This window comes from Geodermatophilus saharensis (genome assembly GCF_900188205.1).
GTDB lineage: Bacteria > Actinomycetota > Actinomycetes > Mycobacteriales > Geodermatophilaceae > Geodermatophilus > Geodermatophilus saharensis.
The window spans coordinates 226,034-277,764 of record NZ_FZOH01000007.1 but is presented as its reverse complement, the minus strand read 5'-3'; the positions used below and the strand labels follow the sequence as shown (position 1 = coordinate 277,764).

The 51,731-nt window shown below is 76.9% G+C and carries 50 protein-coding genes, 1 tRNA gene and 1 pseudogene; 37 read left to right on the top strand and 15 right to left on the bottom strand.

Annotation, left to right across the window (positions count from 1 at the left end; genetic code table 11):
- Positions 1-328 (top strand): transposase (locus tag CHC04_RS17810; RefSeq protein WP_141233847.1); only part of this gene is annotated, 328 nt, incomplete at its 5' end.
- Between the two features lie 15 nt (positions 329-343).
- Here CHC04_RS17810 and CHC04_RS17805 read toward each other — a convergent pair.
- The 3 genes from CHC04_RS17805 to CHC04_RS17795 are packed head-to-tail and all read right to left on the bottom strand — an operon-like array spanning position 344 to position 2,204.
- Positions 344-1,126 (bottom strand): adenosylcobinamide-GDP ribazoletransferase, encoded by a 783-nt coding sequence (locus CHC04_RS17805; RefSeq protein ID WP_089405253.1) that lies wholly within the window; start codon positions 1,124-1,126, stop codon positions 344-346.
- A complete protein-coding gene (cobU, locus tag CHC04_RS17800) occupies positions 1,123-1,644 on the bottom strand; it encodes a bifunctional adenosylcobinamide kinase/adenosylcobinamide-phosphate guanylyltransferase (protein ID WP_089405252.1) in 522 nt (173 codons plus the stop codon). The genes CHC04_RS17805 and cobU overlap by 4 nt, the downstream gene beginning before the upstream one ends.
- Complete coding sequence (locus CHC04_RS17795; RefSeq protein ID WP_089405251.1) at positions 1,644-2,204, bottom strand: histidine phosphatase family protein; 561 nt, start codon at positions 2,202-2,204, stop codon at positions 1,644-1,646. The genes cobU and CHC04_RS17795 overlap by 1 nt, the downstream gene beginning before the upstream one ends.
- A 64-nt stretch (positions 2,205-2,268) precedes the next feature.
- Between CHC04_RS17795 and CHC04_RS17790 the strand changes: the two genes are divergently transcribed.
- A complete protein-coding gene (locus tag CHC04_RS17790; protein WP_089405250.1) occupies positions 2,269-3,057 on the top strand; it encodes a Fic family protein in 789 nt (262 codons plus the stop codon).
- Between the two features lie 60 nt (positions 3,058-3,117).
- On the top strand, positions 3,118-4,092 hold the full coding sequence (locus tag CHC04_RS17785) for an aldo/keto reductase (protein ID WP_089405249.1): 975 nt from the start codon (positions 3,118-3,120) through the stop codon (positions 4,090-4,092).
- On the opposite strand, the gene CHC04_RS17780 is transcribed toward CHC04_RS17785, so the two are convergent.
- Positions 4,089-4,940 carry an HAD family hydrolase gene (locus CHC04_RS17780; protein ID WP_089405248.1) on the bottom strand — a complete coding sequence of 284 codons (852 nt, stop codon included), beginning with the start codon at positions 4,938-4,940 and terminating at the stop codon, positions 4,089-4,091. The two genes, CHC04_RS17785 and CHC04_RS17780, sit on opposite strands and share 4 nt — an antisense overlap.
- A 91-nt stretch (positions 4,941-5,031) precedes the next feature.
- Between CHC04_RS17780 and ssd the strand changes: the two genes are divergently transcribed.
- Genes ssd through CHC04_RS17760 form a run of 4 tightly spaced genes read left to right on the top strand, consistent with a single transcriptional unit; the run spans position 5,032 to position 8,826 of the window.
- Entirely contained in the window at positions 5,032-6,171 is a 1,140-nt protein-coding gene (gene ssd / locus CHC04_RS17775; RefSeq protein WP_245817401.1) for a septum site-determining protein Ssd, read from the top strand.
- Positions 6,168-7,310, top strand: a complete 1,143-nt coding sequence (locus CHC04_RS17770) for a TadA family conjugal transfer-associated ATPase (protein WP_089405247.1) — start codon at positions 6,168-6,170, stop codon at positions 7,308-7,310. Before ssd ends, CHC04_RS17770 begins: the two co-directional genes overlap by 4 nt.
- Positions 7,307-8,116: a type II secretion system F family protein gene (locus CHC04_RS17765; RefSeq protein ID WP_089405246.1), complete on the top strand. Its 810-nt coding sequence runs from the start codon at positions 7,307-7,309 to the stop codon at positions 8,114-8,116. Before CHC04_RS17770 ends, CHC04_RS17765 begins: the two co-directional genes overlap by 4 nt.
- Positions 8,113-8,826 (top strand): type II secretion system F family protein, encoded by a 714-nt coding sequence (locus tag CHC04_RS17760; protein ID WP_089405245.1) that lies wholly within the window; start codon positions 8,113-8,115, stop codon positions 8,824-8,826. Before CHC04_RS17765 ends, CHC04_RS17760 begins: the two co-directional genes overlap by 4 nt.
- A gap of 26 nt (positions 8,827-8,852) precedes the next feature.
- Here CHC04_RS17760 and CHC04_RS17755 read toward each other — a convergent pair whose 3' ends face one another.
- From CHC04_RS17755 to CHC04_RS17730, 6 genes are all read right to left on the bottom strand, one after another.
- The gene (locus CHC04_RS17755) at positions 8,853-9,599 is read right to left on the bottom strand and encodes a PIG-L deacetylase family protein (protein ID WP_089405244.1); all 747 of its coding nucleotides are present in this window, start codon (positions 9,597-9,599) and stop codon (positions 8,853-8,855) included.
- Between the two features lie 167 nt (positions 9,600-9,766).
- Positions 9,767-10,504 (bottom strand): HAD family hydrolase, encoded by a 738-nt coding sequence (locus CHC04_RS17750; RefSeq protein ID WP_089405307.1) that lies wholly within the window; start codon positions 10,502-10,504, stop codon positions 9,767-9,769.
- Positions 10,501-11,676, bottom strand: a complete 1,176-nt coding sequence (wecB, locus tag CHC04_RS17745) for a non-hydrolyzing UDP-N-acetylglucosamine 2-epimerase (RefSeq protein ID WP_245817398.1) — start codon at positions 11,674-11,676, stop codon at positions 10,501-10,503. Before wecB ends, CHC04_RS17750 begins: the two co-directional genes overlap by 4 nt.
- Positions 11,649-12,716: an ATP-grasp domain-containing protein gene (locus tag CHC04_RS17740; RefSeq protein WP_089405243.1), complete on the bottom strand. Its 1,068-nt coding sequence runs from the start codon at positions 12,714-12,716 to the stop codon at positions 11,649-11,651. The genes wecB and CHC04_RS17740 overlap by 28 nt, the downstream gene beginning before the upstream one ends.
- On the bottom strand, positions 12,713-13,900 hold the full coding sequence (locus CHC04_RS17735) for an exosortase/archaeosortase family protein (protein WP_141233846.1): 1,188 nt from the start codon (positions 13,898-13,900) through the stop codon (positions 12,713-12,715). The genes CHC04_RS17740 and CHC04_RS17735 overlap by 4 nt, the downstream gene beginning before the upstream one ends.
- Positions 13,897-15,306, bottom strand: coding sequence for a glycosyltransferase family 2 protein (locus CHC04_RS17730; RefSeq protein ID WP_245817396.1), 1,410 nt, complete (start codon positions 15,304-15,306; stop codon positions 13,897-13,899). Before CHC04_RS17730 ends, CHC04_RS17735 begins: the two co-directional genes overlap by 4 nt.
- Positions 15,307-15,537: 231 nt before the next feature.
- Between CHC04_RS17730 and CHC04_RS17725 the strand changes: the two genes are divergently transcribed.
- The 3 genes and pseudogenes from CHC04_RS17725 to CHC04_RS25610 all read left to right on the top strand — a co-directional run.
- Positions 15,538-15,807, top strand: coding sequence for a DUF4244 domain-containing protein (locus tag CHC04_RS17725; RefSeq protein WP_089405240.1), 270 nt, complete (start codon positions 15,538-15,540; stop codon positions 15,805-15,807).
- Between the two features lie 47 nt (positions 15,808-15,854).
- Positions 15,855-16,187 carry a TadE family type IV pilus minor pilin gene (locus CHC04_RS17720; RefSeq protein WP_089405239.1) on the top strand — a complete coding sequence of 111 codons (333 nt, stop codon included), beginning with the start codon at positions 15,855-15,857 and terminating at the stop codon, positions 16,185-16,187.
- A pseudogene (locus tag CHC04_RS25610) lies at positions 16,184-16,519 on the top strand (Rv3654c family TadE-like protein); the annotation flags it as partial. The gene CHC04_RS17720 and the pseudogene CHC04_RS25610, both read left to right, overlap by 4 nt.
- 36 nt (positions 16,520-16,555) lie before the next feature.
- Here the strand turns inward: CHC04_RS25610 and CHC04_RS17710 are convergent.
- Positions 16,556-19,243: a DEAD/DEAH box helicase gene (locus CHC04_RS17710; RefSeq protein WP_245817390.1), complete on the bottom strand. Its 2,688-nt coding sequence runs from the start codon at positions 19,241-19,243 to the stop codon at positions 16,556-16,558.
- Positions 19,244-19,446: 203 nt separating this feature from the next.
- Here CHC04_RS17710 and CHC04_RS17705 point away from each other — a divergent pair, with 203 nt between their 5' ends.
- From CHC04_RS17705 to CHC04_RS17690, 5 genes are all read left to right on the top strand, one after another.
- A complete protein-coding gene (locus tag CHC04_RS17705) occupies positions 19,447-21,765 on the top strand; it encodes a sodium-translocating pyrophosphatase (RefSeq protein ID WP_089405238.1) in 2,319 nt (772 codons plus the stop codon).
- Positions 21,766-21,933: 168 nt separating this feature from the next.
- Positions 21,934-22,260, top strand: coding sequence for a hypothetical protein (locus CHC04_RS23690; RefSeq protein ID WP_141233845.1), 327 nt, complete (start codon positions 21,934-21,936; stop codon positions 22,258-22,260).
- Positions 22,257-23,825, top strand: a complete 1,569-nt coding sequence (locus CHC04_RS17700; protein ID WP_141233844.1) for an alpha/beta hydrolase — start codon at positions 22,257-22,259, stop codon at positions 23,823-23,825. Before CHC04_RS23690 ends, CHC04_RS17700 begins: the two co-directional genes overlap by 4 nt.
- 187 nt (positions 23,826-24,012) lie before the next feature.
- The gene (gene topA / locus CHC04_RS17695) at positions 24,013-26,928 is read left to right on the top strand and encodes a type I DNA topoisomerase (RefSeq protein ID WP_089405236.1); all 2,916 of its coding nucleotides are present in this window, start codon (positions 24,013-24,015) and stop codon (positions 26,926-26,928) included.
- 8 nt (positions 26,929-26,936) lie between these two features.
- A complete protein-coding gene (locus CHC04_RS17690) occupies positions 26,937-27,698 on the top strand; it encodes a class I SAM-dependent methyltransferase (RefSeq protein ID WP_089405235.1) in 762 nt (253 codons plus the stop codon).
- On the opposite strand, the gene CHC04_RS17685 is transcribed toward CHC04_RS17690, so the two are convergent.
- The gene (locus tag CHC04_RS17685; protein ID WP_089405234.1) at positions 27,685-28,479 is read right to left on the bottom strand and encodes a trans-aconitate 2-methyltransferase; all 795 of its coding nucleotides are present in this window, start codon (positions 28,477-28,479) and stop codon (positions 27,685-27,687) included. The genes CHC04_RS17690 and CHC04_RS17685 overlap by 14 nt on opposite strands.
- Positions 28,480-28,612: 133 nt before the next feature.
- Between CHC04_RS17685 and tmk the strand changes: the two genes are divergently transcribed.
- The 8 genes from tmk (at position 28,613) to CHC04_RS17645 (ending at position 35,530) form a co-directional block, all read left to right on the top strand.
- Complete coding sequence (gene tmk, locus CHC04_RS17680) at positions 28,613-29,236, top strand: dTMP kinase (protein WP_245817388.1); 624 nt, start codon at positions 28,613-28,615, stop codon at positions 29,234-29,236.
- The gene (locus CHC04_RS17675) at positions 29,233-30,432 is read left to right on the top strand and encodes a DNA polymerase III subunit delta' (RefSeq protein WP_089405233.1); all 1,200 of its coding nucleotides are present in this window, start codon (positions 29,233-29,235) and stop codon (positions 30,430-30,432) included. Before tmk ends, CHC04_RS17675 begins: the two co-directional genes overlap by 4 nt.
- Positions 30,433-30,489: 57 nt before the next feature.
- Positions 30,490-30,562 (top strand) — tRNA-Thr (locus tag CHC04_RS17670).
- A gap of 64 nt (positions 30,563-30,626) precedes the next feature.
- A complete protein-coding gene (locus tag CHC04_RS17665) occupies positions 30,627-31,073 on the top strand; it encodes a helix-turn-helix transcriptional regulator (RefSeq protein WP_089405232.1) in 447 nt (148 codons plus the stop codon).
- A 5-nt stretch (positions 31,074-31,078) separates the two neighbouring features.
- Positions 31,079-31,489 (top strand): VOC family protein, encoded by a 411-nt coding sequence (locus CHC04_RS17660; protein WP_089405303.1) that lies wholly within the window; start codon positions 31,079-31,081, stop codon positions 31,487-31,489.
- Positions 31,490-31,592: 103 nt separating this feature from the next.
- A complete protein-coding gene (locus CHC04_RS17655) occupies positions 31,593-33,995 on the top strand; it encodes an ATP-binding cassette domain-containing protein (protein ID WP_089405231.1) in 2,403 nt (800 codons plus the stop codon).
- A 111-nt stretch (positions 33,996-34,106) separates the two neighbouring features.
- Positions 34,107-34,757, top strand: a complete 651-nt coding sequence (locus tag CHC04_RS17650; RefSeq protein ID WP_176450068.1) for a PilZ domain-containing protein — start codon at positions 34,107-34,109, stop codon at positions 34,755-34,757.
- Positions 34,758-34,780: 23 nt separating this feature from the next.
- A complete protein-coding gene (locus tag CHC04_RS17645; RefSeq protein ID WP_089405229.1) occupies positions 34,781-35,530 on the top strand; it encodes an SAM-dependent methyltransferase in 750 nt (249 codons plus the stop codon).
- A 102-nt stretch (positions 35,531-35,632) separates the two neighbouring features.
- On the opposite strand, the gene CHC04_RS17640 is transcribed toward CHC04_RS17645, so the two are convergent.
- The gene (locus CHC04_RS17640; protein ID WP_089405228.1) at positions 35,633-36,124 is read right to left on the bottom strand and encodes an inorganic diphosphatase; all 492 of its coding nucleotides are present in this window, start codon (positions 36,122-36,124) and stop codon (positions 35,633-35,635) included.
- Positions 36,125-36,276: 152 nt separating this feature from the next.
- Between CHC04_RS17640 and dacB the strand changes: the two genes are divergently transcribed.
- The 10 genes from dacB (at position 36,277) to CHC04_RS17590 (ending at position 45,668) form a co-directional block, all read left to right on the top strand.
- Complete coding sequence (dacB, locus tag CHC04_RS17635; RefSeq protein WP_245817385.1) at positions 36,277-37,617, top strand: D-alanyl-D-alanine carboxypeptidase/D-alanyl-D-alanine endopeptidase; 1,341 nt, start codon at positions 36,277-36,279, stop codon at positions 37,615-37,617.
- 99 nt (positions 37,618-37,716) lie between these two features.
- A complete protein-coding gene (locus tag CHC04_RS17630; protein ID WP_217897429.1) occupies positions 37,717-38,802 on the top strand; it encodes a zinc-dependent metalloprotease in 1,086 nt (361 codons plus the stop codon).
- 11 nt (positions 38,803-38,813) lie between these two features.
- Positions 38,814-39,824 carry a tRNA lysidine(34) synthetase TilS gene (tilS, locus tag CHC04_RS17625; RefSeq protein WP_089405226.1) on the top strand — a complete coding sequence of 337 codons (1,011 nt, stop codon included), beginning with the start codon at positions 38,814-38,816 and terminating at the stop codon, positions 39,822-39,824.
- Positions 39,821-40,408, top strand: a complete 588-nt coding sequence (hpt, locus tag CHC04_RS17620) for a hypoxanthine phosphoribosyltransferase (protein ID WP_089405225.1) — start codon at positions 39,821-39,823, stop codon at positions 40,406-40,408. Before tilS ends, hpt begins: the two co-directional genes overlap by 4 nt.
- A 207-nt stretch (positions 40,409-40,615) precedes the next feature.
- A complete protein-coding gene (gene ftsH / locus CHC04_RS17615) occupies positions 40,616-42,667 on the top strand; it encodes an ATP-dependent zinc metalloprotease FtsH (protein WP_245817384.1) in 2,052 nt (683 codons plus the stop codon).
- A gap of 31 nt (positions 42,668-42,698) precedes the next feature.
- Positions 42,699-43,316, top strand: a complete 618-nt coding sequence (gene folE, locus CHC04_RS17610; protein WP_089405224.1) for a GTP cyclohydrolase I FolE — start codon at positions 42,699-42,701, stop codon at positions 43,314-43,316.
- A 10-nt stretch (positions 43,317-43,326) separates the two neighbouring features.
- Positions 43,327-44,190 (top strand): dihydropteroate synthase, encoded by an 864-nt coding sequence (folP, locus tag CHC04_RS17605; RefSeq protein ID WP_281252253.1) that lies wholly within the window; start codon positions 43,327-43,329, stop codon positions 44,188-44,190.
- Positions 44,183-44,650, top strand: a complete 468-nt coding sequence (gene folB / locus CHC04_RS17600; RefSeq protein ID WP_089405223.1) for a dihydroneopterin aldolase — start codon at positions 44,183-44,185, stop codon at positions 44,648-44,650. The genes folP and folB overlap by 8 nt, the downstream gene beginning before the upstream one ends.
- Positions 44,650-45,153 carry a 2-amino-4-hydroxy-6-hydroxymethyldihydropteridine diphosphokinase gene (folK, locus tag CHC04_RS17595; RefSeq protein WP_089405222.1) on the top strand — a complete coding sequence of 168 codons (504 nt, stop codon included), beginning with the start codon at positions 44,650-44,652 and terminating at the stop codon, positions 45,151-45,153. Before folB ends, folK begins: the two co-directional genes overlap by 1 nt.
- The gene (locus tag CHC04_RS17590) at positions 45,150-45,668 is read left to right on the top strand and encodes a DUF3180 domain-containing protein (RefSeq protein ID WP_089405221.1); all 519 of its coding nucleotides are present in this window, start codon (positions 45,150-45,152) and stop codon (positions 45,666-45,668) included. The genes folK and CHC04_RS17590 overlap by 4 nt, the downstream gene beginning before the upstream one ends.
- On the opposite strand, the gene CHC04_RS17585 is transcribed toward CHC04_RS17590, so the two are convergent.
- A complete protein-coding gene (locus CHC04_RS17585; protein WP_176450067.1) occupies positions 45,665-46,864 on the bottom strand; it encodes an ABC transporter ATP-binding protein in 1,200 nt (399 codons plus the stop codon). The two genes, CHC04_RS17590 and CHC04_RS17585, sit on opposite strands and share 4 nt — an antisense overlap.
- A 39-nt stretch (positions 46,865-46,903) precedes the next feature.
- Here CHC04_RS17585 and CHC04_RS17580 point away from each other — a divergent pair, with 39 nt between their 5' ends.
- The 4 genes from CHC04_RS17580 (at position 46,904) to CHC04_RS17565 (ending at position 50,880) form a co-directional block, all read left to right on the top strand.
- Positions 46,904-47,599, top strand: coding sequence for an ABC transporter permease (locus CHC04_RS17580; RefSeq protein ID WP_217897428.1), 696 nt, complete (start codon positions 46,904-46,906; stop codon positions 47,597-47,599).
- Positions 47,596-48,333, top strand: coding sequence for an ABC transporter permease (locus CHC04_RS17575; RefSeq protein ID WP_089405220.1), 738 nt, complete (start codon positions 47,596-47,598; stop codon positions 48,331-48,333). Before CHC04_RS17580 ends, CHC04_RS17575 begins: the two co-directional genes overlap by 4 nt.
- Before the next feature lie 157 nt (positions 48,334-48,490).
- Positions 48,491-49,498 (top strand): glycine betaine ABC transporter substrate-binding protein, encoded by a 1,008-nt coding sequence (locus tag CHC04_RS17570; RefSeq protein WP_089405219.1) that lies wholly within the window; start codon positions 48,491-48,493, stop codon positions 49,496-49,498.
- 191 nt (positions 49,499-49,689) lie between these two features.
- The gene (locus CHC04_RS17565) at positions 49,690-50,880 is read left to right on the top strand and encodes a hypothetical protein (protein ID WP_089405218.1); all 1,191 of its coding nucleotides are present in this window, start codon (positions 49,690-49,692) and stop codon (positions 50,878-50,880) included.
- On the opposite strand, the gene CHC04_RS17560 is transcribed toward CHC04_RS17565, so the two are convergent.
- The gene (locus CHC04_RS17560) at positions 50,802-51,548 is read right to left on the bottom strand and encodes an SDR family oxidoreductase (RefSeq protein WP_217897427.1); all 747 of its coding nucleotides are present in this window, start codon (positions 51,546-51,548) and stop codon (positions 50,802-50,804) included. The two genes, CHC04_RS17565 and CHC04_RS17560, sit on opposite strands and share 79 nt — an antisense overlap.
- Positions 51,549-51,731 lie beyond the last annotated feature (183 nt).

Below are 51,731 nucleotides of genomic sequence, written 5' to 3'. Positions count from 1 at the left end.
CGGACCCGGGAGACCGAGGACTTGCCCGGATTACCTCGTCGCCGACAAGGGCTACAGCAGCCGCGCCAACCGGGCACTCCTCCGTCGTCGGGGCATCTCGCACACCATCGCTCAGCCCAGCGACCAGGCCGCCAACCGGCGTCGCAAGGGCTCAGCCGGTGGCCGCCCGGTCGGCTTCAACAAGGCCCGCTACGCCCGCCGCAACGTCGTCGAACGCAGCTTCTGCCAGGTCAAACAGTGGCGCGGACTGGCCACCCGCTACGACAAGCATGCCCGCAACTACGCCGGCGCGCTCAACCTCGCCGCGCTACTCACCTGGCTCCCGTGAACCGTCAGACACTCTCTAGGGCACCGAGGCGGCGGCGACCAGCAGCACCACGGTCGCCGCCGCCTCGCCCATCGCCCCCATCACGTCCCCGGTGACGCCGCCGAGGCGCGCCGTCGCGCGGACGCGGACGAGCTCGGCCGCCAGCAGCCCCGCCGCCGCGGCGCCGGCCGTCGCCGCCCCGGCCACCGCACCGGCCACGGCCCAGGCCGCCGCCGCGGCACCGCCGAGGACCAGCACCGCCCACCCGGCCAGCCACGGCAGCGAGACCGTCCCGGCCACCGCCCGGCCCAGCGACGAGCCGCCGGCGATCCGGACGCCTCGGAGCCCGGTGCGCGCCATGGCCAGCCGCGCCACCACGACCGCCGTCCAGAGCGCCACCCAGCCGCCCTGACCGCCGAGCAGCGCCGCCGCCGCGGCGGCCTGCAGCAGCAGCGTCAGCACGAGGGTCACCACGCCGAACGGGCCGACGTCGCCCTGGTGCATGACCTGCAGCGCCCGCTCCCGCCCACGCAGCGGGCCGAGCCCGTCGGCGGTGTCGGCCAGCCCGTCGAGGTGCAGCGCCCGGGTGAGCCAGGCCAGCACCGCCAGCGCCAGCACCGCCCCGGCCGGCGCGGACACCAGCCGCGCGCCGGCGACGCCGGCACCGGCCGCCACCCCGCCCAGCGCGAGCCCGACCAGCGGTGCCCACGGCAGCACGCCGCGGGTCGACGTCGTCCCGGCGGCGGGCACGCGCAGCACGGTGAGCAGCGCGGCAGACTCCAGCGGCCCGGCCCACCGCGCCCGCCGCCCGCCGCTCACCGCAGCCGCTGCGGCAGCCCGGCGACGACGAACCAGACCTCGTCGGCGGTGCCGGCCAGCCGCTGGTTGACCTCGCCGAGGGTGTCGCGGAACAGCCGGCCCGCGCGGGACTCCGGCACCACGCCGAGCCCCACCTCGTCGCTGACGGCCACCACGTGCGCCGGCGTCATCGCCCAGGCGTTGACCAGGGCGTCGACCCGCCCGGCCAGCCGGTCGAGCGCGCCGGGTTCCTCGGCCCACACGCCGGCCTCGTCCATCAACGCCGCCACCCAGGTGGTCACGCTGTCGACCAGCACCGTCCCGCCGCGCAGCAGGTCGCTGGGCGCCGTCGTCTCCAGCGTCGTCCAGCCGGCCGGCCGCCGGGCGCGGTGCGCGGTCACCCGGCGGGCCCACTCCGCGTCGTCGGCCACCGGCGCGGAGGTGGCCAGGTAGACGACGTCGGGACGGCCGGTCACCAGCGACTCCGCGTGCGCCGACTTGCCCGACCGCGCACCGCCCAGCACCAGCACCCGCGCCATCAGACGGCCGCCGTCGCGAGCTCCAGCCGGGTCACCGTGCCGTTGTGCGGGGTCACCGCCGGCATCCCCTCCGGCCCCCGCCCGGCGGCCACCGCCTGCGCCGCCCGGATGGTGTCCCCGTGGGTGACCAGCGCGACGACGTCGGCCGGTGGGCGCGCGGCCAGCCCGGCCAGGAGGGCCGCGACCCGGGCGTGCAGCTGCGCCAGGCTCTCCCCGCCCTGCGCCGACCAGTGCGGATCGGTCCAGTCGACGACGTCCCACAGCTCCCGCGACGGCCGCCCCTCCAGGACGCCGTAGCCCTGCTCGCGCAGCGCCGGTGTGGTGGTGAACGGCAGCCCGGTGGCGCGGGCGCAGTGCTCGGCGGTCTGCACCGCGCGGCGCAGGTCGCTCGACAGCACCGCCCCGGGGTGCAGTGCGGCGAGCTCGCGGGCGGCGCCGGCGGCCTGCTCGTGCCCGAGGGCGGTCAGGGGCACGTGCGCGGTCTGCCCCTGCATGAGCCCGGCGGCGTTCCACTCGCTCTGGCCGTGGCGGACGAGGAGGAGGGTGAGCGGGCGGGCCATGGTGGTCGCCGAGCGTAGGACAGGCGACCGCGGACCCCCGCGCCGGTGCTCGTACCGTCGGGACGTGACCATCCCCGTCCGTCCCGGCGCCGGCCGGCCGGCCGCCCGGCCCGCCGGCCCCGACCCGCTCGCGCCGCTGCTCGACCTGCCCGGTGTCCGCGAGGCCGCTGACTCCGCCCGCGGCGGCATCGACCGGCTGCTGGCGCACCGGCTCATGCGCAACCGGTCGGCGGAGGTCAGCAGCGAGTCCGCGCTGCGGGGCGCCCGCGCCTCGGCCGCGCTCGACGGGGTCGAGGTCGCGCTGGCCGATCTGCGCGCGGGCTCGGTGTCCGACCCGGTCGTGCAGGGCTCGCTGCGCGTCTCGGTCGGGCTGGGCGCCATGGTCGACACCTGGTCGCGGGCGCCCGGGCAGGTGCTCGCCCGGCTGCACGTGCTCGCCGCCGCCGACCTCGCCGACCGCGCCGACCTCGGCCGCCCCGCGCCGCACGCCGGCCCGCGCCTGGGCGGGCTGTTCCAGGTGGTCACCGGCACCTCCACAGCGCCCGCGGTGCTCGTCGCCGGGCTGGTCCACGGTGAGCTCGCCGCCCTGGCGCCCTTCGGCACCGCCGACGGCGTCGTCGCCCGCGCCGCCGGCCGGCTCACCACCATCGGCCGGGGTCTGGACCCCAAGGCGGTGTCGGTGCCCGAGGTCGGCTTCCTCGAGCTCGGCGCCGACGCCTACCGCGAGCGGCTGGCCGGCTACGCCGCAGGAACACCCGAGGGCGTGGCCGCCTGGCTGGTGCACTGCTGCCGGGCCACCGAGCTCGGTGCCCGCGAGGGCCTGGCCATCGCCGAGGCGATCCTGCGCGGCTGAGGTCCTCCGGCTCCTCCGGCTACTCCTGCGCCCGGCCGCCGCCCGGGGGACAGTGGCGCCATGCGCTCCCTCGACGTCGACGGCCTCGGCCGCGTCAGCCGGATCGGGCTGGGCACCTGGCAGTTCGGATCCCGGGAGTGGGGCTACGGCGAGGGCTACGCCACCGGTGCGGCCCGCCAGATCGTGCGCCGCGCGCTCGAGCTGGGCGTGACCCTCTTCGACACCGCCGAGGTCTACGGCCTCGGCCGCAGCGAGCGGATCCTGGGCGAGGCCCTCGGCGACCAGCGCCACGACGTCGTCGTCGCCACCAAGCTGTTCCCCGTGGCGCCGTTCCCGCCGGTGGTGCGCAACCGGCTCGAGGGCAGCGCCCGCCGGTTGGGCCTGCAGCGGGTGCCGCTCTACCAGGTGCACCAGCCCAATCCGGTGGTCCCCGACAGCGTCACGATGCCCGGCCTGCGCACGCTGCTCGACGAGGGCCGCATCGGCGCCGTCGGCGTCTCCAACTACTCGCTGCAGCGCTGGCGGTCCGCCGACGCGGCGCTGGGCCGGCCGGTGATCAGCAACCAGGTGCACTTCTCCCTGGCCCGGCCCGCGCCGCTCGCGGACCTGGTGCCCTTCGCCGAGCGCGAGGGGCGGCTGGTCATCGCCTACAGCCCGCTGGCGCAGGGCCTGCTCGGCGGCCGGTACGGACCCGACCACCGCCCGGGCGGGGTGCGCGCGGCCAACCCGCTGTTCGGCACCGAGAACCTGCGCCGCGCGCAGCCGCTGCTCGACACGCTGCGCCAGGTCGCCGACGCCCACGGGGTGCGGCCCGGGACGGTGGCGCTGGCCTGGCTGGTCGCGCTGCCGCAGGTCGTGGTCATCCCCGGCGCCTCGAGCGTGGAGCAGGTGGAGGCGAACGCGGCGGCGGGCGAGCTGGAGCTGCGCGCGGACGAGGTGGCGGCGCTGACCGCGGCGGCGCGGGCGTTCACCCCCGTGTCGGCGGTGCGCACGCTCGTCGACGGCGTCCGGGAGCGGCTGGGCGCCCGGCCCTAGGCGCCGCGGCGGTGCCGGCGGCCGCCCGGTGCCACCGCCGGGACCACCGCCGCTGCGGGGGAGACGACGCGCAGCGCCCGCCGCCGCGCGTACCAGGCCAGGCCCACCGCCGCGCCGACGCCCATCGCCGCGCCGGTGACCACCGGGACCGGCGGCGCGGCGAAGCGGCGGCGCATCGACACCGGCCGGGTGAACTCCAGGACCGGCCAGCCGCGCTCGGCGGCGACCTTCCGCAGCGCCCGGTCGGGGTTGACCGCCGTCGGGTGCCCGACCGCGCTCAGCATCGGCAGGTCGGTGACCGAGTCGCTGTAGGCGTAGCAGTCGGCCAGGTCGTAGCCGCTCTCGGCGGCCACCTGCCGCATCGCCTCGGCCTTGTTCTCGCCGTAGGCGTAGAACTCGATCTCCCCGGTGTAGCGCCCGTCGGCCCGCACCATGCGGGTGGCCACCACGCGGTCGGCGCCGAGCATCTCGCCGATCGGCTCCACCATCTCCGCACCGCTGCTGGAGACGATGACGATCTCGCGGCCGGCCGCCCGGTGGGACTCGATCAGGTCGGCGGCCTCGGCGTAGACCAGCGGGTCGACGATCTCGTGCAGCGTCTCGCTGACGATCTCGTGCACGGTGGCGACGTCCCAGCCGGTGGCCATGCGGGTGATCTGGGCGCGCAACCGCTCCATCTGCTGGGCGTCGGCGCCGGCGAGGGAGAAGACGAGCTGGGCGTAGGCGCCCTTGAGCACGGCGCGGCGGTTGATCAGCCCGCCGGCGAAGAACGGCCGGCCGAAGGCCAGGGTGCTGGACTTGGCGATGACCGTCTTGTCCAGGTCGAAGAACGCCGCAGCGCGGGTCACGGTTCACGAGGGTAAGCGGAGCGGGGACCGGTGACGGCTCCCCGCGCGCCGTCCACACCCCTCCGGGTCGTCCACAGGACCCTCGTCGGGGGTGACCGGGACCGCCCGGCGCGGTGGGCTCGGCCGCGTGGCCCGCCGTCCCGCCCCCCTGTCCCCGCCCCGTCCGCTCGTCGTGAGCGCCGACGAGGACCTGCTCGACGACGTCCTGCGCGTGCTCGCGGCTGCCGGCACCGAGCCCGAGGTCGCCACCGGGGGCCCCGCGCTGCGCCGCGCCCACCGCGAGGCGGGGCTGGTCCTGCTCGGCGCCGACGCGCTCGACGCCCCCGCGGTGCGGGCGCTGCCGCGCCGTCCCGGGGTGGTGGTCGTCGCCGGGACGGTGCCCGGCCCGCCGGCCTGGGCGGCGGCGGTCGAGCTCGGCGCCGAGCGGGTCGCGGTGCTGCCCGACGACGAGGCGTGGCTGGCCGCCCGGGCCGCCGACGCCGTCCGCTCGCCGGTCGAGCGCGGCTGGCTGGCCGTGGTCGGCGGCAGCTGCGGCGGGGCCGGCACGAGCACCCTGGCCGCCGCGCTGGCGCTGACCGCCGCGGACGCCGCCGGCGGCGTGCTGCTCGTCGACGCCGACGCCTGCGGCGGCGGACTGGACCTGCTGCTGGGTGCCGAGGACGCCGACGGCCTGCGCTGGCCGTCGCTGTCCGGCGTCCGCGGCCGCATCGCCGGGGAGGCGCTGCTCGCCGCGCTGCCGGAGGTCGGCGGCGTCACCGTGCTCGCCGCCGCGCGGGACGACCCCGCGCCGGTGCCGCCCGCGGCCGTGACGGCGGTCGTGGAGGCGGCCCGCGGCTGCGGCCGGCCGGTGGTGGTCGACCTGCCCCGGCCGGCCGGCCCCGACGACGCGACGGCGGCCGCGGTGCTCGCCGAGGCCGACCTGGCGGTGCTGCTCGTGCCGGCCCGGCTGCGCCCGGCGTCGGCCGCGCGGCTGTTGGTCACCGGCGCCCCGGGGGAGCCGGCACCGTGGGGCGCCGCCCGGCTGGTGGTCCGCGAGGTCCCCGGCGGCCTGTCGACGGCGGAGGTGTCCGCGGTGACCGGCCGTCCCGTGCTGGCCGCGCTGGCGCACGACCGCGGCGCGGTGGCCCGGGGCGAGCGCGGCGAGCCGCCGGCGGTGACGCCCCGCAGCCCGCTCGGGTCGGTCACCCGCACGCTGCTCGGCGAGCTCGCCCGCGCGGAGCGCGCGGCGTGACCGGGCTGCCGCTGGTCGAGCGGGTCCGCGCCCGGCTGGCGCTGGAGCCCGGACCGCCCAGCCGGGCCGCGGTCGCCGCCCTCGTCCGCGACGAGGCCGGGCTGGTCGGCGACGCCGAGGTCCTCGACGCGGTGCGCGACGCGGTGGCCGAGCTCGCCGGGGCGGGGCCCCTCGAGCCCCTGCTGCGCGAGCCGGGCGTCACCGACGTCCTGGTCAACGGGCCGGCCGCGGTCTACGTCGACCGCGGCGCCGGGCTCGAGCGCGCCCTGGTGCGCTTCCCCGACGAGGACGCCGTCCGGCGGCTGGCCGTGCGGCTCGCGGCCAGCGCGGGACGGCGGCTCGACGACGCCGCGCCGTGGGTGGACGCCGGGCTGCCCGACGGCACCCGGCTGCACGCGGTGCTGCCGCCGGTGTCGGGCGGGAGCACCTGCCTGTCGCTGCGGGTGCTGCGCCGGGCCCGCCTCGGCCTCGACGACCTCACCGCCCGGGGGACGCTGCCCGGGGAGTCGGCCGGCCTGCTGCGCGCGGTGCTCCGGGCCCGGCTGGCCTTCCTCGTCACCGGCGGCACCGGGTCGGGCAAGACCACGCTGCTCGCGGCGCTGCTCGGGGAGCTGCCGCCGGGGGAGCGGCTGGTGCTGTGCGAGGACGCCCCGGAGCTGGCGCCGGCGCACCCGCACGTCGTGCGGCTGCTCACCCGGCCGGCCAACGTGGAGGGCGCCGGGCGGGTGACCCTGCGCGACCTGGTGCGCCAGGCGCTGCGGATGCGGCCGGACCGGCTGGTGGTCGGCGAGGTCCGGGGCGCCGAGGTCACCGACCTGCTCGCCGCCCTCAACACCGGTCACGACGGCGGCTGCGGCACCCTGCACGCCAACCGGCCCGGTGAGGTGCCCGCCCGGCTGGAGGCGCTCGGGGTCGCGGCGGGCCTGGACCGGCGGGCGGTGCACAGCCAGGCGGCCGCCGCGCTGGCCGTCGTGGTCCACCTCCGCCGCGGACCGGAGGGGCGGCGGGTCGAGGAGATCGGGGTGGTGCGCCGCGACGGCGACTGGGTGGTGGTCGAGCCGGGCTGGCGCGCCGACGGCGGCCCGTGCCCCGGTGCGGGGCGGCTGACGGCGCTCCTCGACGGCGGGGGCGCGGGGTGAGCGCGGCGCTGGCGCTGGTCGCGGCGGCACTGTTGCTGTGGCCCGGCCCGGCCGCGCTGCGCCGCCGGCGGGTGCGCCGCCTGGTGCGGCGGCGCCCGGCGCCCCTGGCCCGGATCACCGCGGCGCCGCCCGCGGCCTGGCCGCTGCCCGCCGCGGTGCTCGGCGTGCTGCTCGGCGCGGCGGTGGGCACGCCGCTCGTCGCGGTCCTCGCCGGCACGGTGGCGGCGGCCGCGGCGCGGACCCTCGCGCGGGCCCGGGAGCGTCGTGCGGAGGAGGCCCGGGTCGAGGCGCTCACCGACGCGCTCGGCGCCGTGGCCGCGGAGCTGCGCGCCGGCCGGCCGCTCGCGGCGGCCACCGCGTCGGTCCTGGCCGGCTGTGGGGACGAGAGCCTGGCGACCGGTCTGGCTCGTGCCCTGCGGGCGCCCGCGGCGGTCCCGGCGGAGCCCGGCACCGACCTCGACCGGGTGCTGGCGCGGGTGGCCGCGGCCGTGCTGCTCAGCGAGCGCACCGGCTGCTCACTGGCCGCCGTGGTCGCCGCGGTCGAGGACGACCTGCGCGCCCGCCGGCGGCAGCGGCTGGAGCTGCGGTCGGCCACGGCGGGCCCCCGGGCGAGCGCGGCGCTGCTCGCTGGGCTGCCGCTGCTCGCGCTGGCCATGGGCAGCGGCATCGGCGCCGACCCGTGGGGGGTGCTGACCACGACTCCGGCCGGGCAGGTGCTGCTCGTCGCCGGTGTCGCCCTGGAGGCCGCCGGGCTGGCCTGGTCGGGGCGGCTGGTCCGCCGGGCGGTGGGGAGCGCGGCGGCGTGAGCCCCGCCCTGGCCCTGCTGTCCGCGGCGCTGCTGCTGTGGCCCTCCCCGGCGCTGCGGCGGGCCGCCCGGGTGCGGGCCGTGACCGGCCCCCACCCCGCCCCGCCGGCAGCGGCGCCGCGGACGGGCGCGGTGCGCCGCGTCGTGCTGCCGGGGGCGGTCGGGGGAGCGGTGGCGCTGCTGGTCGGCGGGCCGCCGGGTGCGGTGCTGGGCGTGCTGGCCGCGGTGCTGGCCGACCGGCTGCTGCGCCGCGCCGGGCGCGCGGACACCGCGGGCCACGGCGGATCAGCCGAGCTGCCGGTCGCCTGCGACCTGCTGGCGGTCTGCCTGGCGGCCGGGATGCCGGTCGCCGGTGCGCTGGGCGCGGTCGCGACGGCGCTGCCCGGACCCGCCGGGGACGCGCTCGGGGGAGTCGCCGGACGGCTGCGGCTGGGCGCCACGCCGCACGCCGCCTGGACCGGCGTGCCGGCCGGGTTGGCGGGGCTGGGCCGGGTGCTGGTGCGCGCGGGGGAGTCCGGCGCCGCGGCGGTCCCCGCCCTGCGCGTGCTGGCGGCCGAGGCGCGGTCGGCCACCCGCAGCGACGCCGAGGCCGCGGTGCGCCGCGCCGGCGTGTGGGTGCTCGCGCCGCTCGGGGCCTGCTTCCTGCCGGCCTTCGTCTGCCTCGGCATCGCGCCCATGGTCATCGGCATCGCCGGGCAGGTGTTCGGGTGATCCGGGAGGCGTGGTCCCGGGCGGGTTCAGCGCTGGCCGGTGGCGAACGACGACGCGCTGTGCGGGACGAACGACGGCGTCAGCGACCAGGCGGCCGGGACCGCCCGCGGCACCCCGCCGCCCACCGGGCCGAGGTCGAGCACCATGCGGGTGGGCTGGAAGGCCTCGGCGTAGCCGATCCGCGCCTGCGCGCCCCAGTGGCGGGCGGAGGCGACGATCGCGTCGGGCTCGACCATGGCCGAGCCCTCCACCTGCGAGGCGTGCGCGGCCAGCGCGGCCAGCTTGCCGGTGAGGTGGGCGGTGACGTCGACGTACACGGTCGGCGTGAAGGTCAGCGTCGAGGGGCTCTGGTAGTGCAGCACCCGCGGCAGGCGGCGGGCGGCGCCCAGGGTGGCCGCGGCGACGGCGCGGTGGTCCTGGTGGCTGTCGTCGGGGGCGTGCACGTAGACCAGGTCGGCGGCGGTGGCCTCCAGGACCTGCTCGATGCGGCGGACCGCGGCGGAGTCGGCGACGACCTCGCAGTCGCGCAGGCCGCCCCACAGCAGGGTGGCGCCCAGGGTGCGGGCGGCGCGCTCCTGCTCGGCGCGGCGGCCGGCGACCTGGTCGCCGTCGCCGGGGCCGTTCTCGCCGCCGGTCATCACCAGCACCGTCACCGTGTCGCCGGCCGCGACGTGCGCCAGCAGCGCGCCGCCGCACCCGAGCTCGACGTCGTCGGGGTGCGACCCGATGGCCAGGACGCTGCGTCCCGTGCCCCGCCTGCCTGCGCCGTCCATGGCCGCCGTCCCGTCCGTCCGGGGCGGTCACCCGCCCGTTGTCCCTCCCTGCATCGGCGGCTGCGGCGGGCGCCTGCATCCGGCGCGCCGGCTTCTCCCCCGTCGGGGGGATCCGGTCGTGCACGACGGATCGGGGCACCGTCGCCGGCGGGGAGCGGCCGGCCCGGTCAGCCCGCCACGGCGGCCTGCGCGCCGACGGCGGCCAGGGCGAGGGCGGCGGCGGCCGGGAAGTCGCCGGTGACGGCCCAGGCGCGCGGCTCGTCGGGAGCGGCGGCGTACTCGCCCTGCCGCACCCGGATGGCCCGCGCGCCGACCGCGGCCGCGACCGCGACGTCCTTGCCCGGACGGTCCCCGATCACCAGCACGCGCCCGGCGGGGACCCCGAGCCGGCCGGCCAGCACCCGCAGCGCGTCGGGTGCCGGCTTGCGGGCGGCGCGGCCGCCGAGGGCGTCGGTGACCAGCACCTCCGGCAGCAGCGGCAGCAGGCCCGTCGCGGCGAGCTTGGCCGACTGGATGGCCGGGTTGCCGTCGGTCAGGCAGCCCACCGGCAGCACCGCGCCGAGGTCGGCCAGGGCCTGCGCCACGCCCGGGTAGGGGGTCAGCGAGGTGGGTGCGTGCGCGGTGAACGCGGCCACCAGCGGCGGGACCAGCGCGGGCAGGTCGCCGGCGGGCGCGCCCGCGGCCAGCAGCGCGCGGTCGATCGTCCCCCCGCGGTCGGACCCGGCGGCCAGCTCCCGCAGCAGCGCGGCGTGCACCCGTGCACCGTCCAGCCCCGCGGCCGCGGCGGCGGCGCCCACGTCGGCCGCCGCGCCGGCGAGGTGGGCCGCCTGCGGGTACAGCGTGTCGTCGAGGTCGACCACCACCGCCAGCGGCGGGGCGCCGTCCCATCCCGGTGCCGGGGTCACCACGGCAGCGAACCGTCGGTGAAGTCGGGCTCGTCGAGGGCGAGCAGCGCGTCGGTCGCCTCGTCGGCCAGCAGCGCGGCCACCTGCGCGCCGGTCGTGCCGTCGCCGTACGGGCAGGGGAGCGCGACCGCGCGGGCCTGCCCCCGCGGGCTGGTGTGCGCGGCGGCCGCGGTGAGCACGGCGTCGGCGGCCGAGTCGTCGGCGAGCCCGGCGAGGGTCGTCGTGCCGGCCTCCACGCCCTCCCAGCGCGGGGTGGAGCCGCGCAGCACGACGACGGGGACGCCGAGGAACGCCGCCTCCTCCTGGACACCGCCGGAGTCGGTGACCGCCAGCCGCGCCGAGGCGAGCGCGGCCAGCAGCGCGTCGTAGCCGACCGGGCCGGTACGGGTGATCGCCGGGTGTTCCAGCCCGGCGTCCAGGCCGGCGGCCGTCAGCCGCGCCGCGGTGCGCGGGTGCACCGGGAAGGTCACCGGTCCCACGGTGTCGGCCAGCGCCCGCACGACGCCGACCAGGCGCTCGAGCCGCACCGGGTCGTCGACGTTGGTGGGGCGGTGCGCGGTGACCAGCACCCCGCGGCGCTGCTCGACGGGGATCGGCCGCACGCCCCGCGCGACCAGCGTGTCGACCACGGGGTTGCCGACCACGAACACCCGCTCGGCGGGCACGCCCTCGGCGGCCAGGAACGCCGCCGCGCGCCGGGTGGGCGCCAGGTGCAGCGCGGCGACCGCCGCGGCCACCCGCCGGTTGACCTCCTCCACGCTGCGGGGGTTGAGGCTGCGCAAGCCCGCCTCCAGGTGGGCGAAGGGCACCCCGGCGCCGCGGGCGGCGAGGGCGTAGGCGGGAACGGTGTTGGTGTCACCGAGGGCGAGGACGAGGTCGGGCCGGAACCGGGCGACCGCGCGCGCCGCGTCGGCGTGCAGCGCCCCGGAGCGGGCGGCCGGGTCGCCGGCGGGCAGGTCGAACCGGCACGTGGGCGCCAGCCCGAGGGACTCCTGCAGGCGGGTGGAGAGGTCGGGGTCGGTGTGCTGGCCGGTGTCGACGACGTCGACCCGGTGCCCCGCCGCGGCCAGGGCCCGCACCACCGGGGCCAGCTTGACCACCTCCGGCCGGGTCCCGAGGGGCACGAGGACGTGCCGGGCGCGGGTCACGCCCGCGCCGCCGTCGCGGCGCACGGGTCGGCCACCGGGCTGCCGTCGTCGGCGGAGTACGTCTCGGCGAAGTAGCGGCTCATCCGGACGCCGGGGGTGAACCACAGGTGCGGCAGGACGGCGCGCGGGTCGCGGATGCCGGTCAGGTAGGCGCTGACGACGTCGGCCCCGGCGGCCAGGGTCAGCGGCAGCCCCCCGGAGAAGCGCGGGTTGACCTCGACCACGGTGGCCCGGCCGTCGTCGGCCACGAACCCCTGCACGTTGGCCGGGCCGGTGAGCGCCACCGCCTCCAGCGCCGCGGCCACCACCGCGGTCACCTCCGCGGAGTCGAAGGTGGTGCCCTTCACCGAGATGCCGGCACGGGTGTCGTCGCGCCACCGCGGCACCACGGTGACCAGCGCGCCGTCGCGGCCCACCAGCGCGTCGGCGGTGAACTCGCGGCCCGTCAGCCGGGTCTGGGCGATCAGCGAGGAGTCCTCGCGCATCGCCGTCACGACGTCGGAGCGTGCGTCGAGCAGCCGCAGGCCGCGGCTGCCGCGGCCGGCGCGGGGCTTGACCACCCAGGGGCCGGGGACGGTGACCAGGCCGGCGGGGGTGTCGGTGGTCGCCGGGTGCGGCACGCCGGCCGCGCGCATCGCACGGGCGAAGGCGGCCTTGTCGCAGCAGACCTCGACGGCGGCCGTGTCGGGCAGCCAGGTGGCCACCCCGGCCGCCGCGAGCCGGTCGGCGCCCGCGGCGAGGGCGGGCAGCTCCTCGGCGACGGTGCCGACGAGCGCGTCGGCGCCGTGTGCGGTGGCCAGCGCCACCAGGGCGTCGACGAAGCGGACGTGGTCGGCCCGCGGGACGACCGCGCCCACGGTGGCCAGGGCCGCGCCGGCGGCGGTCGCGTCGGCGTCCACGCCGACCACGCGATGACCCAGCGCGGTCAGCCGGCGGACGACGGCGACCCCGGCGGGGCCGCCGGCGCCGGTGACCAGCACCGCGGCCGCAGCGGGCTGGTCGCCGCGCCCGTCGGGCACCGGGGGGACGGCGGTGGTCGGGCGGCTGGGCAGGGTGGAGGTCACCGGGAGGTCTCCGGGGGGTGCGGGGCGGACGGGCGGGCGAAGCTGTGCGGGGTCGGCGACCCGGCGGCGTGCGAGGGACGGTCGGGGGACGGCGTCGTCCCGCGGGAGGGGGCCGCCTGCGGCACCGGGATCCGGGCCACCGCGACCACGGCGGCGTCGTCGTCCCCGGTGCGGTCCTCCGGGACCGGGGAGGTGCTCACCGGCCGGGCGAGCAGCCAGCCGCGGGCCCACAGCCGCAGCGCCGCCACCCGGTGGCCGGTCACCGGTTCCCACTGCCGCGCGGCGACCGCGTCGGCGAGGGCGTCGAGGACGAGCGGGTCGACCTCGTAGGTCGCCACGGCCACGAGCGTGGCGCTGTGGGCCCCGAGGCCGTCGGCGGCCAGCTCGTGCACCCGCTCGACCCGCCGGGAGGCCGGGAGGTGCCCGAGCCGGTAGTCGACGCGGGCGGCCTCGCGGCGCGCGGCCAGCCAGGCCGACAGCCGGCGGGGGAGGACGTGGCGGTGCAGCAGCCCGGTCACCGTCGTCCGGCGGCTGTGGGCCGGGGGCTGTTCGGCCTCGACGGTGCGGTAGCCCAGGCCCGGGCGAGCCCAGCTGTCGGGACGCCGGGCGGTGTGCCGCCCCCCGACGTCCTGCTCGGCGCGCTCGGCGGCCGGCAGCGTCACCCACACCATGACCAGGAAGCCGCCCAGGGTGGCGACCAGGTTCCACACCGTGCCGACCCAGTCGTGGAACAGGACCAGGGCGCCCTCGCCCCACTGCAGCCCGGCGAGGGCCGACAGCAGCAGCCGGCCGTGGTTGAGGACGACGACAGCGAGGACCGCGACGACCAGCCCGCCCAGCGCGTGCAGCCTGCGGCCCCGCAGGACGACCGCGGTCAGGGCCACCAGCCCGAGGACCGACAGGACCGACGAGCACGACGCGGTGACGACCGCGTCGATGATCTCCCCGTCCCCGCGGAAGAGCAGGACGTGGCCGGGCAGCACGCCGGAGGACCACGTGGGGTCCAGCCACCCGAGCACCAGGGCGACCGCGCGGGCCTCGAGCACCTGCAGCGGCCCGGACAGCGTGGTGAAGCCGGCGACGCAGATGACCCCGGCCAGGGCCAGGTCGAGCAGGACGGGCAGCAGCCGTCGCGTCGTCCCGCGGGAGAGCCGTCGCCTACCGATCGCGGGTGCGGTGGTCACCGGTCCTCCGGGAGGAGTGCGAACGACCGCGGGCGGGCGGGGACCGCGGCCGCGGCGGGAGCGGGGGCGGCTGCGCGCGGCACCGTGGAGGTGGCGCCCGAGCGGGAGGTCTTCACCCAGCTGTAGGGCCGGCCGAGCATGCCGTCGAGGTAGGCGCGCGTGGTGATCCAGATCGACAGCGCGAAGGCCGGGAGGAAGCCCAGCAGCCGCCACGCCGAGCGGCGTTCCACCCGGCCGACCAGCAGTCCGACGCACAGCTCGGCCAGCGGGCCGATGAACAGCAGCATCGACAGGGGCAGCAGCCCGACCACGGGCAGGTCGCCGATGCCCGCGGCGCGCAGCACGGTCAGCAGCAGGCCCAGCCCGGCCAGCACCGGCACGTGGTAGACGCCGAGGAACAGCGTCGTCTCGACCTTCTCCAGCGGCGACAGGTGCGGCGAGCGCATCAGCGGGCGCCAGTGGTCGCGCAGGCACTTCTGGTGGCCGCGGGCCCAGCGGTAGCGCTGCTTCCAGAACCGCTGGGCGCTGACCACCGCCTCCTCGAAGTCGATGGCCGAGACGTCGTAGCGCACCCGCTGCCCCATGCGCAGGATGCGCAGGGTCAGGTCGGTGTCCTCGGTGACCGTCTCGGGGTTCCAGCCGCCGAGGGCGCGCAGCGTGGCCGCCCGGACGGCGCAGTTGGCGCCGCCGTAGGCGGGCAGCTCGAACAGCGCCTGCCGGCCGTACTCGTTGACGAGGTAGCCCGAGAGGTAGTCGACGAAGACGGTGGTGGCCATCGAGGAGTCCTGGCCGTTGCGGATGACGCACCGGCCCATGACCGCGCCGACGACCGGGTCGCGGAAGTGCCGCACCAGGCGGCGCAGCGCGGTCGGCTCGGGCTCGTGGTCGGCGTCGAACACCAGCACGATCTCGGCGTCGACGAGCGCCAGCGCGTCGTTGAGCGCGCCGGACTTCCCCCCGCCGGCCCCCGGCGGCCGGTGCAGGACGCGCAACCGCGGCTCGCGGGCGGCCCACCCGTCGAGGATCGCGCCGGTCGCGTCGGACGAGCCGTCGTCGACGACGACGAGCGCGAGCCGGTCGGCCGGGTAGTCCAGGCTCAGCAGCGCCGCCACCATGCCGTCGACGACGAGCTCCTCGTCCTTGCACCCGACGAGGACGGCGACCGGCGGCGTGTAGCTGTCCAGGCCGACGTCGGCAGCCAGCAGGTCGCGCTCGGCCCACCTCGCCGCGGCGACGGCGAAGCCCAGGTGCCGGCAGAAGTAGACGCCGAAGACCACGTTGAGCGCGCCGGCGACGACCCCGAGGGTCGGGTCGAGGCCGAACAGGGCGACCGCGGCGGCCAGGGCGAGGGCGTAGCCGAGGAGGACGAGCGGGCGCCCCTCGGGACGGTCGCTGCCGTGCGCCACGGTTCCTCCTCCCGGATCGTGCCCGGCGGTGCGGTAGCGCCACCTCATGGCTGGATCGGCAGTCGCCCTGCCGTCCTGAAGTGGAAGCGCCCCGGGCGACACCGCCGCCCGCGCCGTCCACAGGCCGTCGCGCCGTCCACAGGTCCGGCCGGGACCCGGTCCGGCCCGGTTCCTGCGGCGAGGGTCGGGCCGCGCCCCGTGCCGGGGCCGCCGACCCGAGGAGAGCCTGCGATGACCGATACCCCGCCCGCGACCGCCCCCGCCGCGACCGGCCCCGCGGAGGACGCCCCGCCCCGCGTCCTCGCGCAGCCGCGCGCCCTGGCCCGGCGCTGGGCCCGGCTGCGCGCCGACGCCGAGGCCGGCATGAGCACCGCCGAGTACGCCGTCGGCACGGTCGCCGCCTGCGCCTTCGCCGCCGTCCTCTACCGGGTGGTCACCGGCGGCTCGGTCGTCACCGCCCTCGGCGACCTCGTCTCCTCCGCGCTCCAGGTGCTGTCCTGACCCGCCGGGCGCGGCGAGGCGACGGCGGAGAGGACGGCGAGGCGGGCATGGTCACCGCCGAGACGGCCGTGGTGCTGCCCGTGCTCCTGCTCGTCCTGGCGGCGGTCGTCGCGGCCGTCGTGGTGGTCGGCGCCCAGGTGCGCTGCGTCGACGCCGCCCGGGAGGGCGCGCGGGCCGCCGCGCGCGGCGAGGACGAGGCCGCCGTGCACGCACTCGTGGCACGGGTGGCACCCGACGGGGCGCGGACGGAGGTGGCCGTCGGTGGCGGTGAGGTGCGGGTGACCGTCACCGCGGAGGTCGCGCCGCTGGGCCCGGTGCAGCTGGGGGTCGGGATCGGCGCCAGCGCGGTCGCCCGGCTCGAGCCCGGGGTCGCCGGGTGAGGGAGCGGGAGCGGGAGCGGGGGTCGGCCACCGTGTGGACGGTCGCGCTGGCCGGTGTGCTCGCCGCCGTGGGGATGGCCGCCGTGCTGGTCGGCGCCGCGGCCGTCGCCCGCCACCGGGCCGGCACGGCGGCCGACCTCGCCGCGCTGGCGGCGGCCGGCGCGGCGGTGACCGGCGACCCCGCCGCCTGCGCCGCGGCCGCCGGCGTCGCCCGCGGCAACGGCGCCGCACTGGTCGGCTGCACGGTCGGGGAGGGGGCGGTCGCCGAGGTGACCGCGGAGGTCGGCGTCCGCCTGGGGCCGTTGGGCACCCGGTACGCGCAGGCCAGCGCCCGCGCCGGACCCGTCCCGCCGGACGCGCCCGCGGGGTCAGAAGACCAGGTCATCCTCGGCGGGCCGGGCACCGCGCCCGGCGTCCTCGGCGGCCTCGTCTCCGGCCTCGTCGGCCTCGTCTCCGGCCTCGTCGGCGGTCCCGTCGGTGTCGCCGACCGGCGCGGCGGGGTCGTTGGGGGTGACGGCGGTGGCGGCTGCGGTGACCACCTCCACGGCTCCCGTGCCCGCCTCGTCGGCGGCGGCCAGCTCGTCCAGCACGACGTCGAGCACCCGCACCGCGCCGGCCTTGTCCAGCGGGTCGTTGCCGTTGCCGCACTTGGGCGACTGCACGCACGAGGGGCAGCCGCTCTCGCACTCGCAGCTGGCCACGGTGGCCCGGGTGGCCAGCAGCCAGCGCCGCAGGGCGGCGAAGCCCCGCTCGGCGAAGCCGGCGCCGCCGGGGTGCCCGTCGTAGACGAACACCGTGGCGGTGCCCGTGTCGGGGTGCAGCGCGGTCGACAGCCCGCCGAGGTCCCAGCGGTCGCAGGTGGCCAGCAGCGGCAGGATGCCGATCGCGGCGTGCTCTGCGGCGTGCAGCGAGCCGGGCAGCGACAGGTCGTCGAGCGCGGCACGGGCGACGGCGTCCGCGTCGAGGGTCAGCCACACGGCGCGGGTGCGCAGCTGGCGCGCGGGCAGGTCGAGCGGGAACTCGGCGAGCACCTCACCGGTGCCGGCCCGCCGCCGCTGGTAGGTCACGACCTGGTTGGTCACGTCGACGACGCCGGTGTGCGCGGTGACGGTGCCCAGCCGCCGGACCCGGTCGGTGCGGACGACGCCGAGGTCGGTCACGTCACGGGCGACGGTCGTCCAGTCCGGGCTCTCGGCGTGCACGACGGCGCAGGCGTCGTCGAGGTCGAGCTCGTCGACGACGAACGTGTCGCCGCGGTGCACGTAGAGCGCGCCGGTGTGCACCGTGGCGTGCGCGGCGCCGCCGTCGACGGTCCCCAACAGCCGCCCGGTCCCGTTCTCGATGATCGCCACCGGCTCGCCGCCGCTGCCGCGGATGTCGACGTCGGGGCGCCCGCGCCCGGCCCAGTACCAGCCGGCCGGGCGCCGCCGCAGCCGGCCGGCCGCCACGAGCTCGTCGAGCTGGGCCTCGGCGACCGGGCCGCCGAAGTCGGGCAGGTCGGCGGGCGTGAGGGGCAGCTCGGCCGCGGCACAGCACAGCTGGGGGCCGAGGACGTAGGGGTTGGCCGGATCGGTGACGGTGGCCTCGACCGGGCGGCCGAACACCGCCCGCGGGTGGTGGGCCAGGTAGTGGTCCAGCGGGTCGTCGCGGGCGACGAAGACGACCAGCGACTCGCGCTGGGCGCGCCCGGCCCGGCCCGCCTGCTGCCACAGCGACGCCAGCGTCCCGGGGTACCCGGCCAGCACCACGGCGTCGAGGCCGGCGATGTCGATGCCCAGCTCGAGGGCGTTGGTGGTGGCCACGCCGAGCAGCTCGCCGCACGACAGCGCCCGCTCCAGCTCCCGGCGCTCCTCGGGGAGGTAGCCGCCGCGGTAGGAGTCCACCCGCCGGACCAGGTCGCCGCGGCCACGGTCCTGCAGCAGCCGGCGGGCCTGCTCGGCGACCGACTCGGCGCTGCGCCGCGACCGCACGAACGCCAGCGTCCGGGCGCCCCGCTCGACCAGGTCGGCCAGCAGCCCCGCCGCGTCCGCCGCCGCCGACCGGCGCAGCGGGGCGCCGTGCTCGCCGGTCCGCTCGGTCAGCGGCGGCTCCCACAGCGCGAAGGTCGCACCCGGGCGCGGCGACCCGTCCTCGGTCACCGCCACGACGGGCGCACCCACCAGCCGGGTGGCGGCCGCGGCCGGCTCGGCCACCGTCGCCGAGGCCAGCACGAACACCGGGTCGGCGCCGTAGCGGCGGCAGATGCGGCGCAGCCGGCGCAGCACGTGCCCGACGTGCGAGCCGAACACCCCGCGGTAGGCGTGGCACTCGTCGACGACGACGTAGGCCAGCCGGCGCAGCGTCGACGACCAGCGCTGGTGGGCGGGCAGCACGCCGCGGTGCAGCATGTCGGGGTTGGTGACGATCCACCGCGAGTGGCGGCGCACCCAGTCGCGCTCCTCGGCCGGGGTGTCCCCGTCGTAGGCGGCCGGGCGCACCGACGGGTCGGCGAGCGCCGCCACCGAGGCCAGCTGGTCGCGGGCCAGCGCCTTGGTGGGCGCCAGGTAGAGCACGCAGGCGCGCGGGTCCTCGGCCAGGCGGGTCAGCGCCGGCAGCTGGTAGGCCAGCGACTTGCCGGACGCCGTGCCGGTGGCGACCACCACCGAGGTGCCGTCGTGGGCGAGCTGGGCGGCCTCGACCTGGTGCCGCCAGGGTGCGCTCACGCCCTGCTCCTCGAGCCGCGCGCGCAGGCCGGGGTCGACCCAGGCGGGCCAGGGCAGCGTCCGGGACCCGCGCACCGGCAGGTGGTGGACGTGGGTGACCGGGTGCTCCTCCTCCGGGGTGCCCGCCAGCAGGTCCTCGAGCAGCTCAGCGCCGGGCAGCAGGTCACCGGGCCGCTCCCCGGAGCCCCCATCAGGCCCCTGGTCGGGCCGGTGCCCGCCGCCACTGCCGTGTCCCTCCGCCGAGCCGTGCACGGCCGCGGCGCCGGGTGCGGCACCCGGGCGCTCGTCGCCCCCTGCGGTGCCCTCGCGACCGGGTGGGGGAGCAGCCGGCCGGACCGGGTGGAGCGCGGTCACCCCTCCACTGTCACACCCGGGGGCAACCCTCCGGCGCCCGTGGTCGCTGTGCGCGACCGGACGGCCACCAAAGACGACCTACCGCAGAGTGTGATCTCGATTACAGTGGCGCGGCATCCGTGGGCGGCCCGCCGCCCACGGGTGCTCTCCGCCGACCGGGGACGCGGGGCCGCCCGGTGGCAGCTCACCGCTGGGAGGTATTGATGCCGGACAGTTCTCTCTCCGGCGGGGACGTCGTCCTCGTGACGGCAGCCCTCGTCGTATCGCTCGCCGCGCTGGTCTTCGCCGCGTCGCTGGTCCGTGCCGTCCTGGCCGCCGACCAGGGCACGACGCGCATGCGTGAGATCGCGCGTGCGGTGCAGGAGGGAGCCGGCGCCTACCTGCGGCGCCAGTTCAGGACCCTCGGCGTCTTCGCCGTCGTCGTCTTCCTCTTGCTGCTCGTCCTGCCCGTCGCCGACGGCGGCTGGGGCACCCGCATCGGCCGGGCGGTCTTCTTCCTCGTCGGCGCCCTCTTCTCCGCCACCGTCGGCTTCATCGGCATGACGCTGGCCACCCGCGGCAACGTCCGGGTCGCCGCCGCTGCCCAGGCCGGCGGCTACCGGCCGGCCTTCCGCATCGCGTACCGCACCGGCGGGGTCTGCGGGATGATCACCGTCGGCCTCGGCCTGTTCGGCGCCGCGCTGGCGCTGCTGCTCTTCGACGAGACCGCCCCGGTGGTCCTCGAGGGCTTCGGCTTCGGCGGCGCGCTGCTGGCGATGTTCATGCGCGTCGGCGGCGGGATCTTCACCAAGGCCGCCGACGTGGGCGCCGACCTCGTCGGCAAGGTCGAGGCCGGCATCCCCGAGGACGACCCCCGCAACGCCGCGACCATCGCCGACAACGTCGGCGACAACGTCGGCGACTGCGCGGGCATGGCCGCCGACCTCTTCGAGTCCTACGCCGTCACCCTGGTCGCCGCGCTGATCCTCGGGCAGGTCTTCTTCGGCGCGGACGGCATGGTCTTCCCGCTCGTCGTCGCTGCGATCGGCGTGCTCGCCTCCGTCGTCGGCATCCTCGCCAGCAACCCCGGCAGGAGCGACTCCAGCGGCCTCGCGCCGATCAACCGGGGCTTCTTCACCTCCGCGGTGGTCTCCCTCGTGCTCGTCGCCGTCGCCGCGTTCACCGTGCTGCCCAGCGTCGCCGACGTCCCCGACTCGGTGGTCAACCCGCAGGTGCTCGGCTTCCTCTCGGTCCTGGTCGGGATCGTCCTGGCCGCCGCCATCCAGCAGCTCACCGGCTACTTCACCGAGACCTCCCGCAAGCCGGTCCGCGACGTCGGCCGCAGCTCGCTCACCGGGCCGGCCACCGTCGTCCTGTCCGGCATCTCCCTGGGCCTGGAGTCGGCCGTCTACGCCGCCCTGCTCATCGGCGGCGCGGTCTACGGCGCCTTCCTCATCGGCGGCGGCGCGGCGCTGTACGCCGTCGCGCTGGCCGGCTGCGGGCTGCTCACCACGGCCGGCGTCATCGTCTCGATGGACACCTTCGGCCCGGTCAGCGACAACGCCCAGGGCATCGCCGAGATGTCCGGGGACATCGACGAGCAGGGCGCCCGGGTGCTGACCGACCTCGACGCCGTCGGCAACACCACCAAGGCCATCACCAAGGGCATCGCGATCGCGACCGCCGTCCTCGCGGCGACGGCGCTGTTCGGGTCCTACAACGAGCAGGTGCGCACCGCGCTCGGCGACGTCGACCTGGCGCAGTCGTTCAGCCTCGTCGAACCGGACAACGTCGTCGGCGCGGTGATCGGTGCCGCGGTCGTGTTCCTCTTCTCCGGCCTGGCGATCAACGCCGTCTCCCGCGCCGCCGGGCGGGTCGTGTTCGAGGTCCGCGAGCAGTTCCGCACCCGGCCCGGGATCATGGACTACTCGGAGCGGCCCGACTACTCCGCCGTCGTCGACATCTGCACCAAGGACTCGCTGCGGGAGCTCGCGACGCCGGGCCTGCTCGCCGTCCTCGCCCCGGTGGCGGTCGGCTTCGGGCTCGGCTTCGGCCCGCTCGCGGCCTACCTCGTCGGCGCCATCGCCACCGGCACGCTCATGGCGGTGTTCCTGGCCAACTCCGGCGGCGCGTGGGACAACGCCAAGAAGATGGTGGAGGACGGCGCGTTCGGCGGGAAGGGCAGCGAGGCGCACGCGGCCACGGTCATCGGGGACACCGTGGGCGACCCGTTCAAGGACACCGCGGGCCCGGCGATCAACCCGCTCATCAAGGTGATGAACCTGGTGGCGCTGCTCATCGCCCCCGCGGTGGTCAGCCTGTCGGTCGGTGAGGACGCCAACACCGCCGTGCGGCTGCTCATCGCGGCCGTGGCGGCGCTGGTGGTCATCGGCGCCGTGGTGGTGTCCAAGCGGCGCTCGGTCGTCGTCGGCGGCACCGACGACGGGCCGTCCGGATCCCTCCCCGGCGCCGGGCACCCGACGCCGGCCCAGGCCCCCACGCCCCGGGCGGGCACGACCGCGCCGACGACCACCGCTCCCTGACCGCAGGCGGCGAGCCTCCGCCCGGACACCCACCAGGCGGGGGCTCGCGGCGCGCCCTGTGGACGGCCGCCCCGGCTGTGGACGGCTCCCGGGGGTCGGTCCCGGTGCGGCCCTAGCGTCCGCGGCGCCGTCCCGACCCCCGGGCCGGCACCGACGCCGGGAGGGGCCGTGTCCGTACCGATCGCCATCCAGCTCGACGCCGTCCAGGCGCTCGGTGAGGAGCTGGCCGCGCTCGCCGCCGAGCTGTCGGCCGACGCCGACCTGTGCGCCTCCACCGCGGTGTCCCTGGCGACGGCGGTGCCGGGGGAGCTCTCCGAGCACGCCGGCGGGACCGGCCGGGCGTGGGCGGCGCTGGTGGCCGACCTCGTCGAGGGCGCCGACGCCGCCGCGCGGACGCTGCTGGCCGCGGTCCGGAGCTACCGCCTCGCCGACGCCGCCGTCTCCGACCGGCTGCTCGCCGCCCGGGCGGCGATCGCGCAGGAGACGGCCGCGTGAGCGCGCCCGGACTGACCGCCGTCGCCGGCTGGGACACCCCGCTGCTCGACGGTGCCGTGTACACGCTCGAGGCGGTGACCGAGCGGCTGCCCCCGTGGCGGGCGCGGGTGGAGGCGGTGGCGCGCGCCCTCGGCGGTGCCGACTACTGGTCGGGACCGGCGGGGACGGCCGCCGCGACCGCCTTCTGCGAGGTGTCCGCCGTGGCGACGGAGGTGACCGGCGCGCTGGCCGCCTCCCTCTCCTCGCTGCAGGAGGCCGCCCGGCAGGCGCGCGCCGCCCAGGAGACGGCGGCACAGGCGCTGGCCGCGGCCGCCGCGTCCGGGGTGACGCTGGACGAGGCGGGCGGTGTCGTCGCACCCGTACCGGTCGCGGCGCCCGCCGACGCCTCACCGGACGTCCTCGCCGCCCACTACGACCTCCTGGCCGAGCAGGCGGCCACCGCGGAACGGGTCGCCGCGACCGCCGCCGAGGCGCTGCACGCCGCCGCCCGGGCGGCGGCTGCCGCCGCGGACTCCTCCGGCCCGCTCGCCCCGCTCGGCGGCCTCGGCGCCTCCCGACCCGGGAGCTTCGGCGACCTCGCGGCGGTGGTCCTGGCCGACGGCGCCTGGATCCGGTCCTGCCTGCCGGTGGCCGGGACGTCCCCGGAGGCGGTGGCCGCCTGGTGGGCCGGCCTGTCGTCGCGCACCCGCGACGCGGTGACCACGGCCGAGCCGCGGCTGGTCGGGAGCCTCGACGGGCTCCCCGCCTGGGCGCGGGACCAGGCCAACCGCGTCCTGCTCGACCGGGCGCTGGCCGACCCGGCCGCCGAGGGGTACGCGACGGCGCGGGCCGCCGCCGACGGGATCGCGGCCGAGGAGGCGGCCGGGCGCACGGTGCAGCTGTGGTCCTTCGACGCCGACGACCACCTGGTGGCCCTCGCCTACGGCGACCTCGACACCGCCGACGACGTCGCGTTCCTCGTCCCGGGTGTCGGCAACGACGTCGACGACCTCGACGACCTCGGTGACGACGCGCAGGCCGTGGCCGACGCCGCCCGGGCCGCCGCGCCGGTCGCCGCCGTGGCCACGGTCGCCTGGCTCGGCTACCGCCCACCCGGCAGCGTCGTCTCCCCCCGGGCCTGGGTCGAGGGGCGGGCTGCCGCCGGTGGCAGGGCGCTCGCGGGTGACCTCGCGGGCCTGGCCGCGGCACGCGCGGCGGACCGGGGGAGCAGCAGCGCCCCACCGCGGCTGACGGTCGTGGCCCACAGCTACGGGACCGTCGTGGTCGACCGCGCCGCGGAGGAGCGTGGCGAGCTGGCCGCCGACGCCCTGGTCCTGCTCGGGAGTCCCGGGATGGACGGCCCGGCGTCGGACCTGGAGGCGGCGGAGGTCCACGAGGCCTCCGCGCCGCTCGACCCGGTCACGTGGCTGGTCGACGTGCACGGCACGGAGACCGACAACGCGGACTTCGGCGCGACTCCGCTGCCGACCGACCGGGACACCTGGCACGGCTGGTACCTCGAGCGCGACCGGCCGACCCTGGCCGCCGTCGGGGAGGTGGTCGCCGGCGCCCGGGAGCCCGACTGACCGGCCACCCCGGGCCCCGGGAACAGCCGCGGTGCTGCGCCGTTGGACGCGGTGACGGCGCGCCACCCGGGGTCGCCAGCCGGTCGCGTTCCGCGGTCGTGGCCTACCGTGGCCCGCCGAGGGGCGCGCCGGGTAGCCGACACCGCACCCGCACCGCCGCCCAGCGAGCACCACCGACAGGAGCACCGTGCCCACGAAGACCGCGAAGAACGGCGAGAGCGCCGGCCGCACGGCCGGCGGCACCAGCACGCCCGCCCGCCGCCGGAGCGCTGCCACCGGAGGCGGCCGTCCGCTGGTCATCGTGGAGTCGCCGACCAAGGCCGGGAAGATCGCCGGCTACCTCGGCAGCGGCTACGTCGTCGAGGCCAGCGTCGGGCACATCCGCGACCTGCCGCGCAACGCCGCCGACGTCCCGGCCGAGCACAAGGGCGCTCCCTGGGCGCGCCTCGGCGTCGACGTCGACAACTCCTTCGAGCCGCTCTACGTCATCAGCCCCGACCGCAAGCAGCAGGTCAGCCGGCTCAAGCAGCTGGTCAAGGACGCCAGCGAGGTCTACCTCGCCACCGACGAGGACCGCGAGGGCGAGGCCATCGCCTGGCACCTGGTCGACACCCTCAAGCCGCGGGTCCCGGTCCGCCGGATGGTCTTCCACGAGATCACCCCGGAGGCCATCGCCCGCGCCGTGGCCAACCCCCGCGAGCTCGACACCGCCCTGGTCGACGCGCAGGAGACCCGCCGCATCCTCGACCGCCTCTACGGCTACGAGGTCAGCCCGGTGCTGTGGAAGAAGGTCCTGCCGCGGCTCTCGGCCGGCCGGGTGCAGTCGGTGGCCACCCGCATCGTCGTCGAGCGGGAGCGGGAGCGGATGGCGTTCACCGCCGCCGACTACTGGTCCCTCGACGGCGTCTTCGCCGTCCCCGGGCAGGCCGGCGCCGACGCCGGCGAGCCGACGACGCTGCGCGCCCGGCTGGTCAGCGTCGACGACAGCCGCGTGGCCACCGGACGCGACTTCGACCCCGCCACGGGCCGGGTCACCGGCGACGTCGTCCACCTCGACGAGGCCGGCGCCCGGGGGCTGGCCGCCCGCCTCGAGGGCCGGCAGGTCAGCGTCAGCCGGGTCGACGAGAAGCCCTACCGGCGCCGTCCCTACGCGCCGTTCACCACCTCCACGCTGCAGATGGAGGCCGGCCGCAAGCTCGGCTGGTCCTCCGCGCAGGTCATGCGGGTGGCCCAGCGGTTGTACGAGAACGGCCACATCACCTACATGCGGACCGACTCGACCAACCTCTCCACCGAGGCGATCAACGCCGCCCGCACCCAGGCCCGCGAGCTCTACGGCGACGCCTACGTCCCCGCCGAGGCCCGCCGCTACAGCAAGAAGGCGAAGGGCGCGCAGGAGGCGCACGAGGCGATCCGGCCCGCCGGTGACTCCTTCCGCACCCCCGGCCAGCTCGCCGGGCAGCTCGCCCGCGACGAGTTCCGCCTCTACGAGCTGATCTGGCAGCGCACGGTCGCCTCGCAGATGGCCGACGCGGTCGGCCAGACGGTCAGCATCCGGCTGGCCGGGCGCAGCACCACCGACGAGCGGGTCGAGTTCACCGCGTCGGGGCGCACGATCACCTTCCCCGGCTTCCTGCGCGCCTACGTGGAGTCCCGCGACGAGGGCGCCGGCGCCGGCGACGACGAGCCGGGCAGCGACGACGCCGAGCGGCGCCTGCCCCGCGTCGAGCGCGGCCAGCAGCTCGACACCCGGTCGCTGGAGCCCAAGGGCCACACCACGACGCCGCCGTCGCGCTACACCGAGCCGAGCCTGGTCGCCCGGCTCGAGGAGCTCGGCATCGGCCGGCCCTCGACCTACGCGTCGATCATGCAGACCATCCAGGACCGCGGGTACGTGTGGAAGAAGGGCGCCGCACTGGTGCCCACCTTCACCGCCTTCGCGGTGGTCAACCTGCTCGAGCAGCACTTCGGGCAGCTGGTCGACTACGACTTCACCGCGTCGCTGGAGAACGAGCTCGACGAGATCGCCGCGGGGGAGCTGGGCCGGGTCGACTGGCTGACCGAGTTCTACTTCGGCGGCGAGGGCCGGCACGCCGGCGGGATCGCCGCCTCCGGTGGCCTCAAGCAGGTCATCGGCCAGCAGCTGGAGGAGATCGACGCCCGCGGCGTCAACTCCATCCCGCTGCGGGCGACCGGCCCGGACGGCGAGCCGGTCGTCGTCCGCGTGGGCCGCTACGGCCCCTACCTGCAGGCCGGCGGCGAGGACGGGCCGCGGGTCAGCCTCCCCGAGGACCTCGCGCCCGACGAGCTGACCGGCGACAAGGTCGCCGAGCTGCTCGCCGCCCCCTCCGGTGACCGGCAGCTGGGCACCGACCCCGCGACCGGTCACCCGGTGGTGGTCAAGGCCGGCCGCTACGGCCCCTACGTCACGACCGTGGTCCCCGAGGGCAGCAAGGACAGCCCCCGGACGGCGAGCCTGTTCTCGTCGATGGCCCCGGAGACGGTGACCCTCGAGGACGCGCTGCAGCTGCTCACGCTGCCGCGCACCGTGGGCACCGCGCCCGACGGCGAGGAGATCCAGGCCCTCAACGGCCGCTACGGGCCCTACCTGAAGAAGGGCAGCGACTCCCGCTCGCTGGAGAACGAGCAGCGGTTGTTCACCGTCACCCTCGACGAGGCGCTGGCGGTGTTCGCCCAGCCCAAGCAGCGGGGACGGCGGGCCGCGGCCGCGCCGCTCAAGGAGCTCGGCGCCGACCCGGTGACGCAGGGCCAGATCACCGTCCGCGAGGGGCGCTTCGGCCCCTACGTGACCGACGGCGAGACCAACGCCAGCCTGCGCAAGGGCGACGACGTCGAGACCATCTCCCTCGACCGCGCCGCCGAGCTGCTCGCCGACCGCCGTAGCCGGCCGGCCGCCACGAAGAAGAAGGCCGCCAAGAAGGCGACCAAGACGACAGCGGCCCAGAAGACCGCCGCCGCGAAGAAGACGACGGCCGAGAAGACGACGGCCGAGAAGACGACGGCCAAGAAGACGACGGCCAAGAAGACGACGGCGAGGAGGACCTCCGCGGCGAAGGCGACCGACGCCGTCCCCGCGAGCTGACCGCGGCCGTGACCGACCCGCTCGACCCCGCCGACTGGCAGCAGCGGCGGACGTCGTTCGGGGCGGTCGCGGCCGACTACGCCGCCCTGCGACCGGGCTACCCGCCCGGCGCCGTGGCCTTCCTCCTCGGGGGGTGGCCGCGGCGGGTGCTCGACCTGGGCGCCGGCACCGGCCTGCTCACCGGCGTCCTGCTCGCCGCCGGGCACGAGGTGGTCGCGGTCGACCCCTCGCCGCAGATGCTCGACCAGCTGCACGCCCGCCACCCCGGCGTGCCGGTGCACGTCGGCGGCGCGGAGGCGGTCCCGCTGCCCGACCGCAGTGTCGACGCCGTGGTCGCCGGCCAGGCCGCGCACTGGTTCGACCCGGAGCCGGCGGCCGCCGAACTGCGTCGCGTGCTGCGGCCCGGGAGCGTGGTCGGGTTCGTCTGGAACGTCCGCGACGAGCGGGTGCCGTGGGTCGCCGCGCTCGGCGCCGCGCTGGCCGCCGAGGCCCGCGGCCACGAGGCCGACCAGGGCGTCGTCGCGCGGTTCGCGCGGGCGCTGCCGGCCGACGTCGCCGACGCGGAGTTCCGCGTCGTCCAGCGGGTTCCCCCCGAGCAGGTCGTCGGCGGCATCGGCACCCGCAGCTACGTGGCCACCATGACCCCGCGGGCCCGGGCGGCGTTCCTCGGCGGCCTGCGCGACCTGCTCGCCGGCCACCCCGACACCGCCGCGCGCGACCTCCTGGAGCTGCCGTACCGGACCAACGCCTACCGGCTCACCCCGCGCTGAGCGGCCGGGAGCCCACCGCGAACACCCGCCGGAACGGCAGCACGGTGGTGCCGTCGGGCCGCGCCGGGTAGGCCTCGCGCAGGGCCGCCGCGTAGTCGGCGGTCAGCTCGGCGGCGGCGTCGTCGTCGAGCAGGGCCAGCACCGGCCGCAGCACGGTGCTGCGCACCCAGCCCAGCACCGGGTCCGTCCCGCGCAGCACGTGCAGGTAGGTGGTCTCCCAGACGTCGGCGGCCAGGCCGGCACCCACCAGCACGTCGAGGTATCCGGCCGGGTCGAGCACCGGGTCCGGCGGGGGAGCGGCGGCCGCCAGCCGCGCCGACCACCGCGGCGAGGTGCACAGGTCGGCCAGCAGCCGGTGCGTCGGCGCCCGGTGGTTGCCGGGCACCTGCACCGCCAGCCGGCCGCCCGGCGCCAGGTACCCGGCCCAGCGCACCAGCAGGCCGGCGTGACCGGGCACCCAGTGCAGGACGGCATTGCAGACGACGACGTCGACCGGCTCCCCGGGCCGCCACTCGCGGACGTCGCCGAGGGCGAAGCCGACCCGCCCGTCGACCGCGTGCGCCGCCGCGGCGGCCAGCATCTCCGGGGAGGAGTCGACGCCGGTCACCCGCGCACCGGGCCAGCGCGCCGCGAGCGAGGCGGTCAGCGCACCCTCGCCGCAGCCGAGGTCGACGACGACCCGCGGGTCGGCCGTGTCCACGCGGGCCAGCAGGTCGGCGAACGGGCGCGCCCGCTCGCCGGCGAAGCGCAGGTACGTCGCGGGGTCCCAGGCGGCGTCCACGCCGGCGACGCTAGGGCCCGTGGGAACGCGGCGGCGTCGGACCCGGCCGGTACCGTGGACCGGCCGACACCCACCCCGCCAGCCACCCCGGGAGCACCCGATCGCCGCCCATCCGCGCCTGCCCGGCCGCGGGTTGTTCGTCGCCTTCGAGGGCGGGGAGGGCACCGGCAAGTCCACCCAGGCCGGCCTGCTGTTCGACTGGTTGGGACGGCACGAGATCCCGGCGCGGCTGACCTCCGAGCCCGGCGGGACCCCACCCGGCGCGCGGATCCGCGCGCTGCTGCTCGACCCGGCCACCGGCGACCTCGCGCCGCGCGCCGAGGCGCTGCTCTACGCCGCCGACCGCGCCCACCACGTGCACGCCGTCGTCCGCCCGGCGCTGGAGGCCGGCGAGGTCGTCGTCACCGACCGCTACGTCGACAGCTCGCTGGCCTACCAGGGCGCCGGCCGCGCGCTGGCGCTGGAGGAGGTGCGCCGGCTGTCGCGGTGGGCCACCGGCGGGCTGGTGCCCGACCTCACCGTGCTGCTCGACCTGCCGCCCGAGGCGGGCCTGGCGCGGGCCCTGGGCCGCGCCGCCGCCGACCGGCTCGAGGCGGAGTCGGTCGACTTCCACGAGCGCGTCCGCGCCACCTTCCGCGCGCTGGCCGACGCCGAGCCGCACCGCTACCTGGTCCTCGACGCCGGCCGGCCCGCCGACGAGCTCACCGCCGCCGTGCGCGAGCGGGTCGCCGCCCTGCTGCCCGGGCGGGTCGCGTGACCGAGACCGCGAGGTCGCCAGGAGGCTCAGCCGCGCCGGGCGGCGTCTGGGCGCAGGTCGTCGGCCAGCCGGCCGTCGTCGCCGAGCTGCAGGCCGCCGTCGCCGACCCCGCCGCCATGACCCACGCGTGGCTGTTCACCGGCCCGCCCGGCTCGGGCCGCTCGGTCGCCGCGCGCGCCTTCGCCGCGGCGCTGCAGTGTCCCGACGGCGGCGACGGCACCTGCCACGCCTGCCGCACGGTGCTCGCCGGCACCCACGCCGACGTGCAGACCGTCGTCCCCGAGGGCCTGTCGATCGGCGTCGTCGAGGCGCGCGAGCTGGTGCGGGTGGCCGGCCGCGCGCCGTCACAGGGACGCTGGCAGGTCGTCGTCGTGGAGGACGCCGACCGCATGACCGAGCAGGCCGCCAACGCCGTCCTCAAGATGATCGAGGAGCCGCCGCCGCGCACGGTCTTCCTGCTGTGCGCGCCGAGCCTGCACCCCGAGGACGTGCCGGTCACCATCCGCTCCCGCTGCCGCGTCGTGGGCCTGCGGACGCCGCCGACCGACGCCGTCGCCGACGTGCTGGTGCGCCGCGACGGCGTCGACCCGGCGCTGGCCGCCTGGGCCGCGGCCGCGGCCGGCGGGCACGTCGGGCGGGCGCGGCACCTGGCCCAGGACGAGAGCGCCCGGCTGGTGCGCAAGGCCGTCCTGGACGTCCCGCTCTCGCTGGTCTCGCTGGCCGCCTGCTTGACCGCCGCCGACGACCTCGTCGGCGCGGCCAAGGAGGAGTCCGACCGGACCACCGCCGCCCTCGACGGCGCCGAGACCGAGGCGGTCAAGGCCAGCCTGGGCGTCGGCGCGCGGGGACCGGGGGTGGCCGCCGCCAGCCGCGGGGCCGGGCAGCTCAAGGAGCTGGAGAAGCGGCAGAAGAGCCGGGCCACCCGCATCGGCCGCGACTCCCTCGACCGGGCGCTGGTCGACCTCGCCGGCCTCTACCGCGACGCCCTCGTCCTCGCCGCCGCACCCGGCGAGTCGCTGCCGCTGGACCACCCCGACCGGCGGGCCGACGCCGAGGAGCTCGCCCGGCGCATCGGCGCGGAGGGCGCGCTGCGGCGCATCGACGCGGTGCTCGCCTGCCGGACGGCGCTGGAGCAGAACGTCAAGCCGCAGGTCGCCGTCGAGGCGCTGACCGTGGCGCTGCGCCTGCCCGCGTAGCCGCCGGGCCTGCGCGAGTGCGGGCGGACGGTGCCGTACGCTGGACGCCGCACGCCCGCCGCCTTAGCTCAGTCGGTAGAGCATCTCACTCGTAATGAGAAGGTCGTCGGTTCGATTCCGACAGGCGGCTCTCCTCCTCCTCCCGGGGTCCTCGTCCCCGGACGACGCCCGCCGGCCGTGGCACGATCCCGCCCGTGACCAGCCGGAGCGGCGACCAGCACCTGCGCGACCTCGCCCGGCTGCGCCGCGTCCGCGACCGGATCGACCGCGAGTACGCCCAGCCGCTCGACGTCGAGGCGCTCGCCCGGGGCGTGCACGTCTCCGCCGGGTACCTCAGCCGGGCGTTCCGGCGGGCCTACGGCGAGTCCCCGTACTCCTACCTGATGACCCGGCGCATCGAGCGGGCCATGGCCCTGCTGCGGCGCGGCGACGTGAGCGTCACCGACGCCTGCTTCGCGGTCGGCTGCTCGTCGCTGGGCACCTTCAGCACCCGGTTCACCGAGCTGGTCGGCATGCCGCCGAGCACCTACCGGCGCCTCGCCGCGGAGGGCACCGAGGGCCTGCCGGCGTGCGTCGCCAAGCAGGTCACCCGACCGGTCAGGAATCGAGAAGCACGGGCCGGTGCGCCGTCCCTAGCGTGACCGGCATGGACCTCACCATCCACACCACCGTCCTCCCGCACACCGACCCGGAGGCCTCCCTGGCCTTCTGGCGCGACACCCTCGGCTTCGAGGTGCGCACCGACGTCGGGCGGGGTGCGATGCGCTGGATCACCGTCGGCCCCGCCGGCCGGCCGGGGACCTCGGTCCTCCTGGCCCCGCCGGCCGTCGACCCGGGCATCACCGACGACGAGCGCCGCACCATCGCCGAGATGATGGCCAAGGGCACCTACGGCTGGATCCTGCTGGCCACCGAGGACCTCGACGGCACCTTCGACCGGCTGCAGGCCGGCGACGCCGAGGTCGTCCAGGAGCCCACCGAGCAGCCCTACGGCGTCCGCGACTGCGCCTTCCGGGACCCCGCCGGCAACCTCGTCCGCATCCAGCAGACCGGCTGAGCCCCCCGTCAGCCGGACGGGCGTCGTGCCGTTCCGGTCGTCACCCCCGGCAGGTAGACAACGAGGGCGCCGACGACGGCGGCGCCCACCGGACGGAGACACGATGAGCACCGCCACCAGCGACGGCACGGGGACCCGCACGCAGGGAGCCACCGGGCACCCGGCCGACGTGCACGACCTCATCCGCGTGCACGGCGCCCGCGAGAACAACCTCAAGGACGTCAGCGTCGACATCCCCAAGCGCCGGCTCACGGCCTTCACCGGCGTCTCCGGCTCGGGCAAGAGCTCGCTGGTGTTCAGCACGATCGCCGCGGAGTCCCAGCGGCTGATCAACGAGACCTACAGCGCCTTCCTGCAGGGCTTCATGCCGTCGCTGTCGCGGCCCGACGTCGACCTCCTGGAGGGGCTGACGACGGCGATCATCGTCGACCAGGAGCGGATGGGCGCCAACCCGCGCTCCACCGTCGGCACGGCCACCGACGCCAACGCGATGCTGCGCATCCTCTTCAGCCGCCTCGGGCAGCCGCACATCGGCCCGCCGACCGCGTTCGCGTTCAACGTGCCGACCCGCAGGGCGAGCGGGGTCATGAGCACCGAGAAGGGCGGCCGGGTCGAGAAGAACGTGGTGCGCGAGGCCGTCTACCAGGGCGGCATGTGCCCGCGGTGCGAGGGCATGGGCTCGGTCAACGACATCGACCTCACCGCCCTCTACGACGACGCGAAGTCGCTGAACGACGGCGCCCTGACCATCCCCGGCTACAGCATGGACGGCTGGTACGGCCGCCTCTTCCTGGGCGCCGGCCTGGACATGGACAAACCGATCCGCGAGTACACGGAGAAGGAGATGGACACGCTCCTGTACGCGGAGCCGGTCAAGATCAAGGTCGAGGGCATCAACCTCACCTACGAGGGCGTGATCCCGCGGATCCAGAAGTCGATGCTGTCCAAGGACGTCGAGGCGATGCAGCCGCACGTCCGGCGCTTCGTGGAGCGGGCGGTGACGTTCACCACCTGCCCCGACTGCGACGGCACGCGGCTGAGCGCGGAGGCGCGGTCCTCGCTGATCCGGGGCAAGAGCATCGCCGACGTCTGCGCCCTGCAGATCACCGACCTCGCCGACTGGGTGCGGGAGCTCGACGAGCCCTCGGTCGCCCCGCTGCTGGCCGGGCTGCAGCACCTGCTCAACTCCTTCGCCACCATCGGCCTGGGATACCTCTCCCTCGACCGGCCCGCGGGCACCCTCTCCGGCGGCGAGGCGCAGCGCACCAAGATGATCCGCCACCTGGGCTCCTCGCTCACCGACGTCACCTACGTCTTCGACGAGCCCACCATCGGCCTGCACCCGCACGACATCGAGCGGATGAACCGGCTGCTGCTGCAGCTGCGGGACAAGGGCAACACCGTGCTGGTCGTCGAGCACAAGCCCGAGGCGATCGCCATCGCCGACCACGTCGTCGACCTCGGCCCCCGGGCCGGCGCGGGCGGCGGCCAGGTCGTGTTCCAGGGCACCGTCGAGCAGCTGCGGGCCAGCGGCACCCTCACCGGGCGGCACCTCGACGACCGGGCCTCGGTCAAGCCGGCGGTGCGCACCCCCACCGGGGCGCTGCAGGTGCGCGGCGCCCGCACGAACAACCTGCAGGGGGTCGACGTCGACATCCCGCTCGGCGTGCTCGTCGTCCTCACCGGGGTGGCCGGCTCGGGCAAGAGCTCTCTCGTCCACGGCTCGATCGCCGGACGGGAGGGCGTGGTGACCATCGACCAGAGCGCCATCCGCGGCTCCCGGCGCAGCAACCCGGCCACCTACACCGGCCTGCTCGAGCCGATCCGCAAGGCCTTCGCCAAGGCCAACGGCGTCAAGCCCGCGCTGTTCAGCGCCAACTCCGAGGGCGCCTGCCCGGCCTGCAACGGCGCCGGCGTCGTCTACACCGAGCTGGGCGTCATGGCCACCGTCGAGTCCACCTGCGAGGCGTGCGAGGGCCGGCGGTTCCAGCCGGCGGTGCTGGAGTACACGCTGGGCGGCCGGGACATCGCCGAGGTGCTGGCGATGTCGGTGGCCGAGGCCGAGGAGTTCTTCGGCTCCGGCGAGGCCCGCACGCCGGCCGCGCACGCCGTCCTCGCCCGCCTCGCCGACGTCGGGCTCGGCTACCTCACCATCGGCCAGCCGCTCACGACCCTGTCCGGCGGGGAGCGGCAGCGGCTCAAGCTGGCCACCCACATGGGCGAGAAGGGCGGCGTCTACGTCCTCGACGAGCCGACCACCGGCCTGCACCTGGCCGACGTGGAGAACCTGCTCGCGCTGCTCGACCGCCTCGTCGACTCCGGCACGTCGGTCGTCGTCATCGAGCACCACCAGGCGGTCATGGCGCACGCGGACTGGATCGTCGACCTCGGCCCGGGCGCCGGCCACGACGGCGGCCGGGTGGTCTTCGAGGGCACCCCGGCCGACCTCGTCGCCGCCCGCTCCACCCTCACCGGCGAGCACCTGGCCGCATACGTCGGCGGCTGAGACCGGATTCCTGCGCCGCCCGGCTGCACATCCGGCCCCTCCGTGCCGATGCCTGTCCCCAGGACCGCAGCGCAGGACGAGGACCGGAACCCGGGAGACGGAGGACCGAGCATGACGACGCCGGGAGTGGACCACCCCGAGGAGAAGGCGGTGCTCGACGTCAAGGCCAGCAGCCGCGCCGACGTCCTGACCAGCTTCGTGGAGCGGGTGTCGGGCTCCGAGCTCGTGGTCAGCGTGGGCGAGGACGCGCAGAAGCGGCGCGTGCGGCTGGACACCGGCGAGCACCTGGAGCTCATCTGGCGCGGACCCGAGGAGCTGCGGTCCCTGCCCGCGGAGCTCGTCGAGGTGGTCGCCGGGGACTCGCCGACCTGGCGGCTGAAGATCGTCGGCCCGGCGTCCCGCGGGCAGCGGCGCAACGCCGTCCGCGCCCCGATGTCGGTGCCGATCGAGCTGGCCGTGGGGGAGCGGGTCCTGCCCGGGACCACCGTCGACCTCAGCGAGGGCGGCACGCGCTGCCTGCTGACCGGCAAGCCCGGCGCGGAGCGGCCGGAGATCGAGGTCGGCGCCGTGCACCCCGTCGTCGTCGACCTCGACGGGGACCGCCTGGCCGCCAAGGCCGAGGTGATCCGCCGCCACCCCCGCGAGGACCACCACACCGAGCTGTCGCTGCGGTTCGTGGGCCTCGGCGAGCGGCGTGAGGACGCCATCCGGCGCCGCGTCTTCGCCGAGCTGCGTGACCTGCGCTCCCGCGGCCTGATCTGATCCCGGCGTGATCTGATCCCGGCGTGGATCGAGCCCGACTCAGCGCCGTCGCGCACCGCTGGCACCCCGTCGCCGCCCCCGTCTCCGACGAGGCCCTGACCCGGCTGGTCGGCCGGCTGGCCCCGCCCGGCCACGCCGGTCGCGCCCTCGACCTCGGGTGCGGGCCCGGCTCGTGGCTGCTGGCGCTGCTGGCCGCACACCCGGCGATGGTGGGCGTCGGGGTCGACACCTCCACGCCCGCGCTGGACGCCGCGCGCGACGGGGCGGCGATGGCCGGCCTGGTCGGCCGCGTCGCGTTCGTCGAGGCCGACGCCGCGACCTGGGAGGGCGAGCCGGCCGACGTCGTCCTGTGCGTCGGCGCCGCGCACGCCTTCGGCGGCACCGCCGGGGCGCTGGCGGCCGTGCGCGGCCACCTGCGTCCCGGCGGGCGCGTGCTGTTCGGGGACGGGTTCTGGGAGGCCGGCCCGAGCGAGGCGGCGCTGGCGGGCCTCGGCGCCGAGCCCGACGAGCTGCCCGACCTGCCCGGCCTGCTGGCCGAGGTGACCCGGGCCGGCTTCGAGCCCGGCTACGGCCACGTCAGCACCCTCGCCGAGTGGGACGAGTACGAGTGGTGCTGGACCGGCGCGGTCACCGAGTGGGCACTGACCGAGGCGCCGGCCGGCGAGCGCGAGGAGGCGCTGGCGGCCGCGCGCACGCACCGGCGGCAGTGGCTGGAGGGCTACCGCGGCGAGCTGGGTTTCCTGACCGCCGTGCTGCACGACACCCGCCGCTGAGGACCGGGCCCCGGCACGGCGACGGCGGCGCACCCGCCGGGGCGCGCCGCCGTCGTCGTCCGTCGTGCTCGGCCGTCCGGCCCGGGGCCGGACGGGTGCGGCTCAGTGGCCGCCGGTCTCCAGGGCCCGCTTGATCGAGGCCTCGATCTCGGCCTCGGCATCGGCACGGCCCACCCAGTTCGCACCCTCCACCGACTTGCCCGGCTCGAGGTCCTTGTAGGTCTCGAAGAAGTGCTGGATCTCCAGGCGGTCGAACTCCGACACGTCGGTGATGTCCTGGAGGTGGGCCATGCGGGGGTCGGTCGCCGGGACGGTGAGCACCTTGTCGTCGCCACCGGCCTCGTCGGTCATCCGGAACATGCCGATGGCCCGGCAGGTGATCAGGCACCCGGGGAAGGTCGGCTCGTCGAGGATCACCAGGGCGTCGAGGGGGTCGCCGTCCAGACCGAGGGTGTTCTCGATGTACCCGTAGTCGGCCGGGTACCGGGTCGAGGTGAACAGCATCCGGTCGAGCCGGATGCGCCCGGTGGCGTGGTCCAGCTCGTACTTGTTCCGCTGGCCCTTGGGGATCTCTACCGTCACGTCGAACTGCACGCCAGCTAGTGTGGCGCACCGGTACCAGGTCCACCGGCGCAGGGCGTCCGGGGGGCCTCTTCCGGGGGGAGCGCACCATCACGCCGAGTGGGTCCTCGACCGTCACGCCCAGCTACCGGCGGCTGCGCCGACGGCTCCTGATCGGCCTGCTGGTGCTGGTCCTCGTGGCCGCGGCCGCCGTCGGGGCGGTCCTGTCCCTCGGCGGGGACGACGGCACGGCCACCGCCGATCCCGCCGCCCCCTCCGCCCGGCTGCCCCAGATCGGCGACCCCGCGCCGGTGCTCGCCTCGCTGTCGTCGGAGGCACCGGTCCCCGACCCCGCCGCCCTCACCGCGACGCTGCGTCCCCTGCTGGCCGCGCCCGTGTTCGGCGGCGGCCTGTCGGCCGAGGTCGTCGACGTCGCGACTGGCGAGGTCCTGCTCGACGACGGCGCCGACCGGCCGGTCACGCCCGCCTCCACGGCCAAGCTGCTGACCGCCGTCGCCGCGCTGACCACCCTCGACCCCGACGACACGCTCGAGACCACCGTCGTCGCCGGCAGCGCGCCCGGCGAGGTGGTGCTCGTCGGTGGCGGGGACCCCACCCTGTCGACCACCGCGCCGTCGGTGGACTACCCCGGCGCGGCCACCGTGGCCGACCTCGCAGCAGGGGTGCAGGCCGCCCTCCCGCCGGGCACCGCCGTCAGCCGCGTCGTCGTCGACAACTCGCTGTTCGAGGGCCCGCTGACCGCCGAGGGCTGGGGCCCCGAGGACGCGCCGTCGACCTACGCCTCGCCGGTCACCGCCACCGCCGTCGACGGCGCCCGCGTCGTGCCGGGCGAGGACCCCCGCAGCGGCGCCCCCGGCACCGACGCCGGCCGCGCCCTGGCCACCGCGCTCGGCGCGCCCGGGGCGGTGGTCGAACTCGGCACGGCCCCGGAGGACGCGCGGACGCTGGCCACCGTCTCGTCCGCGCCGGTCGCCCGCCTGGTCGAGCAGGCGCTGTCGCAGTCGGACAACCTGCTGGCCGAGTCGCTGGCCCGCCACGTGGCCCTCGCCCGCGACCTGCCGGCGACCTTCGACGGCGCGGCGCAGGGGGTCACCGCGGCCCTGGGCGACGCCGGTGTCGACGTCTCCGGCGTGGAGATGCACGACGGCAGCGGCCTGTCCCGGCTGGACCGGCTGCCCCTGGCCGTCCTCACCGACCTGGTCGCCGGAGCCGCCGACGGGTCGATCCAGGGCGCCTCGGCGGTGGTCTCGGGCCTGGCGGTGGCCGGCTACGACGGCACCCTGGCCGACCGCGGCGACGACGACCCCGCCACCGCGCCGGGCGCGGTCCGCGGCAAGACCGGCACGCTGCTCGGTGTCCACGGCCTGGCCGGCACCGTGGTCACCGCCGACGGCCGGCTGCTGGCCTACGCGCTGGTGGCCAACGGCACCGTCGGCGGCGGCCTGCCCGAGGAGGCCGCGCTCGACGACGTGGCCGCCGCGCTCGCCGCCTGCGGCTGCCGCTGACCCCCGCGTGGTGACGGGCTGGAACGGCCCTCCTGCAGGGGCCCGTCCCGAGCCTGCGAGGGACGGGGGGCAGGAGGGTCCTTCAAGTACGGTGAGGCGATGACGAGCAGCTCACTGGTCGACTGGGAGCTCGCCGGGCGCACCGCCCGCCGGCTGTCGGGGCAGGGTCCGGAGACCACCCGCGAGGAGGCCACCGCCGTCGTCCGGGAGCTGCACCAGGCCGCCGCGGCCGCCGTCGCGCACGTGGAGGGGCTGACCGGGCTGCACCCCGTCGAGGGCGGCCCGGTGCCGGAGGTGGCCGTCGTCGACCGGCCCGGCTGGATCGACGCCAACACCAGCGGCATGGCCGCGCTCATGGACCCGCTGGTGACCGCGCTCGCCGAGCGGCAGGAGAGCCGCCCCGGGCCGCTGGCCACCGCCATCGGCTCCCGCGCCACCGGCGTGCAGGCCGGCGCCCTGCTGGCCTTCCTCTCCTCGCGGGTGCTCGGCCAGTACGAGGTCTTCGGCACCGGTGGCCGGCTGCTGCTCGTCGCGCCCAACATCGTCGACGCCGAGCGCAAGCTCGGCGTCGACCCCGCGGACTTCCGCCTGTGGGTCTGCCTGCACGAGGTCACCCACCAGCTGCAGTTCACCGCCTTCCCGTGGCTGACCACCCACCTCGAGGGGCAGATCGCCGAGTTCGTCGACGCCACCGACCTCAGCCCCGACGCGCTGCGCGACCGGCTCACCGACCTGCTGCACGGGCTCACCGACGCCGTCCGCGGCGGGGACGACGACGGCGGCGGGCAGGGCCTCATGGCGCTGGTGCGCGATCCCGCGCAGCGCGCCGTGCTCGACCGGGTGACCGCGGTGATGAGCCTGGTCGAGGGCCACGCCGAGTACGTCATGGACGGGGTCGGCCCCGACGTCGTCCCGTCGGTGCGCACGCTGCGCAAGCGCTTCGCCCAGCGCCGCAAGGGCCGCGGGCCGCTGGACCGCGCGCTGCGCCGGCTGCTCGGGCTGGAGCAGAAGATGAAGCAGTACGCCGACGGGCGGCACTTCGTCGGCGGCGTCGTCGACCTGGTGGGCATGGACGGTTTCAACCGGGTGTGGACCGGCCCGGAGACCCTGCCGCTGGTCGAGGAGCTCACCGACCCCGCCCGGTGGGTCGAGCGGGTGCACGGCCGCCCCGCCGTGACCGTCTGAGCCGTCCCGGGGTGGGCGGCCCGCACCCGGCGGTCGCGCACGTGCGCAGCGCCGTCCGGCCCGGGCTGCGCTCCTCCGCCCGGCCGGTGCTGGTCGCCGTGAGCGGGGGAGCGGACTCCCTCGCGCTGGCCGCCGCGGTGGCGTTCGAGGCACCGCGCGCCGGGGTGCCGGCCGGGGCGGTCACCGTCGACCACGGCCTGCAGCCCGGCTCGGCGGAGCGCGCCGCGTCGACGGCGGAGCTGCTGCGCGGCCTGGGCCTGGACCCGGTGCGGGTGGTCGCCGTCGACGTCGGCACCGGCGGGGGACCGGAGGCCGCGGCCCGCACCGCCCGCCACGCCGCGCTGTCGGCCGAGGCCGCCGCGCACGGCGCCCGCGTCGCGCTCGGCCACACCCTCGACGACCAGGCCGAGACGGTGCTGCTCGGCCTGGGCCGCGGCTCGGGCCCGCGCTCGGTCGCCGGCATGGTCGCCGACCGCCCGCCGTGGTGGCGGCCGCTGCTGGGGGTCCGCCGCGCCACCACCCGAGCGGCGTGCACGGCGCTCGGCCTGCCGGTCTGGGACGACCCGTGGAACACCGACCCGGCCCTGCGGCGCGCCCGGCTGCGCGCCGAGGTGCTGCCGCTGCTCGAGGACGTTCTCGGCGGCGGCGTCGCCCCCGCCCTCGCCCGGACCGCGGACCTGCTGCGGGAGGACCTCGACGCCCTCGACGCGCTGGCCGCCGGGCACCTCGCCCGCCTGGCCGACCCCGCGGGCCTGCCCGCGGCCGGCCTCGCCGCGCTGCCGGCCGCGCTGCGCCGGCGGGTGCTGCGCGGCTGGCTGCGCGACGGCGGGGTCCCGGACCTGCAGGCGGTGCACCTGACCGCCGTCGACGCGCTCGTGGCGGCCTGGCGCGGCCAGGGACCGGTGACCCTCCCCGGCGGTGCGGAGGCGCTCCGGGCGTCTGGCAGGCTGGTGCTGCGGCCCGCCGGCTCCCCGGGCGGGAGGGCCGGTTCGGCACCCGATCCGGAGGAGCAACGCACATGAGCGAGACCGCGTCGGCCTCTGCGCTGCTGGGGCCCGACCACGGCTACGGCCCCGACATCGACCACGTGCTGCTCTCCGAGGAGCAGATCCAGGCCAAGATCGGTGAGCTCGCCGACCAGGTCGCGCGCGACTACGCCGGCCGCGAGGTCCTGCTGGTCGGCGTCCTCAAGGGCGCGGTGCTGTTCATGAGCGACTTCGCCCGGGCGCTGCGGCTGCCCACGCAGATGGAGTTCATGGCCGTCTCCTCCTACGGCAGCGCCACCAGCTCCTCGGGCGTGGTGCGCATCCTCAAGGACCTCGACCGCGACATCAGCGACCGGCACGTGCTGGTCCTCGAGGACATCATCGACAGCGGGCTGACCCTGTCGTGGCTGCTGAAGAACCTGGGCAGCCGCCGGCCGGCGTCCCTGGAGGTCTGCACGCTGCTGCGCAAGCCCGACGCGATCAAGGTCGAGGTGCCGGTGCGCTACGTGGGCTTCGACATCCCCAACGAGTTCGTCGTCGGCTACGGGCTGGACTACGCCGAGCGCTACCGCGACCTGCCCTACATCGGCACCCTGAAGCCCGAGGTCTACACGCACTGACGCCCCGCGCCCGCTCCTCCCGAGGGGTGACCGGGCGGCGTCCGTGCAGCTCGCACACAGGGGACGCACAGCCGTCCCGGTGTACCGTCGAGGCCTACGACGCCTGACCGAGCGCCAGGGTGCCCGCCCGGGTCGCGCGGAGCGTCACCCGGACGATCAGGAGGGTCGACGGGCCAGGCCGGCGCCCCGGCCGCCCGGCATCGGTGTATGGAACGCAAGAAGATCTTCCGCTCCGTGTGGTTCTGGGTCGTGCTCGTCGTCCTGGTGGCCCTCGGCCTGTCCGCCCTGTTCAGCGGCGGCTCGGCCTACGAGCCGGTCCAGACCTCCGTCGCGCTCCAGCAGATCGAGGACGGCAACGTCGAGTCCGTCACGATCAACGACAAGGAGCAGACGCTCGACCTCGACCTGCGGGACCCGGTCGACGGCAACTCCCAGATCAGTGCCTCGTACCCGATCGGCGCCTCCGACGACGTCTTCGCCCTGGTCTCCGGGCTCGGCCCGGACGGCCAGCCCGCCGGTGACGGCGTCGACTTCACGACGAACGTGACGCAGGACAGCGTCCTCGTCAGCGTGCTGATCAGCTTCCTTCCGTTCCTCATCCTGCTGCTGCTGCTGTTCTGGCTGTTCAACTCCATGCAGGGCGGCGGCCGCGGCGTCATGGCCTTCGGCAAGTCCAAGGCCAAGGTGGTCAGCAAGGACACCCCGAAGACGACGTTCGCCGACGTCGCCGGGGCCGACGAGGCCATCGAGGAGCTCCAGGAGATCAAGGACTTCCTGGCCAACCCGGTGAAGTTCCAGGCGGTCGGCGCGAAGATCCCCAAGGGCGTGCTGCTGTTCGGCCCGCCCGGCACCGGCAAGACCCTGCTGGCGCGCGCGGTGGCCGGTGAGGCCGGCGTGCCGTTCTTCTCGATCTCCGGGTCGGACTTCGTCGAGATGTTCGTCGGTGTCGGCGCGAGCCGGGTCCGCGACCTGTTCGAGCAGGCGAAGACCAACGCGCCGGCGATCATCTTCGTCGACGAGATCGACGCCGTCGGCCGGCACCGCGGCGCCGGGATGGGCGGCGGGCACGACGAGCGCGAGCAGACGCTCAACCAGATGCTCGTCGAGATGGACGGCTTCGACGTCAAGGGCGGCGTCATCATGATCGCCGCCACCAACCGGCCCGACATCCTCGACCCGGCGCTGCTGCGCCCGGGGCGCTTCGACCGGCAGATCGCCGTCGACCGGCCCGACCTGGAGGGCCGCAAGCGGATCCTCGAGGTGCACGCCAAGGGCAAGCCGCTCGCGCCCGACGTCGACCTCGAGACCGTCGCCCGCCGCACCCCCGGCTTCACCGGTGCCGACCTCGCCAACGTGCTCAACGAGGGCGCGCTGCTCACCGCCCGCGGCAACGGCACCGTCATCACCGACGCCGTCCTCGAGGAGGCGATCGACCGCGTCATCGCCGGCCCCGAGCGCAAGACGCGGGCGATGAGCGAGAAGGAGAAGAAGGTCACCGCCTACCACGAGGGCGGGCACGCCCTGGTGGCGCACGCACTGCCCAACCTGGACCCGGTGCACAAGGTGACCATCCTGCCGCGCGGCCGCTCCCTCGGGCACACCCTCGTGCTGCCCACCGAGGACAAGTACACCCAGACCCGCTCGGAGATGATCGACACCCTCGCCTACGCCCTCGGCGGGCGCGCGGCCGAGGAGCTGGTCTTCCACGAGCCGACCACCGGCGCGGGCAACGACATCGAGAAGGCCACCTCCATGGCCCGCGCGATGGTCACCCAGTACGGCATGAGCGCCAAGCTCGGCGCGGTCAAGTACGGCAGCACCGACTCCGAGCCGTTCCTCGGCCGGGACATGGGCTCGCGGCCGGACTACTCCGAGGCCGTCGCCGCCGACATCGACGGCGAGATCCGCGCGCTCATCGAGGCCGCGCACGACGAGGCGTGGGAGATCCTGGTGGAGTACCGGGCCGTCCTCGACCAGCTCGTGCTCGAGCTGATCGAGAAGGAGACCCTCTCCAAGGAGGACATGGCCCGCATCTGCGCGCCGGTCACCAAGCGGCCCTCGCTGGCGCCCTACAACGGGTTCGGCAAGCGCACGCCGTCGGACCAGCCGCCGGTGCTCACCCCCGCCGAGGCCGCCGCGGCCAACGGCCACGGTGCCGGCCACGGGGCCACCGCGGTCGGGGCCAACGGCAACGGCACCGGGTTGGTCAAGGGCGGCACCAACCCGGTGGGGGACGTCGGCGCACCCGTCCAGCGGTGAGCGGGCGCGCGAGCTCGGCGGGGGGCGCGGCATGAGCGTGCTCCCCGAGGAACCGGAGGACGAGGTCGGTCCCGACCTCGCTCGGATCGACTCCGCGCGCGCCGAGGCGGCCGTGCGCGAGCTGCTTCTCGCGGTGGGGGAGGACCCCGACCGGCCCGGGCTGCGCGACACCCCCGCCCGGGTGGCGCGCGCCTACGCGGAGACCTTCGCCGGCATCTGGCAGGACCCGGGGGAGATCCTCGCGACGGTCTTCGACGAGGACCACGACGAGCTGGTGCTGGTCAAGGACATCCCGATGTACTCGACCTGCGAGCACCACCTGGTGCCCTTCCACGGCGCCGCGCACGTCGGCTACATCCCGGGCGAGGACGGCCGGGTCACCGGGCTGTCGAAGCTGGCCCGGCTGGTCGACGTCTACGCGCGCCGGCCGCAGGTGCAGGAGCGGATGACCCGGCAGATCGCCGATGCCCTCGCCGAGCACCTCAAGCCGCGCGGCGTGATCGTCGTCGTCGAGGCCGAGCACCTGTGCATGGGCATGCGCGGGATCCGCAAGCCCGGCTCGACCACGGTCACCTCCGCCGTGCGCGGCATCTTCCGCGACAACGCCGCCACCCGCGCCGAGGCGATGAGCCTCGTCCTGGGTCGATGAAGCCTGGCCGGTGAACGCGCCCGGGGCGCAGCTGCTGCACCCGGGGCGGTGCGTGGTGATGGGCGTCCTCAACGTCACGCCCGACTCCTTCTCCGACGGCGGCTGCTTCGCCGACCGGGACTCCGCGGTCGCGCACGGCCTGGCGATGGCCGCCGCGGGCGCGGACTACGTCGACGTGGGCGGTGAGTCCACCCGCCCCGGCGCCGACCGGGTCGACGCCGCCGAGGAGCGCCGCCGCGTCGTCCCCGTCGTCCGGGACCTGACCGCCGCCGGGGTCCGGGCCAGCGTCGACACCACCCGCACCGAGGTCGCCCAGGCGGCGCTGGCGGCCGGGGCGGTGCTGGTCAACGACATCAGCGGCGGGCTGGCCGACGACGGGATGGCCGCGCTGGTCGCCGACGCCGGCGTCCCGTGGGTGCTCATGCACTGGCGCGGCCACAGCCGGGAGATGTACGCCCGCGCGGAGTACGACGACGTCGTCGGCGAGGTCTGCGCGGAGCTGTCCGCGCGGGTCGACGCCGCGCTGGCCGCCGGGGTCGACGCCACCCAGCTCGTGCTCGACCCGGGCCTGGGGTTCGCCAAGCAGGCCGGGCACAACTGGGCGCTGCTCGCCGCGTTGCCCCGGGTGGTCGCCCTCGGCCTGCCGGTGCTGGTCGGCAGCTCCCGCAAGTCCTTCCTCGGCCGGCTGCTCGCCGGCCCCGACGGGGCGCCGCGCCCCGCGGCCGGGCGGGACGCCGCCACCCTCGCCACCACCGTCCTGGCCGCCGAGGCCGGCGCCTGGGGGGTGCGCGTCCACGACGCCGCCGCCTCCGCCGACGCCGTCCGCACGGTGGCCGCCGTCCAGCGCGCCCGCGAGGAGGCCCGCCGTGACTGAGCAGCCCACCCCCGGCCGCGCCACCCCCGACCGGATCGCCGTCCGCGGGCTGACCGCGCACGCCCACCACGGCGTCTACGGCTTCGAGCGCGAGAACGGGCAGACCTTCTCCGTCGACGCCGTCCTCGAGGTCGACACCGCCCCGGCCGCCGCCACCGACGACCTCGCGCTGACGGTCAACTACGCCGAGCTCGCGCAGCGGCTGCACGCCGTGCTCACCGGCGAGCCGGTCGACCTGCTCGAGACGCTGTGCCGGCGGCTGGCCGACGTCTGCCTGGCCGACCCGCTCGTGCAGGCCGCCGAGATCACCGTGCACAAGCCGCAGGCCGACCTCGGCGTCCCCTTCGACGACGTCACCGTGACCATCCGGCGCACGAAGGACCCTCTCCCCCTCTCCCCTCGCACGCTCGGGGGAGCCTCCGGAGAGGGCCGGGGGACGGAACTCGAAGGGCGGTCCTGATGAGCCGCGCCGTCCTGTCCCTGGGCGCCAACCTCGGCGACCGCGCCGGGGCGCTGCGCGGCGCCATCGAGGCGCTGCGGGCCGACGGGCTGGTCGCCCGCTCCCGGCTCTACGAGACCCCGCCGTGGGGTCCGGTCGAGCAGCCGCCCTACCTCAACGCCGTGGTGGTCGTCCGCGGCGACCGCGACGCCGCCGGCTGGCTCGCCCGCGCCCACGAGCTCGAGCAGGCCGCCGGGCGCACCCGCGAGGTCCGCTGGGGGGCGCGCACCCTCGACGTCGACGTCGTCACGGTGACCGGCGACGACGGCACCCCGGTGCTCACCGACGACCCGGTCCTCACGCTGCCGCACCCGCGCGCCCACGAGCGCGCGTTCGTACTGGTGCCGTGGCTGTCGCTGGACCCCGCCGCCGTCCTGCCCGGCCGCGGCCCCGTGGCCGACCTGGTGGCCGCGCTGCCGCCGGCGGACGTCGCCGCGGTCGTGCCGTGGGAGCACCTGCGGTGAGGCCGGTCAACCGCCGCGACCTGGTGGTGGTCACCGCCGGGCTGGCGCTGGCCGCCTGGCTGGTCGTGCGGGCCACCTACGGGTCGCTGCCGCCGCTGCGCTGGTGGCTGCCGGTGCCGCTGGCCGTGCTGGCGGTCGCGGAGGCGCTCGGCGCCCGCACCCTGCGCGGCCGCCTCGCCGCCCAGCGCGCCGCCCGCCGCGGCGGGCCGCGCCGCGAGGAGCCCGGCGCCCCGCTGGTGCGCCCGGTCGAGCCGATGCTGGTCGCCCGCCTGGCGGTGCTCGCCCAGGCCAGCGCCTACGTGGGCGCCGTCTTCACCGGCGTGTGGGCCGGCGTGCTGCTGCACGTGGCGCCGTCGGTGTCGCGGCTCTCGGCCGCCGGCAGCGACACCGTCACCGCCGTCGTCGGGATCGCGTGCGCCGCGGCGCTGACCGCGGCGGCGCTGTGGCTGGAGTCGGTCTGCCGGGTCCCGCCCGACGGCGACGACGAGCCGCCGGGCGACGGCGCCCGCGCCTAGCGTCCGGGTACGGCGGCGCCGGCCGTCTCGGGGGCCGTGCCCTCCACCGACCGGCGCAGCGCCCGGTGCAGCGACTCGGGGGTGAGCACCCCGAGGAAGACGTCGCCGTGCAGCACCGCGACCCAGCCGGCCTCGTGCTGCAGCATCGTCGAGAACGCCGTCTTGAGCGTCGCGTCGACCGGCACCCAGGCGTCCATCCGGCGCGCCGCCGACCCCACGGTGCCGGCGCCGTGGGCGCGCTCGGCCGACAGCCAGCCGTGCAGCCGGCCGTCGTCGTCGAGGACGACGGCCCACCGGGCGCCGACGGCGGCCATCGAGGCCCGCGCGTCGGCCAGCCCGTCGGCGACGTGCACCACCGGCGGCCGCTCCAGGTCGTCGACCGAGATGCCGGTGACCGCCAGCCGCTTGAGCCCGCGGTCGGCCCCGACGAAGTCGGCGACGAACTCGTTGGCCGGGCGGCCCAGCAGGTCGGCGGGCGCGGCGAACTGCTCCACGTGCCCGCCGTAGCTCATCACCGCGATCCGGTCGCCGATGCGGACGGCCTCCTCGATGTCGTGGGTGACGAACACGATCGTCTTGCGCACCGTCTCCTGCAGCCGGAGGAACTCCGTCTGCAGCCGCTCGCGCACCACCGGGTCGACCGCCGAGAACGGCTCGTCCATGAGCAGGACGGCGGGGTCGGCGGCCAGCGCCCGCGCCACGCCGGCCCGCTGCCGCTGCCCGCCGGAGAGCTGGGCGGGGTAGCGGTCGCCCTGGACGGCGGGGTCCAGGCCCACCGTGGTCAGCAGCTCGTCGACCCGCTCGCGGGTGCGCCGCCTGTCCCAGCCGAGCAGCCGCGGCACCGTGGCCACGTTCGCCCGCACCGTCTGGTGCGGGAACAGCCCGACGTTCTGGATGACGTAGCCGATGCGGCGGCGCAGCCGGTCGGCGTCGACGCGGGTGACGTCCTCGCCGCCGAGCAGGATCCGGCCCGTCGTCGGCTCGATCACCCGGTTGATCATCTTCATGGTCGTGGTCTTGCCGCAGCCGGAGGGCCCGACGAGGACGCTGAGCTCACCGGCGGCGAAGGTCAGGTCCAGCCGCGCCACGCCGACGGTGCCGTCGGGGTAGGTCTTGCTCACCCCCTCGAGCCGGATCTCCTGCGCGGTGCCGTCGGGAGCACTGCTGTGCGGGGCCCGGGCGGCAGTAGCGTCCACGGGGTGACCTCCCTCGGTGCGCGCCCTCTGTTGGACGCGGTGAGCGACCCCGTGGTGGGGCTGCTCGCGGTGGACGAGGCACCGAACCCCTGGTTCGACCCGTCCTACGTGACCGACAACTGGGACACCATCCTGTCCTACACCGGCGAGCACGTCCGGCTCACCGTGCTCGCCGTCGTCATCGGCGCGGCCCTCGCGCTGCCGCTGGCGCTGGTCGCCCGCCGCAGCCGCTACCTGTCGGCACCGGTGCTGGGGCTGTCCACCGTCGTCTACACGATCCCGTCGCTGGCGCTGTTCGCGCTGCTGGTGCCCTTCACCGGGCTGTCGTCGAACACCGTGCTCGTCGGCCTGGTCGCGTACTCGCTGGTGATCCTGGTGCGCAACTTCCTCGCCGGCCTGCAGGGCGTCCCCGCCGACGTCCGCGAGGCCGCGCGCGGGATGGGGTTGTCGGCGGCGCAGACGTTCCGCCGGGTGGACCTGCCCCTCGCGCTGCCGGCCTTCATGGCCGGGCTGCGGATCGCGACGGTGTCCACCGTGGCGCTGACGACGGTCGGCGTCCTGGTCGGCCACGGCGGGCTGGGTCAGCTGATCACCGGCGGGTTCGCCGCGAACTTCTACCGCGCCGAGATCGTCACCGGCGCGGTCGGCTGCGTGCTGCTCGCACTGCTGGCCGACGTGCTGCTGGCCGCGGCGGAGCGGGCGCTGACCCCCTGGACGCGGGCGGTGCGGGCGTGAACGACTTCTCGCGGGCGCTGGTGTACCTCAACGACCCGTTCAACTGGACGCGGCCGAACGGGATCGCCGACCTCGCCGTCGAGCACCTGGTCATCTCGGCCGTCGCGGTGCTGGCGGCGATGGTCGTCGCGCTGCCGGTCGGCACCGCCCTGGGCGCCTCGCGCCGCGGCGGCGGGGTGGTCGTCGTGCTGTCCAACGTCAGCCGCGCGGTGCCCACCCTGGCGCTGCTCACCCTCTTCGCGGTCAGCCCGATCGGGTTCGGCAACCGGGCGACGACGATCGCGCTGGCCGTCTTCGCCGTCCCGCCGATCCTGACCAACACCTTCGTCGGGTTCCGCGGCGTCGACCCCGAGGTCCGCGAGGCCGCCCGCGGCATGGGCATGAGCCGGGTGCAGGTGCTCGGCCGGGTGGAGCTGCCTCTGGCCCTGCCGCTGGTGATGACCGGCATCCGCACCGCCGCCGTCCAGGTGGTGGCGACGGCGGGGCTGGCCGCGCTGGTCGGCGGGGGAGGGCTGGGCCGGCTGATCAACCTCGGCTTCGGCCAGCAGGACTACGGCGTCATGATCGCCGGGGCGATCCTCGTGGCCGGTCTGGCGCTGCTCACCGAGGCGCTGCTGGCGCTGCTGTCGTGGGCGGTCACCCCCGGACCCCGCCGGTTGCCCTTCCTGCACGTCAGGGCCTCGAAGACGCCCGGCGGCGTTCCGGAACCGACGGCCAGCGGCGTTCCGCTGTGAGGCCGGTCCCCGGCTGAGCGCTCCCGTGTAACGACCGGACAACACATCCGTGCCGTCATTGCCCCGCGCCGAGCGTGGACGGTTGCATGTGCGCGCGGGAACCCCCGCCAGACACGCGTCGCGGCCCACGCCGCACGGGACACAGAAGGCGGACAGCATGCGTCAGCCACGCGCACTCGCCCCCCTCCTCCTCGCCGGGCTGCTGCTCACCGCCGCCTGTGGCGAGTCGGGGTCCTCCGGCACCGGCGGCTCCACCGCCAGCGGTTCGGCCGCCAGCGGCGACGCCTGTGCCCCGGTGGCCGGCGACCAGCTGGTCGTCCTCGAGGACGACCAGCAGCTGCAGAACGCCGACAACATCGTCCCCGCGGTCACCTCGGCCACCGCCGCGGCGAACCCGGCCCTGCTGCCGGCCCTCGACGCGGTCTCCGCGGCGCTGACCACCGACCAGCTCATCGAGATGAACGCGGCGGTCGACCTCGAGCGGCAGAGCGCCGAGGACGTCGCCGCCGCGTGGGTCGAGGAGAGCGGGGTGACCGACGGGCTCGAGCAGGGCAGCGGGCCGATCATCGTCGGCGCCGGGAACTTCACCGAGTCGACCATCCTGGCCAACGTCTACGCCGGGGTCCTCGACGCCGCCGGCTTCGACGCCAGCGTGCGCGAGGTCGGCAACCGCGACCTCTACCTGCCGGCCCTCATCTCCGGCACCGACCTGCAGGTGTTCCCCGAGTACCTGGCCACCGTCACCGAGGCCGTCAACCGCCAGGTCAACGGCCCCGACGCCGCGCCGATCGCCAGCGGCGACGCCCAGGCCACCCGCGACGCCCTCCAGCCGCTGGCCGACCAGGTCGGCCTCACCTTCGGCACCCCGTCGGAGGCCGCCGACCAGAACGCCTTCGCGGTGACGCAGGAGTTCGCCGACCAGCTGGGCGTCAGCACGCTGTCCGAGCTCGCCGACGCCTGCGGGGACGGCTCGCTGGTCCTCGGCGGCCCGGCGGAGTGCCCGACCCGGCCGTACTGCCAGCCGGGGCTGGAGCAGACCTACGGCCTGGAGTTCGCCGAGTTCCGCGAGTTCGACGCCGGTGGTCCGGCCACCAAGGCCGCGATCCAGCAGGGCGAGGTCTCGATGGGCCTGGTCTTCAGCTCCGACGGCGCCCTCGCCCAGTAGGAGGACCCCTCTGCAGGGTCCCGCCGCTCGCACGCTCGCGGCGGGACCCTGCAGAGGGGCCGAGCCGGCGCGTGTCGCGGACCACACCTGCTTACCCGGGGAGCGAGGCCGCCGCATGCGGGCGGGGCGCGCGGCACACGGGACGACTGCGTGCCGCGGTCAGGGCCTCGCTCACCGTTACCCTGGGTGCCGTGCGGACGACGGGGGAGGGCAACGGCGGGCCCCGGTCGTCCCGGCGGGTCGCGGGGCTGGCGCTCGGCTGCGTCGCCGCCGTCGGCGCCACCGCGGTGGTGTTCCTCAGCGACGACCCGCAGGTGCTGCGCGTCGCGGTGGTCGCCGTCGCCTGGGCCTGCCTGCTGGCCGCCTTCGCCACCGCCCGCCCCGCCCGCCCCGCCCGCGACGACGACCGCACGCCCGGAGCCGCCGGCCCGGCCGGGACGGGCTCGGCCGTCGGGGCCCAGCGGGAGGCCGAGCTCCGCGCCGCCCACCGGCGCGACCTCGACACCCTGCGCGAGACCGAGCGGAGGCGCACCGAGCAGGTGCGCCGCGACGCCGAGGCCGCCGTCCGCCGGGAGCTCGAGGCCCTGCGCGCGGAGGTCGCCGGCCTGCGCGAGGGGCTGTCCGGACTCGACGCGCTGCGCCGCGAGGTGGCCGCGACCGGGGCGCTGCACGCCGAGCTGCACGCCGGGCTGGCCGGGCTGGGTGCGCTGCGGGCCGACGTCGGGCGGCTGCGCGCCGAGCTGGGCGACCGGCTCGCCGGCCCGCTCTCGGGGGAGATGCGGGTCGAGCGGGTGGTGATGCACGCCCAGTCGGTCCGCACCGGGCCCGGCCGCGAGCCGCTGGAGCCGGCCACCGCGGCGTGGTCGGCCGACGTCGCCCGCGAGCTGACGGGCGACTGGCCCGCCGTCCCCGCCCCGCCCGCTCCCGTCGCCGTCCCGGCCGCGCCGGAGCCCGCGCCGGTGGCCCGCCCGCTGCCCGCCGTCCCGGTTCCGCCGGCCGCCGACCGGGGGCACCCGGCCCGCCGCCGCACCGATGCGCCGGCCGCGCCGCACGCCCCGGCGACCTACGAGCGGCCGACCGTGCAGCGCCCCGCCGTGCACACCGTCGCGGCCGGCCACGCCGGCACCACGGCCGTGCCCGCCGGACCGGCCGCGGGCTCACCCGACGACCCGGGCGCCGCCCGGCTCGCGGAGATCCTCGCCGAGAGCGGCGTGCGGCCCGGCGGTCGCCGGCGCCGCTACCGCGACGACGGGTCGGACGACGGCACACCGGACCAGGACGTGCTGGCCCGGGTGCTCGGCCGTCAGGCCGGACCCCGGGAGAGCGCGCCGCCGTCGAGCACCAGGGTCTGCCCGGTGACCCAGCCGGCGCCCAGCAGGTAGGCCGCGGCCTCGCCCACGTCCTCGGGCTCCCCGAGCCGGCCGGCGGGGTAGGCGCGGGCGGCCTCCTCCTCGCGTCCCTCGTACAGCGCGCCGGCGAAGCGGGTCTTGACCACGGCCGGGGCCACCCCGTTGACCGTCACCCTCGGCCCCAGCTCCACGGCCAGCTGGGTGACCAGGTTGACCAGCGCCGCCTTGCTCACGCCGTAGCCGCCGATCATCGGCGAGGACTTCAGCCCGGCCACCGAGGCCACCACCAGCACCGAGCCACCGTGCTCGGCCATCCACGCCCGCCAGGCCTCCTGCACCAGGCCCAGCGTGCCGACGACGTTGGTGTCGAGGATCTTGCGGAAGGCGTCGAGGTCGAGGTCGACCATCGGGCCGTAGACCGGGTTGATGCCGACGTTGCCGACCAGGTGGTCGAGGCTGCCGAAGCGCTCGACGGCGGTGCGCACCGCCTCGGCGCGGTGCGCGGCGTCACCGGCGTTCCCGGCCACGCCCACCGCGACCTCCGGGCCGCCCAGCGCGGCGACCGCCTCCTGCAGCGCCTCCGGCTTCCGCGCGGTGAGCACCACCCGGGCGCCCCGGTCCACCAGGCTGCGCGCGATCGCCAGCCCGATGCCGCGGCTGCCGCCGGTGACCAGTGCCGTGCGTCCCTCGAACGTGCCCACGCCAGCCCCCTCGTGTCCGCCGGCGGCCGCGTCGGCGCCGGTGCCGCCGCCCACGGTAGGGAGCGCCCGCGGGCGGCCTCCGACCCGGGCACCGTGACCCACTCCACAGGGCGGCGCGTTGCCACCGGCGGCGGGCCGACCCACACTCGCCATCAGCGAGCCGTCCGCGTGACACACCCGGTC

Coding starts and splice junctions, on each gene's coding strand:
- CHC04_RS17705 (WP_089405238.1), top strand. CDS start 19,447: ATGCCGGACAGTTCTCTCTCCGGCGGGGACGTCGTCCTCGTGACGGCA.
- CHC04_RS17660 (WP_089405303.1), top strand. CDS start 31,079: ATGGACCTCACCATCCACACCACCGTCCTCCCGCACACCGACCCGGAG.
- ftsH (WP_245817384.1), top strand. CDS start 40,616: ATGGAACGCAAGAAGATCTTCCGCTCCGTGTGGTTCTGGGTCGTGCTC.
- CHC04_RS17785 (WP_089405249.1), top strand. CDS start 3,118: ATGCGCTCCCTCGACGTCGACGGCCTCGGCCGCGTCAGCCGGATCGGG.
- CHC04_RS17650 (WP_176450068.1), top strand. CDS start 34,107: ATGACGACGCCGGGAGTGGACCACCCCGAGGAGAAGGCGGTGCTCGAC.
- CHC04_RS17725 (WP_089405240.1), top strand. CDS start 15,538: ATGACCGATACCCCGCCCGCGACCGCCCCCGCCGCGACCGGCCCCGCG.
- folE (WP_089405224.1), top strand. CDS start 42,699: ATGAGCGTGCTCCCCGAGGAACCGGAGGACGAGGTCGGTCCCGACCTC.
- CHC04_RS17655 (WP_089405231.1), top strand. CDS start 31,593: ATGAGCACCGCCACCAGCGACGGCACGGGGACCCGCACGCAGGGAGCC.
- CHC04_RS17720 (WP_089405239.1), top strand. CDS start 15,855: ATGGTCACCGCCGAGACGGCCGTGGTGCTGCCCGTGCTCCTGCTCGTC.
- cobU (WP_089405252.1), bottom strand. CDS start 1,644: ATGGCGCGGGTGCTGGTGCTGGGCGGTGCGCGGTCGGGCAAGTCGGCG.
- hpt (WP_089405225.1), top strand. CDS start 39,821: ATGAGCGAGACCGCGTCGGCCTCTGCGCTGCTGGGGCCCGACCACGGC.
- CHC04_RS17570 (WP_089405219.1), top strand. CDS start 48,491: ATGCGTCAGCCACGCGCACTCGCCCCCCTCCTCCTCGCCGGGCTGCTG.
- CHC04_RS17755 (WP_089405244.1), bottom strand. CDS start 9,599: ATGGACGGCGCAGGCAGGCGGGGCACGGGACGCAGCGTCCTGGCCATC.
- folK (WP_089405222.1), top strand. CDS start 44,650: ATGAGCCGCGCCGTCCTGTCCCTGGGCGCCAACCTCGGCGACCGCGCC.
- CHC04_RS17795 (WP_089405251.1), bottom strand. CDS start 2,204: ATGGCCCGCCCGCTCACCCTCCTCCTCGTCCGCCACGGCCAGAGCGAG.
- CHC04_RS17630 (WP_217897429.1), top strand. CDS start 37,717: ATGACGAGCAGCTCACTGGTCGACTGGGAGCTCGCCGGGCGCACCGCC.